Source organism: Micromonospora inositola (genome assembly GCF_900090285.1).
Taxonomy (GTDB): Bacteria; Actinomycetota; Actinomycetes; order Mycobacteriales; family Micromonosporaceae; genus Micromonospora; species Micromonospora inositola.
Genome location: NZ_LT607754.1, coordinates 6,523,203 through 6,579,496, shown reverse-complemented (window position 1 = coordinate 6,579,496; position 56,294 = coordinate 6,523,203). Strand labels below are relative to the sequence as shown.

General features: G+C 70.6%; 57 protein-coding genes and 5 pseudogenes (2 of these 62 cut by a window edge). 19 read left to right on the top strand and 43 right to left on the bottom strand.

All coding sequences use genetic code 11. The features are described from left to right. The 3 genes from GA0070613_RS31235 to GA0070613_RS31225 form a co-directional block, all read right to left on the bottom strand. Positions 1-154 carry the beginning of a Type 1 glutamine amidotransferase-like domain-containing protein gene (locus GA0070613_RS31235; protein ID WP_231929905.1) on the bottom strand. Its footprint begins 512 nt before the window's first position, so the window shows 154 of its 666 coding nt (coding positions 1-154); the start codon lies at positions 152-154; its stop codon lies beyond the left edge, outside the window. Between the two features lie 398 nt (positions 155-552). Continuing rightward, positions 553-2,877 (bottom strand): ABC transporter permease, encoded by a 2,325-nt coding sequence (locus GA0070613_RS31230; RefSeq protein WP_231929602.1) that lies wholly within the window; start codon positions 2,875-2,877, stop codon positions 553-555. Positions 2,878-2,921: 44 nt separating this feature from the next. Then, positions 2,922-3,614: an ABC transporter ATP-binding protein gene (locus GA0070613_RS31225; RefSeq protein ID WP_089015549.1), complete on the bottom strand. Its 693-nt coding sequence runs from the start codon at positions 3,612-3,614 to the stop codon at positions 2,922-2,924. Positions 3,615-3,765: 151 nt separating this feature from the next. On the opposite strand from GA0070613_RS31225, the gene GA0070613_RS31220 reads away from it, so the two are divergent. After that, positions 3,766-4,572, top strand: coding sequence for a sensor histidine kinase (locus tag GA0070613_RS31220; protein WP_408631026.1), 807 nt, complete (start codon positions 3,766-3,768; stop codon positions 4,570-4,572). A gap of 41 nt (positions 4,573-4,613) precedes the next feature. Next, entirely contained in the window at positions 4,614-5,291 is a 678-nt protein-coding gene (locus GA0070613_RS31215; protein ID WP_089015547.1) for a response regulator, read from the top strand. A gap of 330 nt (positions 5,292-5,621) precedes the next feature. On the opposite strand, the gene GA0070613_RS31210 is transcribed toward GA0070613_RS31215, so the two are convergent. Both GA0070613_RS31210 and GA0070613_RS31205 read right to left on the bottom strand, forming a co-directional pair. Beyond that, positions 5,622-6,407, bottom strand: coding sequence for a maleylpyruvate isomerase N-terminal domain-containing protein (locus GA0070613_RS31210; RefSeq protein WP_089015546.1), 786 nt, complete (start codon positions 6,405-6,407; stop codon positions 5,622-5,624). 257 nt (positions 6,408-6,664) lie between these two features. Then, positions 6,665-7,132 (bottom strand): hypothetical protein, encoded by a 468-nt coding sequence (locus GA0070613_RS31205; RefSeq protein WP_089015545.1) that lies wholly within the window; start codon positions 7,130-7,132, stop codon positions 6,665-6,667. Between the two features lie 38 nt (positions 7,133-7,170). On the opposite strand from GA0070613_RS31205, the gene GA0070613_RS31200 reads away from it, so the two are divergent. After that, positions 7,171-7,320, top strand: a complete 150-nt coding sequence (locus tag GA0070613_RS31200; protein ID WP_197699022.1) for a hypothetical protein — start codon at positions 7,171-7,173, stop codon at positions 7,318-7,320. Positions 7,321-7,611: 291 nt separating this feature from the next. Then, complete coding sequence (locus GA0070613_RS31195) at positions 7,612-8,964, top strand: IS110 family RNA-guided transposase (protein WP_157746457.1); 1,353 nt, start codon at positions 7,612-7,614, stop codon at positions 8,962-8,964. Positions 8,965-9,313: 349 nt separating this feature from the next. Here the strand turns inward: GA0070613_RS31195 and GA0070613_RS31190 are convergent, their stop codons facing one another. The 4 genes and pseudogenes from GA0070613_RS31190 to GA0070613_RS34585 all read right to left on the bottom strand — a co-directional run. Then, positions 9,314-10,378, bottom strand: a complete 1,065-nt coding sequence (locus GA0070613_RS31190) for an ABC transporter permease (RefSeq protein WP_089015544.1) — start codon at positions 10,376-10,378, stop codon at positions 9,314-9,316. Continuing rightward, complete coding sequence (locus tag GA0070613_RS31185; RefSeq protein ID WP_089015543.1) at positions 10,375-11,295, bottom strand: ABC transporter ATP-binding protein; 921 nt, start codon at positions 11,293-11,295, stop codon at positions 10,375-10,377. The genes GA0070613_RS31190 and GA0070613_RS31185 overlap by 4 nt, the downstream gene beginning before the upstream one ends. After that, complete coding sequence (locus GA0070613_RS31180) at positions 11,292-11,753, bottom strand: GntR family transcriptional regulator (protein WP_197699021.1); 462 nt, start codon at positions 11,751-11,753, stop codon at positions 11,292-11,294. Before GA0070613_RS31180 ends, GA0070613_RS31185 begins: the two co-directional genes overlap by 4 nt. A gap of 413 nt (positions 11,754-12,166) precedes the next feature. Further along, positions 12,167-12,305 (bottom strand): annotated as a pseudogene (locus tag GA0070613_RS34585) (IS630 family transposase); the annotation flags it as partial. Between the two features lie 60 nt (positions 12,306-12,365). Here GA0070613_RS34585 and GA0070613_RS31170 point away from each other — a divergent pair. Then, complete coding sequence (locus GA0070613_RS31170) at positions 12,366-12,908, top strand: dihydrofolate reductase family protein (protein WP_089015541.1); 543 nt, start codon at positions 12,366-12,368, stop codon at positions 12,906-12,908. A 49-nt stretch (positions 12,909-12,957) separates the two neighbouring features. Here the strand turns inward: GA0070613_RS31170 and GA0070613_RS31165 are convergent, their stop codons facing one another. Together GA0070613_RS31165 and GA0070613_RS31160 are read right to left on the bottom strand one after the other, a co-directional pair. Next, positions 12,958-14,115 carry an IS630 family transposase gene (locus tag GA0070613_RS31165; RefSeq protein WP_231929601.1) on the bottom strand — a complete coding sequence of 386 codons (1,158 nt, stop codon included), beginning with the start codon at positions 14,113-14,115 and terminating at the stop codon, positions 12,958-12,960. An 86-nt stretch (positions 14,116-14,201) separates the two neighbouring features. Then, the gene (locus GA0070613_RS31160; RefSeq protein WP_197699020.1) at positions 14,202-14,972 is read right to left on the bottom strand and encodes a tyrosine-type recombinase/integrase; all 771 of its coding nucleotides are present in this window, start codon (positions 14,970-14,972) and stop codon (positions 14,202-14,204) included. 347 nt (positions 14,973-15,319) lie between these two features. Here GA0070613_RS31160 and GA0070613_RS31155 point away from each other — a divergent pair. Together GA0070613_RS31155 and GA0070613_RS31150 are read left to right on the top strand one after the other, a co-directional pair. After that, a pseudogene (locus GA0070613_RS31155) lies at positions 15,320-15,667 on the top strand (ADP-ribosylation/crystallin J1); the annotation flags it as partial. 546 nt (positions 15,668-16,213) lie between these two features. Then, a complete protein-coding gene (locus tag GA0070613_RS31150) occupies positions 16,214-16,750 on the top strand; it encodes a putative immunity protein (protein WP_089016308.1) in 537 nt (178 codons plus the stop codon). 312 nt (positions 16,751-17,062) lie between these two features. On the opposite strand, the gene GA0070613_RS31145 is transcribed toward GA0070613_RS31150, so the two are convergent. The 27 genes from GA0070613_RS31145 to GA0070613_RS31020 form a co-directional block, all read right to left on the bottom strand. Continuing rightward, positions 17,063-17,449 carry a hypothetical protein gene (locus GA0070613_RS31145; RefSeq protein WP_089015538.1) on the bottom strand — a complete coding sequence of 129 codons (387 nt, stop codon included), beginning with the start codon at positions 17,447-17,449 and terminating at the stop codon, positions 17,063-17,065. A 35-nt stretch (positions 17,450-17,484) separates the two neighbouring features. Further along, positions 17,485-17,811, bottom strand: a complete 327-nt coding sequence (locus tag GA0070613_RS31140; RefSeq protein ID WP_089015537.1) for a hypothetical protein — start codon at positions 17,809-17,811, stop codon at positions 17,485-17,487. Positions 17,812-18,059: 248 nt separating this feature from the next. Next, positions 18,060-18,287, bottom strand: a complete 228-nt coding sequence (locus GA0070613_RS31135) for a hypothetical protein (RefSeq protein WP_089015536.1) — start codon at positions 18,285-18,287, stop codon at positions 18,060-18,062. After that, the gene (locus tag GA0070613_RS31130; protein ID WP_157746608.1) at positions 18,266-19,105 is read right to left on the bottom strand and encodes a hypothetical protein; all 840 of its coding nucleotides are present in this window, start codon (positions 19,103-19,105) and stop codon (positions 18,266-18,268) included. Before GA0070613_RS31130 ends, GA0070613_RS31135 begins: the two co-directional genes overlap by 22 nt. A gap of 159 nt (positions 19,106-19,264) precedes the next feature. After that, positions 19,265-19,786, bottom strand: a complete 522-nt coding sequence (locus GA0070613_RS31125) for a hypothetical protein (RefSeq protein WP_089015534.1) — start codon at positions 19,784-19,786, stop codon at positions 19,265-19,267. A gap of 145 nt (positions 19,787-19,931) precedes the next feature. Then, a complete protein-coding gene (locus GA0070613_RS31120) occupies positions 19,932-20,348 on the bottom strand; it encodes a hypothetical protein (protein ID WP_089015533.1) in 417 nt (138 codons plus the stop codon). A gap of 46 nt (positions 20,349-20,394) precedes the next feature. Next, positions 20,395-21,393 (bottom strand): DUF4192 domain-containing protein, encoded by a 999-nt coding sequence (locus GA0070613_RS31115; protein WP_231929600.1) that lies wholly within the window; start codon positions 21,391-21,393, stop codon positions 20,395-20,397. Between the two features lie 200 nt (positions 21,394-21,593). Further along, on the bottom strand, positions 21,594-23,192 hold the full coding sequence (locus GA0070613_RS31110; protein WP_089015531.1) for a VWA domain-containing protein: 1,599 nt from the start codon (positions 23,190-23,192) through the stop codon (positions 21,594-21,596). A 13-nt stretch (positions 23,193-23,205) separates the two neighbouring features. Then, complete coding sequence (locus tag GA0070613_RS31105; RefSeq protein ID WP_089015530.1) at positions 23,206-24,324, bottom strand: AAA family ATPase; 1,119 nt, start codon at positions 24,322-24,324, stop codon at positions 23,206-23,208. A gap of 267 nt (positions 24,325-24,591) precedes the next feature. After that, a complete protein-coding gene (locus tag GA0070613_RS31100) occupies positions 24,592-24,894 on the bottom strand; it encodes a hypothetical protein (RefSeq protein ID WP_089015529.1) in 303 nt (100 codons plus the stop codon). A 46-nt stretch (positions 24,895-24,940) separates the two neighbouring features. Then, positions 24,941-26,032 (bottom strand): DUF4314 domain-containing protein, encoded by a 1,092-nt coding sequence (locus GA0070613_RS31095; protein ID WP_089015528.1) that lies wholly within the window; start codon positions 26,030-26,032, stop codon positions 24,941-24,943. After that, positions 26,029-26,832: a hypothetical protein gene (locus GA0070613_RS31090; protein ID WP_089015527.1), complete on the bottom strand. Its 804-nt coding sequence runs from the start codon at positions 26,830-26,832 to the stop codon at positions 26,029-26,031. The genes GA0070613_RS31095 and GA0070613_RS31090 overlap by 4 nt, the downstream gene beginning before the upstream one ends. 101 nt (positions 26,833-26,933) lie before the next feature. Next, a complete protein-coding gene (locus GA0070613_RS31085; RefSeq protein ID WP_231929599.1) occupies positions 26,934-28,043 on the bottom strand; it encodes a C40 family peptidase in 1,110 nt (369 codons plus the stop codon). Next, entirely contained in the window at positions 28,040-28,573 is a 534-nt protein-coding gene (locus tag GA0070613_RS31080) for a hypothetical protein (protein WP_089015526.1), read from the bottom strand. The genes GA0070613_RS31085 and GA0070613_RS31080 overlap by 4 nt, the downstream gene beginning before the upstream one ends. A 232-nt stretch (positions 28,574-28,805) precedes the next feature. Next, positions 28,806-28,934: a hypothetical protein gene (locus GA0070613_RS34115; RefSeq protein WP_269459025.1), complete on the bottom strand. Its 129-nt coding sequence runs from the start codon at positions 28,932-28,934 to the stop codon at positions 28,806-28,808. Beyond that, entirely contained in the window at positions 28,931-29,197 is a 267-nt protein-coding gene (locus tag GA0070613_RS31075; RefSeq protein WP_231929598.1) for a hypothetical protein, read from the bottom strand. The genes GA0070613_RS34115 and GA0070613_RS31075 overlap by 4 nt, the downstream gene beginning before the upstream one ends. Beyond that, positions 29,194-29,781 (bottom strand): hypothetical protein, encoded by a 588-nt coding sequence (locus GA0070613_RS31070; protein ID WP_089015525.1) that lies wholly within the window; start codon positions 29,779-29,781, stop codon positions 29,194-29,196. The genes GA0070613_RS31075 and GA0070613_RS31070 overlap by 4 nt, the downstream gene beginning before the upstream one ends. An 86-nt stretch (positions 29,782-29,867) precedes the next feature. Further along, a complete protein-coding gene (locus tag GA0070613_RS31065) occupies positions 29,868-30,503 on the bottom strand; it encodes a GGDEF domain-containing protein (RefSeq protein ID WP_089015524.1) in 636 nt (211 codons plus the stop codon). An 89-nt stretch (positions 30,504-30,592) separates the two neighbouring features. After that, on the bottom strand, positions 30,593-31,399 hold the full coding sequence (locus GA0070613_RS31060) for a MarR family transcriptional regulator (RefSeq protein ID WP_231929597.1): 807 nt from the start codon (positions 31,397-31,399) through the stop codon (positions 30,593-30,595). 427 nt (positions 31,400-31,826) lie between these two features. Further along, positions 31,827-32,381: a hypothetical protein gene (locus tag GA0070613_RS31055; protein WP_089015522.1), complete on the bottom strand. Its 555-nt coding sequence runs from the start codon at positions 32,379-32,381 to the stop codon at positions 31,827-31,829. A 141-nt stretch (positions 32,382-32,522) separates the two neighbouring features. Next, positions 32,523-33,350: a hypothetical protein gene (locus GA0070613_RS31050; RefSeq protein WP_231929596.1), complete on the bottom strand. Its 828-nt coding sequence runs from the start codon at positions 33,348-33,350 to the stop codon at positions 32,523-32,525. Positions 33,351-33,841: 491 nt separating this feature from the next. Then, a complete protein-coding gene (locus tag GA0070613_RS31045) occupies positions 33,842-34,693 on the bottom strand; it encodes a replication-relaxation family protein (protein WP_089015521.1) in 852 nt (283 codons plus the stop codon). Between the two features lie 273 nt (positions 34,694-34,966). Further along, on the bottom strand, positions 34,967-37,384 hold the full coding sequence (locus GA0070613_RS31040) for a type IV secretory system conjugative DNA transfer family protein (protein ID WP_408631025.1): 2,418 nt from the start codon (positions 37,382-37,384) through the stop codon (positions 34,967-34,969). Between the two features lie 77 nt (positions 37,385-37,461). Next, positions 37,462-39,255 (bottom strand): VirB4 family type IV secretion system protein, encoded by a 1,794-nt coding sequence (locus GA0070613_RS31035; protein ID WP_089015520.1) that lies wholly within the window; start codon positions 39,253-39,255, stop codon positions 37,462-37,464. Further along, positions 39,252-40,223 (bottom strand): PrgI family protein, encoded by a 972-nt coding sequence (locus GA0070613_RS31030; protein WP_089015519.1) that lies wholly within the window; start codon positions 40,221-40,223, stop codon positions 39,252-39,254. The genes GA0070613_RS31035 and GA0070613_RS31030 overlap by 4 nt, the downstream gene beginning before the upstream one ends. Continuing rightward, positions 40,220-41,137, bottom strand: a complete 918-nt coding sequence (locus GA0070613_RS31025; protein ID WP_089015518.1) for a conjugal transfer protein TrbL family protein — start codon at positions 41,135-41,137, stop codon at positions 40,220-40,222. Before GA0070613_RS31025 ends, GA0070613_RS31030 begins: the two co-directional genes overlap by 4 nt. A 7-nt stretch (positions 41,138-41,144) precedes the next feature. Further along, positions 41,145-41,531, bottom strand: coding sequence for a pilin (locus GA0070613_RS31020; protein ID WP_089015517.1), 387 nt, complete (start codon positions 41,529-41,531; stop codon positions 41,145-41,147). A 1,361-nt stretch (positions 41,532-42,892) separates the two neighbouring features. Between GA0070613_RS31020 and GA0070613_RS31010 the strand changes: the two genes are divergently transcribed. After that, complete coding sequence (locus tag GA0070613_RS31010; RefSeq protein ID WP_089015515.1) at positions 42,893-43,171, top strand: YggT family protein; 279 nt, start codon at positions 42,893-42,895, stop codon at positions 43,169-43,171. Positions 43,172-43,410: 239 nt separating this feature from the next. On the opposite strand, the gene GA0070613_RS31005 is transcribed toward GA0070613_RS31010, so the two are convergent. Beyond that, positions 43,411-44,295 carry a hypothetical protein gene (locus tag GA0070613_RS31005; protein WP_089015514.1) on the bottom strand — a complete coding sequence of 295 codons (885 nt, stop codon included), beginning with the start codon at positions 44,293-44,295 and terminating at the stop codon, positions 43,411-43,413. Positions 44,296-45,054: 759 nt separating this feature from the next. Here GA0070613_RS31005 and GA0070613_RS31000 point away from each other — a divergent pair. The 10 genes and pseudogenes from GA0070613_RS31000 (at position 45,055) to GA0070613_RS30965 (ending at position 51,665) form a co-directional block, all read left to right on the top strand. Then, positions 45,055-46,284: an outer membrane protein assembly factor BamB family protein gene (locus GA0070613_RS31000; RefSeq protein ID WP_172875932.1), complete on the top strand. Its 1,230-nt coding sequence runs from the start codon at positions 45,055-45,057 to the stop codon at positions 46,282-46,284. A 127-nt stretch (positions 46,285-46,411) separates the two neighbouring features. Continuing rightward, positions 46,412-46,687 (top strand): annotated as a pseudogene (locus GA0070613_RS30995) (hypothetical protein); the annotation flags it as partial. 3 nt (positions 46,688-46,690) lie between these two features. Continuing rightward, complete coding sequence (locus GA0070613_RS34110) at positions 46,691-46,819, top strand: hypothetical protein (protein WP_269459024.1); 129 nt, start codon at positions 46,691-46,693, stop codon at positions 46,817-46,819. A gap of 147 nt (positions 46,820-46,966) precedes the next feature. After that, positions 46,967-47,842, top strand: coding sequence for a hypothetical protein (locus tag GA0070613_RS30990; protein WP_089015512.1), 876 nt, complete (start codon positions 46,967-46,969; stop codon positions 47,840-47,842). Further along, entirely contained in the window at positions 47,826-48,824 is a 999-nt protein-coding gene (locus GA0070613_RS30985; protein ID WP_089015511.1) for a DNA methyltransferase, read from the top strand. The genes GA0070613_RS30990 and GA0070613_RS30985 overlap by 17 nt, the downstream gene beginning before the upstream one ends. A gap of 102 nt (positions 48,825-48,926) precedes the next feature. Then, a pseudogene (locus tag GA0070613_RS34105) lies at positions 48,927-49,136 on the top strand (DNA cytosine methyltransferase); the annotation flags it as partial. 64 nt (positions 49,137-49,200) lie between these two features. Beyond that, positions 49,201-49,404 carry a DNA cytosine methyltransferase gene (locus GA0070613_RS34100; protein WP_269459023.1) on the top strand — a complete coding sequence of 68 codons (204 nt, stop codon included), beginning with the start codon at positions 49,201-49,203 and terminating at the stop codon, positions 49,402-49,404. Positions 49,405-49,645: 241 nt separating this feature from the next. After that, a complete protein-coding gene (locus GA0070613_RS33900) occupies positions 49,646-50,041 on the top strand; it encodes a hypothetical protein (protein ID WP_231929595.1) in 396 nt (131 codons plus the stop codon). Positions 50,042-50,149: 108 nt separating this feature from the next. Further along, positions 50,150-50,380, top strand: a pseudogene (locus tag GA0070613_RS32565) (helix-turn-helix domain-containing protein); the annotation flags it as partial. Between the two features lie 148 nt (positions 50,381-50,528). Next, positions 50,529-51,665 carry a tyrosine-type recombinase/integrase gene (locus tag GA0070613_RS30965; RefSeq protein ID WP_089015510.1) on the top strand — a complete coding sequence of 379 codons (1,137 nt, stop codon included), beginning with the start codon at positions 50,529-50,531 and terminating at the stop codon, positions 51,663-51,665. Between the two features lie 559 nt (positions 51,666-52,224). On the opposite strand, the gene GA0070613_RS30960 is transcribed toward GA0070613_RS30965, so the two are convergent. From GA0070613_RS30960 to GA0070613_RS30945, 4 genes are all read right to left on the bottom strand, one after another. Beyond that, complete coding sequence (locus tag GA0070613_RS30960; protein ID WP_197699019.1) at positions 52,225-53,208, bottom strand: endonuclease/exonuclease/phosphatase family protein; 984 nt, start codon at positions 53,206-53,208, stop codon at positions 52,225-52,227. Between the two features lie 186 nt (positions 53,209-53,394). Beyond that, complete coding sequence (locus GA0070613_RS30955) at positions 53,395-54,390, bottom strand: hypothetical protein (protein WP_089015508.1); 996 nt, start codon at positions 54,388-54,390, stop codon at positions 53,395-53,397. A 300-nt stretch (positions 54,391-54,690) separates the two neighbouring features. Then, the gene (locus tag GA0070613_RS30950) at positions 54,691-55,563 is read right to left on the bottom strand and encodes an alpha/beta fold hydrolase (protein ID WP_089015507.1); all 873 of its coding nucleotides are present in this window, start codon (positions 55,561-55,563) and stop codon (positions 54,691-54,693) included. 230 nt (positions 55,564-55,793) lie between these two features. Then, positions 55,794-56,114 (bottom strand): integrase core domain-containing protein, encoded by a 321-nt coding sequence (locus GA0070613_RS30945; protein WP_089015506.1) that lies wholly within the window; start codon positions 56,112-56,114, stop codon positions 55,794-55,796. A 20-nt stretch (positions 56,115-56,134) separates the two neighbouring features. On the opposite strand from GA0070613_RS30945, the gene GA0070613_RS30940 reads away from it, so the two are divergent. Next, positions 56,135-56,294, top strand: partial view of an IS30 family transposase gene (locus GA0070613_RS30940; RefSeq protein WP_089014945.1) — the beginning only. Its footprint extends 1,241 nt past the window's final position; 160 of the gene's 1,401 nt are visible here — the first part of the coding sequence; the start codon lies at positions 56,135-56,137; its stop codon lies beyond the right edge, outside the window.

Genomic DNA, 56,294 nt, shown 5'->3' with positions numbered 1-56,294 from the left:
TGAGCGCCTCGACGAACCAGCCGTGGTCGCCGGGTTCGCCCAGCGAGGCGGTCACGATCGCGGCGACCCGGGCCTCGGCGCAGGGCTTGCCCAGCAACTCCGCAAACGCCTGTCGCAGTGTGTCGTTGGCCAGTCCGTTCGAGGTCAGCAGCATCCGCACGGCCCCGATTCTGTCGCACGCCGGCCAGAGACGGCGTGGCCGGCCGGTCAGGCGGTGAACAACTCGGCGATCTGGCGACCAGCGTGTTGACGAATGCGTCCGGTAGGCCGCGATGCCGCCACCCCAAAGGTCCACACACGGCGGAACAGCTCGAGCCCGACCGGGTGCCGTTGCCTTCTCCTCGCAGCAGCACCACACAGCCGGGTGCCTCGTCAGGACTTTGACGCGGCCGGTCGCACGTCCGCACATCGGCTAGATCAGGATGCCGAGCGGTAGCGGCCGCCGTCACGCTCCGCCACGCGCGGATCGCGGCAGAAGCGTGCACTGCCTGCTCTCGACCCTGTCGGCTCGGGGCCTGCGGGATCTGCGTCCGGAGGCCCCGAGGCGACGGCTCACTCGTTGTGGAGCACCTCGGCGATCGTGAGCCGGGCCGCGCCGCGGGCCGGGACCAGTGCACCGAGGAGCGCGATCACGACGCCGGCGAGGGCCATGAGCGCGAGCGTCGGCGCCTGCCACACCTCCAGCACCGAGTGTGGGATGGCGACCTGGGCCGCGTCGGCGGCGGTCGGCACGATGTATCGGTGCGCAACGATCCCCAGGGGGATGCCGAGCACACCGCCGGCCACGCCGACGACGGCCATCGACGTCAGCACCATCGTGACGACCTGGCGTGGCGTCATCCCGATCGACTTGAGCATGCCGAGGTCGCGGCGGCGTTCCCTGACGTTGAGCACGACCGTGTTGAAGACGCCGAGGGCCGCGACGGTGGACAGCAGTAGCGAGAGCACCGACGAGAAGCCGATCACGGTCACCGCGAAGTCGCTGAGCTGGGAGGTGTCCCACGCGTCGATCGCCGGGTCGGCCGCTTTGACCGCGGCGACGTACGCCGCGACATCGCCGCCACGCTTGAGCTGGACCTGGTAGTACACCTCGTCTGGTTTGACGGCGCGGTCCGGCGCGAGGTCGGTGAGGACGCGCCAGTCCACGAACATGCCGGGCGGTCCGGGCGCGCCGTCCATCGTCTCGCCGATCACGGTCAGCACCGTCCGCCGTCCGCCGAGCTCCAGGGTGAGCTTGCCACCGACCTTCAGTCCGCGCTCACGCATGAGTTCCGACGACACGACTGTCTCGTCCACCCGCGTCATCCAGCGTCCGGCGGTGAGCTCGTCCTGGTAGCCCATCGACGAGTAGTCACCGCGGACGAAGTTGACGGTCAGCGGCTGGGTCTGCCCGATGGTGGGGACCGGCAGCTTGAAGACGGGGGTGACCCGAGCGACGTCCGGCAGCCCGCGCAGCAGCTGCTCAACCTGCGCGTCGGTCCGAGTGGTGGCGGCCTGCGGCCCCGTGGGCGGCAGCTGACCTTCGGGGGCGATCCGCGTCCGGCCGTCGGACGGCCGGACCCCGATCTGTCCCGAGGCCCGGTCTTCGATAGTTGAGATCCGGGTCAGCGTGTCGGCCAATCCCGTCGCGAACGTCGCGGTGGTCACGCCGAGCAGGACGGCCACGACGGTGAAGACGGTCCGACCCGGTCGCGCGAACGGCAGGCCCAGCCCGAGGGTCACCGCACGCGACAGCCGGACACCGGCGAGTCGACGCTGGATCCGCGTCCCATGCCCGGCCCGTGGGGAGCTGCCGGCGCTGATCGCCTCGGCGGCCGACAGTCGGTGTGCCCGGACGGCGGGCACGAACGCCGCCAGGGCGACGAGTGCCGGCACGCCGACCAGCCCGGCGACCCAGATCCAGACGCCGACGTTGATGCCGACGTCGAGCCCGAGGCCCTCGAACCCGTCGCTCAGGAGCGGCTGGGCAGCCAGGGTGCCGGCGACGGTGCCAAGGACGCAGCCGATGAGGGCGGGTACCGACACCATGACGAGGTAGACGGCGACAACCTGGCGCGGTGTGAACCCGAGTGCCTTGAGGATCCCGATGTGCCGGAAGCTGGAGACGACCGCGCCGCTGACCACGTTGCCCACGATGACGACCGCGACGATCAGTCCGAGCACGCCGAACGTGGCGAGGAACGGCACGTACACGCCGATGTCCGAGGCGACCTTCTCCTTGACGACGAGGTACGGCTGCGCGGCGATCAGCGCGCCCGCTGGCAGGCCGGCCGCGACGGCGGCCAGGTCGGCGTGGACAGCGGGCTTCGTAGACACGTCACCGGTGAACCGGTAGAGCATCTGGGCCGACGTGGGGTGCAGCGCGGTCATCTGTTCCGGTGACACCCAGGCGTCGGCGGTCTGGCTGAGACTGTGGGCCCGGCCGACGACGGTGTACCGCTTGCCGCCGAGGGTCACCTCCCCGCTGCTGTCCGGCGGAAATCCGCTCGAGTCTGCGCCGGGTTCGGGCTGGTTGAGGACGACCTCGCCGGGGGCCGTGGGCCAGCGCCCCTGCCAGAGGTTGAGGCGGTCCACCGAGCCGCCCGGGTCGGCGCGCCCCACGACGGTCAGCGGACCCTGTGGGCCCGGCCCGCCGCCGTCGGTGAGGTCGAGTGTGATCTGCCCGAACGGTCCCGCCGCGGCCGTCACGCCGGTTCGCTGGCCGGCGAGCTGCGCGTCGGTGACCTTGGACGGGTCGTACACGACGATCGCGTGTGGTCCCTGCTGCCTGGCGAAGGCTCGGTCGAACGGCGCCGAGGACGCCTCGAGCAGCGCCAGCGCCACGACGATCGTCGTGGTGGAGAGCAGGACGACCAGGCCGATGACGAACGTCTGCACCCGACGTCGCCGAACCGCCGCCCGCGAGGCCCGCCACACGGCACTCATACGCGTTCCAGACTGCGTTCGCGGATGATCCGCCCGTCAGCCAGTTCGACCACGCGGCTGGCGCACCGCGTCGCGAGCCGCTCGTCGTGGGTGACGATGAGCAGGGTCTGCCCGATCTGGTTGAGGTCCAGCAGCAGGTCCATCACCTGCTCGCCGGAGCGGCTGTCCAAGGCGCCGGTCGGCTCGTCGGCGAGCAGCAGTGCCGGGCGGTTCATGAGGGCCCGGGCCACCGCGACGCGCTGGCGCTCGCCGCCACTGAGGGCCGCCGGATACGCGTTGCGCCGGTCGGCGATGCCGAGCTCGTCGAGCAGTTCCATGGCCCGCTTGCGTGCCGGGCCTGCCTTGGTACCGGTCAGCTGGGCGGCGAGCGCCACGTTGTCTATCGCCGGTAGGTCGTCGAGCAGGTTGAAGAACTGGAAGATCATGCCGATCCGGTGCCGCCGGAACAGCGCCAGCTTCGTTTCGTTCAGCCGGCCCAGCTCCTCGTCGTGGACGCGCACCGACCCGGATGTCGGCCGGTCCAACCCGGCGATCATGTTCAGCATGGTGGACTTGCCGCAGCCCGACGGGCCCATCACCGCCACCGCCTCACCGGTGCGGATCTCGAGCGACACGCCGTCCAGGGCGGTCGTGTCGCCGTACTCTTTGCGGACGTTGTCCAGCCGCACGACGCAGGTGTCAATGGTCATGGCAGCACGCTATGGCCGCGGGTAGCGCCCGGTCGTCGGTCCCGGGATGTAAACCGCCGGGGCTGTCATCCCAGGGATGTACCGGCTAGACACCGGGGATGATGTGGCGCCGATCCGCGTTTGCGAAAATGCTTGGGTGGGATTGGGGGCGGTGTGGCTGGTCGGCGCGCTCGTCGCAGCCTGCGCGACCGCGGTATGGCTCGGTGTCGCACTCGTCCGGGCCCGGCGCGAGCACCGTCGGGCGCTGGAGGAGCGGGGCTGGCTCCTTGAACGGGAGCGGGAGAGCGCGGCCCGTACCGCAGTCGACGCCGAGCGTGCCCGCATCGCCCGGGAGCTGCACGACATCGTGAGCCACAACGTGAGCCTCATGATCGTGCAGGCCGCCGCTGCGCGCGAGGTGCTCACGACCATGCCCGACGATGCCGCAGCGGCGCTGTCGGCAGTGGAGGGCGCCGGACGGACCACGATGACCGAGCTACGGCACCTGCTCGGCCTGCTGGCGCCCGCGGCGGACGGCGACGATGGCACGGACGGGGCCGACCTGGCGCCGCAGCCCAGCCTGAGCAGGCTCAGCCCGTTGATCGACCGAATCGCGTTCGCCGGCCTGCCGGTAGAGGTGCGGATCTCCGGTGAGCCGCGGCCACTGCCGTCCGGGATCGACGTCACCGCGTACCGAATCGTGCAGGAGGCACTGACGAACGCGCTGAAGCACGGCGCCGGAGGGAAGGCGGAGGTGACGATCCGCTACGCCGAGCACTCGCTGCGGGTGGAGGTGCTCACCAGAGGTCCCAGCGTGCTGACGGGCGACCAGCCTGCACCGCGCGGCGGAGACGGCGCCGGGCGGGGATTGCTGGGGCTGCGTCAGCGCGTTGCGGTCTACGGTGGCGATCTCGACGCCCGCCAGCGGCTCGGCGGCGGGTACCGGGTCCGCGCCCGCATCCCGGTGGAGCACCCGTGAAGGCCCAGCCCGACCCTGCCAGACCGCCCGGTCCGGCGCCTTTGCCCTCGCCGCGTGTGCTCATCGCCGACGACCAGGAGCTGATCCGCACCGGCTTCCGGCTGATCCTCACCGCCCGCGGCATCGACGTGGTCGGCGAGGCCGCTGACGGCGCCGAGGCGGTGGCGGCCGAGCGGCGGCTGCGTCCCAACGTCGTGCTAATGGACATCCGCATGCCGACGATGGACGGGCTCGAGGCAACCCGACGCATCCTGGAGTACAGCCCCCGCTGCCGGGTGCTCATGCTCACCACGTTCGACCTCGACCGATACGTCTACGCCGCCCTGGCACTCGGCGCAAGCGGCTTCCTCCTCAAGGACGTCACCGCCGACCACCTCGCCGCCGCCGTACGCCTCGTCGACACCGGCGACGCCCTCCTCGCGCCCTCGATAACCCGGCGGCTCGTCCAGCGCTTCGCCAGCGCGGACCAATCGGCTGGCGACGGACCGACCCCCGCCATCCACCGGGATCTCGCCGCGCTGACGCCGCGCGAACTGGAAGTGCTGACGCTCCTCGGCCGCGGTCTCTCCAACACCGAACTGGCCCAGGCGCTGACCCTGAGCGAGGCGACGGTGAAGACCCACGTGGCGCGGATCTTCGCCAAACTCGCCCTCCGCGACCGTGCGCAGGCGGTCGTCCTGGCCTACGAGACCGGCCTCGTCACGCCCGGCGACACCTGATCGCACCCCACGCATGTAGGACGGGATGATCGGATGGTCCGAAACGGTCGCTATCGGCGGGCCTGCGGGCCTGGAACAGCCCCAGCCACTGGTCGCCCGACCGGCGCGTTCTTCGCCGGCCGGGGCTGCTCGGCTCCCACAGGGATCCCAGCTACATCCCTCGGATAAGTCGTCCAGCGAGTGTCCTGTATTCGGCAGATCCGGTCGTCTCGGACGCGCTGTCAGCGGCAGAAGAGGGCGTTGTTCACGAGCGTAGACACCCGAGCCGGATACCTGCGACTTCGCTGCGGCCTCGGCCTCCGGGTGCACGAGATCGCATGTCGTCGGTTGTCACACGGACGGGTCCCAGGCGGCGAGCTGATCGAAGATACGACGGTCGCCTTCGAACTTCAGCGAATCCAGCGGTATGCGGGCGTAGAAGAACAGGACCAGGTCACTGGCCGTGCCCCGGGCGGAGGCGTCGGCCGTGTCGGGGTCCTCGCCGGCAGCGGGTGTGAAGCGGGCGACCTGTGCGCCGTCGTGGGAAAGCCGAAGGCGCCAGGAGTGGCCCTCGGTGGCGTGGTAATCGACGATGGCGGGTTCGTGTGGCCAGGCGACCGTCGTCGCGCAGAGGGTGAACTGGCAGTCGTCGAAACCGTCGAGGGCGACCTCGTCCGATAGCGGCTGCGGGGCACCCACCGTGAGCTGGGCGTCGTAGGTGTGCACCGCGATCTCGGGAACCTGTCGCCGCGCCCAGGCACCAGAGGTTTGCGGTGACGGCGAGTCCCCCCACCACGTCCAACAACCGCGATCCGGGGCGGCCTCACGCAGCACGCTCGTCATTAGCTCGACGGACTCGGTCCACCAGGCCAGCAGTGCCTCGCGTTCCCGAGGCGCACCCATGCCGTCCTCCCAAGCCGACTTCTCCGGGGGCGCGTCCGCGGGCCCTGCGGCGACGATGGCGGCCGATTTGCGGCGGGCCATGCCCACGTGTTGCACGAGATCGAACAGCGTCCGCTCGGGAGAGGTCGGCACCTGCATGTCGAGGCTGGGTGCCGCGGCGACCGCAGCGCGGAAGGCGGCCGACCGTTCGTTGATCAGCCGCAGATGATCAGGGAACGTGAGAATTTTGTGCACCCGGCTTTCTATCACTGTGCTCCGACGACCGGACAGCGAATTTCGCAGCCCCGACGCGGCGGCCGCCCCGGCACTGATACGTGCCCTTGCATGACGCGCGGGCGGGACTCTCACCTCGCGTCCTGGGATATCGGCTAACCGCGCCTCATCGCCGAGACGCAGGCGCACTCTCTTCGGCAGAAGCGGATAGTGGCACACCAGCGTCGTTCCCCTCGAAGGACGCCAAGAACTGACCCGAACGCCTGCCCTGCGCCGTATCACATTCGGTCATGGGTGGTTGAATGTTCTCGTGGCTGATGACTCTCATCTGCGGCCGTGACCTCCTTCTCGATCGCCTCGACGACGAGATCCGCGCGGGTCCGCCGGCCAAGCCATCGGGCGAGGTTCGACTTCTGGACAGCCCAACCATGGACCACCTGACCGTGGCTTGTCTGCACGCCTATGCCGTAATAGCCGGCGTCCACTCGCGCGATCGTATTGAGATCGATCCGGTACGTCTTGAACTTGTTCCGGATCACCAGCTCGGAATTGGTCAACGTGATCGATGGGCGCAATGCGTTCACGTAGGCATAAGCCGCGAAGCCCACGATAATAGCCACAGAGACGATCTTCGTGGCAAGATCGAGCCCGCTGACGATGATGGCCGAGGCGACGATGCCGGCCAGAACCAGAACGACGATGCCGAAAGCCCGCCCCACTAACGACACCCGCCACGTCTGCTGCATTGCGGCAGGATAAGGCCACTTGATCGGCTGATCCAGACTTGGCCCGGTGCACCCGTCTGAGGCTTCACCGCCGCCCACCGGATCGGGTCGCGGCCTGGCTGGACGCCGCCGGCTTCACCGTCGAGGCCGAGATGGTGCACCGCCCAGCCCCGAACGTCGAGGGCGGGTTCGTCTTCACCTACCGGTGAGGTAGGCAAAGGTAGCCGTAATCGCGGTCTCAGACGGGCCCGCCGGCTCGTTTGCCTACGCTCGCGCGGCTTGTCCTATCCGGGCCTCGATGTCAGATGCTCAAGCTGGCCGATATGTTCCAGTGCTCGCTTCTCGGCAGATCAGGATGCCGAGCGGTAGCGGCCGCCGTCACGCTCCGCCACGCGCGGATCGCGGCATAGAAAGACGTTCTGCGTGTCGATGCAGGACGTAGGAACGTCCCCCTGATGCGCTTGTCGGGCTTGGTGTCCCATCGCAGGAGGAGGACGTTCATGGGTAACGGTAGCGGTGTGTCCCGGGGTGATCGCAACCGCAACGCCCGGCTTGCTCGGCTGCGGGCGTTGGTGCCGGTGACCAACGCGATCGTGGGGATCGATTTGGCCGACGCGAAGCAGATGGTCGTAGTCACCGATCACGACTCGAAGGTGTTGGCCCGTAAGACATTCCGCTGCCGGGCCTGGAATCTCGGGGCAGCGCTGGACTGGGCCGCCGAGCGGGCCACGGCGAAAGGCTGGGCGGGGGTGACGGTGGCGTGCGAGCCGACCGGGCACCGGTGGCGGGTCCTCGGCCAGCTCGCTGCGGACCGGGCGATGCCGTTCGTGTGTGTGCAGCCGATGCTGACCTCGTGGGCGCGGCGCAGCGAGGACCTGACCTCGGACAAAACCGATGAGAAGGACGCGGTGCTCATCGCCCGGCTGACCGCGCAGCTGCGCTGCTACGTACCCGAGCCGGTCGATGAGACCTGGGGCCGGCTGCGGCATCTGGGCGCCCGCCGCGAACAGCTCATCATCGAGATGGTCAGCCAGGTCCAGCAGATCCGCGCGCTGCTCGAGTGTGTGTGGCCCGCCGCGCTCGACACCGCCAAGCAGCCGTTGCGGTCCCGCACCTGGGCGGCGGCGATGACGGTGATCTGCCAGCGTGACGGCGGTGACCTCGCCCGCACCCGACGCCTCGGTGCGGCCCGATTCGAGCAGGCCGTGCGCCGTGAGATCACCCGCCGCGGTGGGTGCAAACCCTCGCTGCGCATCCTGCGGCACCTGTTCACCGCGTTGACCGACCCCACCGGGGTGACCGCCCACCGGCCCGGTGCGCTGGAGCGGGTCGCGTTCCTGCTGCAGGACTGGCACACCGCCGCCGACAAACTCACCGACACCGACACCCGGATGACCCGCGTCCTCGACGAGCTCAAGCTGACCGAACTGGCCACCTCCATCCCCGGCCTATCCGCGGTCGGCGCGGCGGCGATCCTCGCCGAGACCGGTGACCCGAACCGGTTCGCCACCGCCCGCGCCCTGGTCAAGCACGCCGGCCTCGCACCGCGGGAGAAACTGTCCGGGACGTTCGTCGGCCGCACCAAACTCACCGGCCAGGGCCGACCCGCGCTGCGTCTGGCCGCCTGGCGGGCGGTCTGGGGCGCCCAGCGCAGCAATGCCGTCTATGCCGCCCGCTACCAGCATCTGACCACCCGGGAGACCAACAAACTCACGGCGACCCAAGCCCAGACCGTCATCGCCGCGGCGATCCTGCGCCAGTTGCACGCCGTCATCACCACCGGACGAGCGTGGAACGCCGACATCGCCACCTACGGCAGCCACCACCGCAGGCAGGTGGCTCTAGCCGCCTGATTCCTCGTCGCGGCGTTCAAGCTGACGGCCGGGGCGAGCCCTACGCGGCATTGAGACACGCACTGTGATCTCGCCGGTCATCATGGGCAGCCCCGGCCCGTCGTCTCATCAACCCGATTACACGTTGCCGGGGACCAACCCCATCACCGCTATGCAGGGACAGACGACGGCCGAGGCACCGACCAAAAGCTTGACACAAAACGACTTACGCTGATGAGCGGACAGCGCGTCATCGTCAAGATGGTCGCCGGCGTACCGGCCGACCGTCTTCGTTCAGGTTTCCGCATCGATATCGTCCTGCGGCACGGCGCATCGTTGCCGAGGGGTGCGATACCTCGGGGGCTGGGGGTCAGCCCGCGCTGAGGTTGGTGCGGCGGACGATTAACCAGACGGCGGCGAGGGCCACCGCGGTCAGGCCCAGGTAGCCGGTCGCGACGATCAGATGGAAGTCGGGGATCCGGCTGCCCGGCTGGTACTGCAGGTGCTGCAGGAGATGGTTGTTGGAGTAGCAGGAGAGCATCGTGCCGGCACCGTTGTCGGGCGGGCAGAGGCGTTGCAGCTCGACGCCGCTGAACTGGCGTCCAGAGGCGTCGAACGCGCCGGACGGACCGTCGCTACCGTAGTCGATCATGCCGCCCTTGACGACCAGGGCGTTGTCGCGCAACAGACCGCCGTCCGGCCCGCCCACTTGCAGGTGCGCGGATAACGGCTTCATGAGGGTGGGGTAGCGCCACTGGACGAGGTAGGTCAGGCCGATGAAGCCCGCGATCACGCCGAACACGGCGGGGAGCGTGCGTTTGATCGCGGCGCCGAGTGCAACGCCGACCGCGAACCAGCAGATGCTGATCGCGACCGGCAGCATCCCGGTGTTCAGGAACGGCACGTAGTTGAAGAGGTTTCCCGGAGCGACCTGGGTTTCCAGGTGCGCAAGGTGATCGCTGACGCCGGCGACGGCCGCGGTCACAGCCGTCACGAACAGGCCAAGCAAGCCGAGCTTGGTCCACAGCCAGCGCGTCGGGGAGACGTCCTGGCTCCAGGCCAGCAGCAGGGTTCGCTGCTCGTGCTCCCTGGTCAGCACCGGGACGCCGATGAACACGCCGATCAGCAGCGGCATGTACTGCACCAGCCGCGACAGGGCACCCAGGGTCAAGACCAGGCTCGAGGACCCGGCGAGCCGCTCGCCTTGCGGGGAGTTCTCCGGGCAGAACGTGTCGTGGCACTGGTGCCACAGGTCAGTCAGTTCCATGGATAGGTAGGTCATCCAGCCCACCAGGACCGCAGCCAGGATGAGCGTGCCGATCAGGGTCCAGCGGTGCTGGCGCCAGGTCAGCCACAGCAGACCGCGGACGCCCCCGGCGGACGCGAGATCGTCCTGGCGGTTCGTGGGGGCGGGCGCTTGGGTGACCGGGCTCATGCTGCTGTCTCCAGATCGTGGTGTGCCTTGGACGATGCCTTGAGGTAGGTCAGGATCAGCTCGTCCAGGGTGATGGGCTGGGCGGTCCAGCCGGGGGCGACGACGGCGTGCGCCGTCGGTGGCGCTGGCTGCCGGAGGACGAACGTGGACTGGCGGTCAGTGTGCTGCGCCTGGACGATCGCGCCCGGGCCAGGTGGCTGGTCCGCGCGGGGTCCGGTCAGCCGCACGTGGCTGTCGAGCAGATCCTCGACGTCGCCGGTGAGCACGGGCCGGCCCGCGTCGAGCAGCAGCAGATGGTCACCGACGCCACTGAGCTCGGCGATGATGTGGGTCGACAGCATGACGGTCATGTCGCTGTCGGCGGCCTCCGCCATGAGTTCGCCGGTCACCTCGGTGCGGGCCACCGGGTCCAGGTTCGCGAGGGGCTCGTCCAACAGCAGCACCGCTGGGCGGGAGCCCAGGGCGACCGCCAGCGCGACCTGCGCCCGCTGCCCGCCCGACAGCTTGCCGCAGCGGCGGTCCAGGGGGATGTCGAAGCGCTGAAGCCACGACAGCGCCCGCCGCTGGTCCCACACGCGGTTCATCGACCTTCCGAAGCGGAGCATGTCCGACACACTGAAGTCCCGGTACAGCGGCTTGTCCTGGGCCAGGATCGCGACCCGGCTCCCGGCAGAGCCACCCCCGTTGGTGGACCTGCCCTTCACCATCGGTCGGCCGTGGACCAGCAGCGAGCCGCAGGTGGCCGCCAACGTACCGGCGATAATGCTCATCAGCGTCGACTTGCCCGCGCCGTTCGCGCCGACCAGCGCGATGATGCGGCTGGCGGGCAGTTGGAAGCTGCACTCCCGTAGCGCCCAAACGGTGCCGTAGCGCCTGCCCACGTCGCGGGCTTCCACGGCGATGGACGGCTCGCTCATGCGGCGCCTTCCTTCTTCTGGAACCCAGCGCCCGGTGCCGGTTCTGCCTGCGTCCGGTCGCCGCCAGCCTGGGCCCTGCGCGCCGAGTTCTCCGCGATCACCGAGGCGAGCAGCGCCTGGACGTCCTCGTCCTCCAGACCGAACTCGCGGGCCTGGCCGAGCCACCGGGCCAGGCTGCTGCGTAAGCGGGCCATGACATGGGGATCCGCGTGGCCGAGCGTTCCGCTGACGAAGGTGCCCGCCCCCTGCCGCGCCTCCACCAGGCCGGACAGCTCCAGTTCCCGGTAGGCCTTAAGCACCGTGGTCGGGTTGACCGTGCACGAGGTCACCACGCTGCGCACGGTGGGGAGTTGGTCCCCGGGTTGCAGCGTCCCGATCCGTAGCCCTTCGCGCACCTGCCGCACCAGTTGGGCGTAGGCGGGGACGCTGCTGGACCGGTCGACATGAAAGTTGATCACCTAGTGGTCCTCCTATCCGCTGCGGGCATCGCGGATTGTTCTGGTCAAGTAGAACAGCAGTCAACCGACATGGCAAGGACGTGCCCGGGCAGCTGGCGGCATCGAACGGCTCGCCCCATCGCCTGCCAGGCGCGGTCGCTGTATCGGGCGGCAGTCCGCAGCTTCAGACGCTCTGTCCCGCACCCTGAACGGTCGCGCTGCTGATTGCTGCAGGGAAGTCCGATATGCCAGCACGACCGGTCGCGGGCCGCGCAGTCATGAGGTCGGGCATGCACTCCGGCGGACGACGCAATATGAGTTCGGGCGTGGCACAAAGGTGCGGCCCTCGCCGCTCGACCGTACGACGCCCGCACATCGGCAGATCCGATTGTCGAGGTCACTAGTGCGGTGACCACAAACGATCACCGGGTTGGTCACGCAGCCCGGGACTGGGGACGACCCCACGTGTCGTTCACTCCGTACCCGGGCACGTTCCCGACGCTGCGCGACCAGCACATCCGGATGCCGGTTGTTCGCGTTGGGCCACCGCAGATACGCGTGCAACTCCGTCGCCCTCCCCACCGGCCGAACTATGATTCGGCCCCGGGCCCCCAAAATCCTTGGAGAAGACGCATGAGCGATGTGAGCATCGGCACCGGCAAAGTGGTCGTGAACAGGGCGATGTCGCTGGACGGGTTCATCGCCGGTCCTGGCCACGCGATGGACTGGATCTTCGAGTACCTGACTGCGGATACGTTCCCGGAGGTTATGGCGGCCACGGGTGCCATGCTCATCGGCCGGGGCACGTACGAGGTCGCCAAGCGTATGGCCGACCAGGACACCCCCTACGACGGGGGAGGACAGTTCGTCCTCACCCACGAGCCTCCGGACGAGCCGGACCCTACCGTCACGTTCCTCACCTGTGACATCGAGGAAGCCGTTGCCACGGCACGCAGCGCCGCGGGCGGCAAGAACCTGGAGATCCTCGGTGCTGACGTGGCCGCCCAGTGCCTGCAGCGCGGGCTCGTCGACGAGATCCTGGTGTATGTCCTACCGGTGCTGCTCGGCGACGGTGTCTGCTTCTCGCCCCCAAGCCTCGACAGGATCGACCTGGAACCTTTCAGCAACACCCAGTCGGGCGCCGTCACAATGCTCCGCTTCCGCGTGCGAAAGTAGGCGCAGCCCTCCAGCAGTTGACACCAGCACGTAGCGGACACCCTGACGTCTAGTGCTCTGACCAGAAACGTCGACGGTGTTGGTCAGGCCGCCGCCCGTGCGGGGTCTGACCCCATCGGTGTTGGCGTTCGGAGCGGATCCGGGCGCGTTCGCGTCGTTGGGCGGCCAGGACGTCGGGGTGGCGGGCGTTGGCGTTGCGCCACCGCAGGTGGGCGTGCAGTTTCCGGGCCAGCACCGGGTGGTTGGGGTGGTTCGACCCGGCGATGACGAACGTGCGCAGCGGCCCGAACTGCGCCTCGATCGGGTTCGCCCAGGACGCGTAGGTCGGCGTGAAGCACAGCTCGACCCGGTTCCTGGCCGCCCAGGCCCGGATCTTGACGCCCTTGTGCGCGGAGAGGTTGTCCAGGATGACGTAGATCGGCGCGCCGTCCGGGCGGGCCGCCCGGATGCTCTTGAGCGCGGTCAAGGTGTTCGCCGCGGACTTACGCTGCCGCACGACACCCCAGAGCTGGTCGTCGCCGAGGCTGTAGCAGCCGTGGAACTGCCGCACCCCATGGAGCTTGCGGTAGTTCGCCGGGAGCCGGTCGGGATGGCCGGCCGGTGCCCACGACGCGCCGCCGTGCGGGCGGATCGCCAGGGGGCCGAACTCGTCGAAGGCGAACACCCGGTCCGGGAACCGGCTGGTCACCTCCTCGATCCGGGCGAGTTTCGCGTCGCGGTCCGGGTCGGTGGACTCCTTCCAAGTCTTCGTCCGCTGGAACGTCAACCCGTGCTCGCGCAGCAGCAGGCGCAGCCGCTCGCGGGAGACCTGCACCCGCCGGGCACCGCGGTCGTGGACCAGGTGGTCAGCGAGTTTGCGCAGGCTCCACCGGGTGAACGGCAGCCCGAGCGCTTCCGGACGAGTGGTGGCCGTCGTGATGATGAACGCCTCGTCATCAGGACTGATCAGGCGGGGACGGCCACCCGCCCACTGAGGGTCCAGACTGGCCATCCCTCGGTCATTGAAGCGGTGGATGACTTGGCGGACCGAATCCTCATCAGCCTGGACCAGCCGAGCGATCGCCGGCACGGTGTTCCCGCCGGCCGAGGCGAGCACGACTATCGCCCGACGCAGCCGGATCGCCGAGCCTGTTCCTCTCCTGGTGATCCTCAGCAGCTGCTGACCCTCCTGGTCAGACAGCCGCCGCACACGCACGGGTTCTGCCACCCGCCCAGCCTGAGCCCAGCCACGCCACCCGACCGGCAGGTCGAGCGGCGTGTCATCCAACACCGTGAACGTTTCTGGTCAGAGCACTAGGTTCCGGAGGCCATGTAGGCGGCGAGGATGTAGTTGGGGTGCCGATCGAGGTTCTTGCGGGCGCGGTCGTGGCGCATGGTGGTGCGAGGATCGGCGTGACGGGCGGCGATTTGCACGTCGCGCAGGCTGACGCCGGCGTCGAGCATGGTGGTGACGAAGGTGTGTCGCAGCATGTGCGGGTGCATCCTCGGCATCCGGATTCCGGCAGTGGCGGCCAGGTGTCTGAGCCGGCGGGTTGCCGCGTGCCGGTCCATCCGCGCCCCGAGGGTGTTGCGCAGGATCGGGCCATCGAGGCGGTCGTCGACCGTGCGGTCGATGGCTCTGGCTACCGCGGGCGGGAGCGGGATGAGGACGACTTTGCCGCCCTTGCCGCGCACGCGTAGGACGCGGTGGCCGTGCTCCTCGCCGAGGTCACCGATGTTGGCGCCGGAGGCTTCGAAGATCCGCAGCCCGAGCAGGCCGAGCATGGCGATCAGCGCGAAGTCGTTCGGGTTGGCTGACAGTCGTGCGGTGGTGATCAGGGCTTCGAACTGGAGGTGGCCCAGCCCGAGGGTGGGTGATTCGGGTGGCACGACCGGTCTGCGGACGTAGTCGGCGGGTGAGTGCGGCAGGATGCCGTCGATGACGCAGACGCGGTAGAAGCCGACTACCACCGACAGGCGGCGGGAGACGGTCGAGGGCTGGTAGCGGCGTACGTCCTGGAGCCAACGTACGTACCGTTCGATGTCCGCGCGTGCGGCCGACAGCGGGTTCAGGTCCTGGCCCACGCACCAGGTCAGGAAAATCCGCAGGTCGGACTCGGTGTGTAGCCGCGAGGCACCCCGGTACCGACCAAGGTAGGCAGCCACTGCCGCACGCAGCACGACATGTTCAGGAGAGACGACACCGGCACTGGAAGCGGGAGAGGTAGTCATATCTCACGGTGCGTCACCAGTCACGGTCGGTGCTAGCGCACTCCGCGCGGCAGATGAGCGCATGCGGGACCGTACGTTTGCGCCTTTTCGGATGGCCGAGCCGGCCGGGCCACGGCAACGCTCGGGGCCGATACCACCAGAATGTTGGACGCGTGGCTCGCCACGACCACCCCGCAACCACGATTGGCGAGGAGCAGACCATCGACAACTCCGACACGATCACCCTCTGGCGGCCCACCGGGCAGGCCGAACTTGACCTCGTGGCGGCGTCGGGGTGGCGGGCTTGGCCACCACGCCTGCCGGACCAGCCGATCTTCTACCCCGTGCTCAACCGCTGGTACGCCACGAAGATCGCCCGCGAGTGGAACGTCCCCGCCGAGGGTGTCGGCTACGTAACCCGGCTCGACGTCCAGCGTTCGTACCTGGACCGTTACGAGGTTCACCAGGCCGGTGGCCGCGACGTGTTGGAGTACTGGATCCCCGCCGAGGAGCTTGCCGATCTCAACGCCCACCTCGTCGGCGCGATCATCGAGGAAGCCGAGTACCGCGGCCCAGTGAACGACCAGGAGTTCATCGACGCCGACAAGGCCCTGGGCCGACCTCTGCCTGCCGAGTGGCGAACCTACCTCCAAGGTGAGTCGTGGTTCCGGCGAGGCTGGGTGACCAGCGGAGCCTACGTTTGGCTCAATTCGCCACGCGAGATGCTCGAGCTGCATGACACATGGGACGAAGCCACTGGTGCGCACCCCAGCATCGCGATCATCGGCGGTGACGGCTCCCGTGAACAGCTCGTGCTCGACCTGCGCAGCGACCCTGCACCGGTGCTGCTGGTCGACATCACAAGCAATGGATGGGAAAGCGCGATCCGGCAAGCGGACGATGTCAGCCAGCTCATCGACCGCATCGAGGCGGGCACCTTCGAGTTCGACGTCGAGGATTAGCGGACATCGGCGGGCATGATCGACCGCGCACCTCGCGGCAGATCAGTGCACCGCGAGTCCAGGCGGGCAGCGGGCGGGAGTCGGCAGGATGGAGTGTCTCAGGGCTGGATCACCCAGAGGCAGTTGCTGCGCTGTCTCTGCGACGATAGGGACATGACGATTGAACCCGGCGACTTTGGGCTGACTATGGAGGAGCTCCGAGTGGTCGCTCGCTATGCGGTGGAAAGCGCTCAGGAGGTGCTGTCGATCTTCGAGGAAGATCGTCCTGACGATCGACGACCTCGTGCAGCCGTTGAAGCGGCGTGGACATTCGCTCAGGGTGCTCAGCGGACGAAGCTACAACGCATCACCGCATTGGATGCGCACAGGGCTGCGAGGGACGCGACCACTGAAGCCGCTCAGGCAGCTGCACGTGCCGCTGGCGATGCTGCCGCCGCCGCGTACCTCCACCCTCTCGCCAAAGCGACCCAGGTCGGACACATTCTGCGCGCCGCAGCACACGCAGCACGTGCGGCGGAACTGGCTGCGGGCGGGGACCAAGCCGTGGGAACACGGCTGATCGAGCAGGCTTGCCAACGTGCGAGGCCGGCACTCGTTGGCGTGCTCAGGCGCTACCCTCCCGCCCCAGCGAGCAAGAATCGCGTGGGTCAATTGATGAAGACGTTGGACACCTCACTGCGTTCGTTCTGAGTCGGCGCCGCCCTGGCATAGACCGTGAGTGGGACTGACGCACGCAGCAAGCGGAGCGGTCACTAACCACCATCCGGTCATCGGCAGAAGCGGATGCGTCACGTGTCGGCAATGCGAACGGCTCGCCGTCGTCGGGGTCGTCGGCGGCCGGCATGACGAGGGTGACCGGCCAGCCGACCTCGTCGATGATCTCGTCCTGGCGGCGCATGAACTCTTCGATGCCCATGATGGGCCAGCTCCTTCTGTCGGTGCGATCCGCTGCGGCGTCCCTTTCGCAAAGCGCGGCGGGCCGGAGGGTGCCGTGGGGCTACGTCACGTCCCGGTGGTGTCGTTTGGTCCTCGCTGCGGGCCGGAAGGCTGTGGCGGATCGACCTCGACGAAGCCGAAGAGCCGTTCAATGAGCTGCAGCGCCTGGGTGTGGTATCGGTCGGCAAAGCCGCGGCAGATCGCCGGCTTGGCGTCGGGGTGCTTGTAGTGGGGGAGCGTGGAGTGGCAGACGATAAATGACTCCCTGGCTCGGGCTTCGGCGACCAGGTCGCGAAGCCGACCCGGGGTGAGGTGCATCTTGTTGCCAGGGGCGAACACGCAGGTGTCGCACTGCCGCGACAGCAGGCGTGACTTGCCGAGGTCGGGGTCGCCGACGCTGAGGTTCGCGTTGGTGGTGCCGACGTGCTTGCCAGGGTCGGGCAACGGATCCATGGTGTCTCCTTCTGCAGGTGCCTATGCGGCCAAGGTCAGGCGGCTCGCGGCACCGACGTCGGCCGTTGCTGTGGTCGGGTAGGCCGGAACCAGCCGGCGAACCGTGCCGCTGCGGCGGCGGCAGGGACGATGACCCGCGCCCGGCCACGAGCGAGCAGCGTGGGCCGGGTCGCGGCGCGGCACGCTCGGTAGGCGTCGCCCGCCGGCGGACACGGGTACGTCTCCTTGTGGCAGCGCAGGTTGGCGCAGTGGCCGGGCCGGTCGGGGTCGGGAAGGTGCTGGGCGGCGACGTCGGTGGCGAGGAGCCACAGTAGGACGTCGGTGACGTGGGGCGGTACGGTGCGGCGGTGCGGCTGCGACATCAAAGGCTGCCCTTCCGGTGCGTGTGCGACTCGGGTGGCCGCCACCCTGGCCAGCGGTGCGGGGGCCGCTGTCGGGTCCGCCGGGGTGGCGGCCGCGACGAGTGACGCTCGACTTTCCGGATAGATCAAGTCGTCGCCGCGACATCGGGTAGACGACGCCCAGGCCCCGCCCGGCGGGGTCAGGTGTCTCGGCGGTTGACGAGGCAGTCGCCAGTGGCGGGGTCGTCGTGCCTGCAGTCCAGCAGCAGTTAGTCGTAATGGGCGCGCTGGCCGCCGCGGCGGCACCGCATCGGTGCCGGGACATCGAGGGCTTCGCGGTCGCGGCCGGTGCTGGTGGTGTGGTCGTGGGCGGGGAAGGTGCAGGTGCTGTAGGTGCCGGACGGTCTGCCGGGTGTGCGTAGCCGAGCGCTGCCCTCGTTCTGCACCTCGACGGTGTGGTTGATCTCGACCAGGATCAGGTCGGCGTAGCGGGCCAAGGCGACGGCGGCAGCGGTTGGTCTTGGCCGGTGGCGGCATCCTCCTGGTGGGTGCCGTCGTCCGAAGTGGGCAGCAGTGTCCATGGCCACTGGTAGGCGCCAATGGCGTAGCAGCCGTTGGCGTCGGGATTGATGCGGTCGCACTCGATGCGGCGGGTGAATCCGAACTCGCCGTGTTCCCACTCGACGACAACGGTGTCGCCGTCGAAGCGCAGCAGCGGGTGCTCGCCGGGCATGTCCCCGAGCCTCAGCCCGTCGAGGTGGGTGGCCATGAGTTGCACCGCGTAGCGGGGGAACCGGGCAAGTACCGCACCGTCGTCGACGCTGGTGTGCCCGTCGGCGACCAGCGCGCGGAACGCCTTGCCGCCGACGACGTCGCAGATGACGGCCATCGGCGTCCACGTGATCCCGGGCGGCAGAACATCACCTCGGCTGGCAGCCGCCTCGTAGCGAACCCGGCCGCCGGGGGAGGGGTCGACGGTGATGCTGATCCAGTGCAACCGGCGAAGGCTTGCCTTGCGGAGCAGCCGCCACAGGCTGTGCCGGCCGATCCGGCAGCGGGGCAGCGGGAGCACCACCCGGAATTCCGGCGCTGGCGGCGCCGTGGCGGGCCGCACCCAGGTCTCCGCCCGTGCCTTCGCAGCGGTGGGGTGCTGGCCGGCGGGACCGGGTGAACCCGTCAGCGAGAGGCCATCGGGGCCGCTGGTCAACAGGAGGGCGGGGCGGCGTCGCCGCCCGGCACTGCGGTGGGCTGCGGCCATGGTGGTTTCGGCGAGGGGCAGCACGTCCTCCGTGCGCCACCACATGCGATACAACATCACAAAGCTCCAGGGAGAAAGCAGCGGCGGCGTCCCGGAAAGGACCGGGACGCCGCGCGAACGGAAGGACGAGACCGCGCACGGCCGAGACCCTGATGGCGCCGCAGCTTGTGCAAGGCCCAGTCGAGTGCCGGCGCGTGCGCGGGAGGAGGCCGAGTGTCAGCCGTGGGCGGTGCCATCGCCGTCCTGGCGGAGTGGCTCGTCGGCGTCGAGGCCACCGCCGAGGGCTTCGTAGCCTTCCTGCCCGTCCCACTCGATGAGGGCGGGCAGATCGGCCAGCGCGGCTTCGATGGTGTTCTCCGCGTTGGTGAAGGCGTCCTCGCGGGTGGTGGCGGTGATGTCGATGAGCAGGGGCAGGGTGAGGCGGACCTGCCAGCGGCGGGGCAGAAGCGGCAGGTCGAGGACCTCCAGGAGGCTGTTCGCGGCGTCGGTGCTGACCTGCTCGGTGCAGACGGCGCCGGCGAGCGCTTCACGCAGCTGCCGGTGGAACCGGTCGATCGCGTCCGGGTGCCCGGCGATGTCCGGCGGGGTGTGGGTCTGGCGCAGGTGGGACAGGACCTGGGCGGTGGTGTAGGTGAGCCAGCCCAGTGGTGCCTGCTGGCCGGGGTGGAAGGCCTCCCAGCTGGTATGCAGGATTGTTTCGAGTGCCGGCTCGCGGGGTGGGACGTCCGCGCTGGTCATCTGCGGTGTGCTCCTCTTCTGGTTTCAGTGAACGGATGTGGAGGCGCCCCGCAGCCGGGATGAGGCGCGGGGCGCAGGAGTTGCCGGCGGTGCCGGTAGAGGGCCGGCTCGCCGGGGCGTGTCGGTGGGCTCTATGCAGCGGTGGTCACGGCGTGGCCGGGTATGCGCTGTCGGGTTGGTCAGCGGGAGGGGTGCTGTCGCCGGGACGGGTGATCAGACCGGTGCCCAGGTCGGTGAGGGCGTCGCACTCCTGCCGTAGGCGGGCGGTGGCCTTGTCTCGCTGGGCGAGGGCGCGGGTGAGGGCGTCGGCGACGCGGTCGAGGTGCTCTCGCATGGACAGGACCGTGTTGATGTCGCCGTCGGAGTGAACGTCGCAGAGCAGGTTCGCCGCGTTGGTCAGCGTGGCGATCTGCGCGTCGGCGGCAGCGATGGTCCAGGCTGCCGAGAACAGCGCGCATACGGCGTCGGGATGCTGCGCACAGGTGGCGTCCAGCTCGTCCGCGTCGAGGGCATAACCCTCCCTGCGGATGAGGTGTCGCAGGACATCGAGGTAGTCAGACACAGGTTTCCTTTCCGGATGGTGGCGTGACCGGTGATGGCGCTCGGGGTCAGGGCGCGGTGGGGAAGTCCTGGTCGGGCCAGCCGTCGAGCACGGACGGGGGGAGCCCTTCGCGTAGCGCCCGGTCGATGAGCTGGGCGAGGGAGTAGCTGGGGTTCGCCTGCAGGGCGCGGTCGACGGCGACGGAGGCCAACGCTCCGGCGCCGCTGCGCCAGGCGGCGAAGGCGAGCAGGCTGGCGGGTGGGGCGGCGAGGTCGGGTTGGGCGCGGCGGGTGATGTCGCTCCACAGCGCGACATGCCAGGGCTGCGAGTCGGTGGCCCGCCACGCGGTATCGCGGATCGCGGTGATCGGTAGGAGCACCGTGAGCCAGGCCAGCTCGTCGTCGGTGAGCACCTGGTCGTCGGCGTAACGGGCGAACGTTTCCCGCACGATGTCCTCGCCCGCGCGGATCAGCGCATCCCGACCACCCTCGGCAGAGAGGGTGCGGCGGCGTGCCCGTGCCTTGTAGGTGGCGCGAGTGACGGCGGTGCGGGCGGGACCGTCGATGGGGGCGATGCTGGCGACGAGCGCCCGCCGGTCGGGCAGGGTGCTGCAACCGGCGACGATGGCGTGCAGGGTGAGGTCGCTGCGGTCGGGGTCGAAGGGCACCCCGTCAATGGGGCAGCAGGTGAGGTCCTGGCAGAGGTAGGAGTAGTAGCGGCGGTCGGTGACCCGCAACGCGTCGAACACGTCGATACCGGCATCACGTAGCCGGGGCGTGACAGTGTCGACGACGGGCGTGACCAGATCGGTGGGGCCGTAGCCGATGACGATCGCGGTGGTCACGCCGGCGTGGCGGAGCATGCGCAGCTGTTGAGGCATCAGCTCGTCGGCCCAGCCGACCGGATCGGCGGGGTCGGGTAGGTCGGTGCGGCTGGCGACAGCGACGCGGGTGCCGGCGAGACCGACGAGGACCAGGCTGTCGGTGGGGTGGAAGCCGAGCAGGTAGGGCACGGCGGCGATCAGGTCAGCCGGTGAGGTAACCGGTAGGCGGTGCTTGTCGCTCACGACGTCTCCAAAATGTGTGAGGGAGTCCGGGCACGGCGGTGCGGCCGTGCCCGGGGTGGCGCGGTCGCGCGGGTAGCCGGGCAAGCGGCTGCAGGCGGTGCGGGGAAAGGACCGATCGGAGTCGGTCGACGAGGCAGGCGGGGGCATCCGCGGCGTCTGGCTTCGGCCGGATGCGTCCAGGGCCGGTCAGCTGGCTGTTGTCAGGCCTGCTCGAGGGCGGTGACCGCGGCGTCGGCGATGTGGTCGATGGCCTGCACCGGGTCGGCGACCAGGACGGTGGTGGTGTCGGTGAAGGTGTGACCGTCCAGGTCGGCGGGGCGTAGCCACAACACGGCGCATCCGGCGCGGTGCAGGGCGCTGACGAGCCGCTGCGCCGCCGGGATGTCGTCGAGGTCGCCGTCGGAGACCACCGCGAGCATCCGCAGCCTGCCGGGTTGACGCAGGTGCAGGACCTCATCGGCGAGTTTGACGGCGTCGATGAACGTGCTGCTGCCGCCGAACGTGTTCATCTCCAGCACCTGGGTAGGGCGTTGCCGTGGGCCGATGAGCAGGGTGACGTCGCTGCCGAACGCGATGGTGGCGGTGACGGCGTCGTTGCTGCGGGCGGCGTGGGCGAGGATCCACCCGGCCGACGACATGGGTCCGGCGTAGGGGTGCATCGAGTACGACACGTCGACGATGACGCCCAGGTGCAGGGTCGGCTTCGGCGGCGGCAGCGTGGCCCGCTGCTGCCAGGGTGTGGCGGTGGGGATGGTCCCGGCGGCGCGCTGCGCCTGGGCGGTGATGGCGTGGCGGGTGCGGAGCCTGCCGGGTGGGATGAGGCTGGGCCGGGTGTCGGGTTCGGGTTGGTGGGTGCGGGCGCGGCGCAGCCGGGCGGCGAGGTGGCGGGCGGCGGCGCGTTCGGCGTCGGTGGGCTCGCGTCGGCTCCAGGTCGCGGGGGCGGAGAACCGGGCGTTCAGCTGCTGTGCCCGGTACTCGGCGGGGGTGAGCCCGGCGGCGTGGGCGAGGTAGTCGGTCAGGGCCTGGGCGAGCCGGCCGGCGAACACGCCCGGATCCGGTACCGGTGTCTGCGGCTGCAGGCGGGGGTCGATGCCGAGGATCCGGCACCACCGCCACGCCAGGTCGACCATGCTGTCGGCGTCGGAGTCGTCGGTGGCGTGCGCCTGCCGCCACACGTCTCGCAGCTGCAGGAGGCGCTTGCGGCCGAGGATCGCGGTAACAGCGGCGCGGACACCGCGGATGTCCTTGGCGGTGATGATGCGGGCGTCGACCCGGGCGAGGAGCAGCCCGGCGAGGTGTCCGGCGTGCCACGGGTCGTCGACGGGGGCGTCGCCGCCGCTGATCAGGGTGGTGACGGTGTGGCGAAGCCACCGCCGGTCACCGCGCCGGCGCGTGCGTTGCCGGTACTCGATGCGGGACTCCTCGAGGACCTCGGCGACGGCGGCGACGACCGGTGGGGTGCCGGGCGGGGTGCGCCACTGGCTGTGGGCGGCGTGCGCGGCCTCGTGGACGAGCAACCCGTAGGCGGTGGGCACGAGCCGCTTGTGGCCGGCCCGCTTCGGGTTGGCGGTATCGGGGGCGCCGATGTGGGTGGCGTCGACTTCGATGCGGCGCTGGTCGGGGTAGAAGCAGGCGGGGGCGCCGCCGCCCGCGCCGGGCGCGACCGTGACGGTCAGGTCGGTGCGGCCGGTCAGGACCGGGATGTGCCGGGTCCACGCGTCGCTCCAGTCCTGCCAGTCCGGATCACCGCCGGCCGCGGTGGTGTGGCCGGGCCGTTGATGGGCGGAGGGATGAGGCATGAGGGGTCTCCTGTCAGCGTTGCTTGCCGAGGGTCAGCGCGGTCACGTCCGCGCCGAAGTGCTGTTGCAGGGCGGCGGTGACCGCCGACCGGTCGTCTTCCGGGGCGCGGCCGGCGAGGTTGCCTATTGCCGCGGGCAGGCCGAGGGTTTTACGGACGCGGGCGAAGCCGAGCAGCTCGCGTAGCTGCGGCGCCCACGACACCCGCCCCGCCGCCAGGTCAGCGTTTAGCGCGATGGCCGCTTGCACGGCGGGGGCGGGGACGCCGAGGTGGCGGGCGAGGTCCCAGTCGGTCGTGACCTCGATGTGCACCTCAAACCGGGACGCGAGGGCCTCGGTGAGGATGGCGCCGTGGACGCCGGGGTTGTGGCCGGCGATGACGTAGAACCCGTCGACGGCCTCGACCCGTTCGTTGCGGTACCCGGGGATCGTGATCACCCGCCGACCGTCCATCGCCGGGTACAGCACAGCGAGAACCTTCGGCGGGATGAGGGTGGCGTCGTCAATGAGCAGCGCCCGCCCTTCCCGCATCGCAGTCACGAGCGGGCCGTAGACGAACTCGTACCCGCCGCCGGGGAGGGGGATGAAGTTGCCGAGGAAGTCCTCCACGACGGTGTCGCCCGTCCCGGCCACAGTGAGAAGGTCGGGGAACGCGGCCTCGACGAGGGCGGTCTTGCCGGTGCCGGGCGGGCCGTAGAGCAGCACGGGGATGCGCTTGTCTCGCAGCCGGCGCAGCACGTCCACGTCGGTGGCACCGGCGAGCCGGCGGGGAAAGTAGAGGTCGCCGTTCGGGCGTGGCACCGGCCGCCGCCGCCCCACCCCGCGGCCGCCGCCGGAGGATCGCGGGGCAGGCGGTGGCATGGCGCCGGCGGCGTCGATGCCGGCGTTCGTGATCTGAAAGCGGTGCGGGCCGGTCTGGTGAGTCGCGTATCCAGCGGCGGCCATCTTTTTGAGGGCTTCGAAGACCGCGCCGGTGGATCGGGCGGCGATCGCGGTGGTCACCTCGCCGACCTTCAGGACCTGGTCGGGATGGCTGGCGAGGTAGGCGGCGACCTGTCGGTAGAGATAGCCGGGCCGACGGTCACCGCCGGGTGGCGTGTCGTCGGCGGTGTCGGGTGCGGTGGCAGGTTCCATGCGGGGCCTCCTGTACGTACGGGTCGGGCCCGCGCACCCGTCTCCGGAGCGCGCGGGCGGTGCGGCGATGTCCGCGCGGCGGAGACGGCGGTTGGCGGGCCGATCCCGTGACAGGACGGCCGGCAACGCCGGTGAGGCGCTTGAAGGAGCAGCCCGAAGGGCTGCGGCTGGACGGATGCCGACGCCACCTGGCGGTGGGCGACGACAAGGAACGCACCCGACCCCGGTTCGATCAAGTCGAGCAGGGGATAGGTGCGGAATCGGGGGTTAGTGGCGGCGGAGGGTGACCTCGCTGGCGGGGCGGCGGGAGATCTGCACGGTCAGGCCGAACACGCTGCCGTCGGACAACTCGAGCCACACACCGCGGTCGAGGGTCAGGACCCCGCCGTCGCGGTAGGTGCGCGCCGAGGTGATGGTCACCGGCTGCCCGTCGCTGTGGGTCAGCTGGGGCAGGTCGGCGTCGTCGCAGAGCTGATCGAGCTCGTCGCTGGTGAGCAGGTGCCGCACCAGGGCTTGCAGGATGTCCTCGTGGGCGTACTCGTCGAACTCGTCGTCGCAGTCCTCGCGCATGATGTTGCTCCCCAAAGGGCGGTAGGTGGGTCAGGGTTGGGGCGGGTCAGGCAGCTGGCCTTGGTGGCTGCTCCACCGGGTCAGGGAGGTCACCGGCGATGCGGTCGCAGTCGTAGGGGTGCACGGCTATCCACGTCCACGACCGGCCCATCACCGTGTACCGGCCGTCCGCGCCGGCGGTGATGCGTTCGACCGCGTCCGGGTCGCCGTGCACCCGGGTCTCGTCGACGTCGACGACGTCGCCGTCGAAGCGCATCCGCGCCATCGACTCGTCGACCAGGCGGTCCTGCTGCACCCCGGTGACACCGTGGGCGGCGAGGTGCTTGCGGTAGCGGTCGCGGGCGGCCTGCTGGTCGGCGACGATCGCCTCCGCCACGCCCCGGGTGCAGGTGAACACCGCCCACCCGTTCCAGGTGTCGACCAGCGTCCCGGCGAACCCGACCGGAACCCGCATCTCGCCGTCGGCGTTCGGTGTCCACGCCCAGTCCCCGGCGAACACTCCCGGCCCGCCAAGCCGCACCCTGTCCGGGTGTAGGTGGCTCAGGTCGCGGTCGTCACCGCTGGGGTGCAGGACGATCCGACATTGCCGCGCCACCTCGTCGGTGACCGCGTCGTCGAACCCGCCGCACCACACCCACCGGGCCTCGTCCACCCGGTGGGCGGTCAGCTCCTGCCACGCCGGCGCGCCAGGCGGGGCGGCCTCCGCGTAGCGGGCCTTGTCATCGCCGAGGAAGTACGGGTCGGCGGTCGGCAGCCCGTCGAGCACCGCAGGGTCGCCGTCGTCGAGGGCGGCGAGGATCCGCCGTGCCGCCGGCCGGACATCGCCGACCGCCCGGCCGCCGAGAGCCTCCTGGGCCCACCACTGCGCGGCTGCTCGGCCGACGGTGGCGCCCGCGGCGCTCAGCGTGTCGAGGACCTGCTGCCAGCCGGTGTCCGGCGGGCCGGCCCGCCCGGCGCGGCGGACGCGGTCGCCCGCATCGAGGCACATGGACAGGTGGGAGCCGTTGTCCCAGTCGACGTCGAGGATCCGCGGATCCGGGTGGTAGCGGCGGACCGTGCCTTCGTCACCGGGCCGCAGGAGAGTGTGCGGATCGGTAGTGTGTACGAGCGCCACGCGCTCGCCCGGCTGGTAGGTCACCGCGTCGCCCCCTCGACCGGGGCAGGCAGCAACCACCACGACCAGCCCGCCACGTCGACGTCGAGCAGCAGGAGCCCGTCGGCGTCGCGGCGCAGCCGGTGAGGCCCGTTCGCCCGCCTGGCGGCCCACATCAGGTCGAACTCCATGCCCACGCCGCGAAGCCACGACGCCTGCCGCCCGGCCTCGCCCCGGTTGGGGGTGGTGGCGGCGGTGATCGCGTGGGCGGTGGCGTCGGTGAACCGGAGGACCGGCGCCCCGTGCGGGTGCGCCGCCAGGCAGACCTCGGCGTCGAGCCCGGCGCGGGCGCCCGGCAGCCACAGGTGGGCCGGGTTCCAGCGGTGGCCGTGGTCGGTGTAGCCGCCGCAGCCGAGCACTGTGCCGGCCGCTGCCGGGTCGAGCGGGTGCTGGCTGTGTCGCAGCCACCGGCTGTGGCAGGTCGCCTCGTGCACCAGCACCGTGTCGGTGGCGACGTCGACCAGGTACATCCACTCGAGGTAGCCCTGTGCTGCCTCGTCGATGCGGCCGCGGCGGGTCCCGTCTTGCAGGTCGGTGGCGTAGCCGACGCCGGGCACCGGCCGCCTGCCGTGCCGCTGGCTGGCGCGGGTGGCCGCGGGGTCGAGAGTGACCCAGTCATGGCGTAGCAGCGCCTCGGCGGTGGCGAGGGTGTGCCGGGTGAAGGAGTGCTGCCAGATGCGCCGCAGCAGCGGGATGATCTGCTCGGGGTCGCCGCCCCAGTGCAACCAGCGGGCGGCGTAGGCGCCACCGGAAGCGGTGACGCCGATCAGGGTGGAACAACTCACGACGGGAACCTCCATCAACGGTGCGGGAACCCCGGCCCAGCGGGCCGGGGGCGACAGGAAGCGGGTGGTCTGCCGTGTCCGGGCCCTTGGGGCGGGCCCAGTCAGGCGACGATGCGGCGGACGCCGGCGAGCCGGCCGCTCCAGGCCGCGAGGCGGCTGATCTTGACGACGTCGCCGGTGTGTGGGGCCTGGACGATCAGTCCTTGGCCGAGGTACATGCCGACATGGCCCGGCCTGCTCGGGCTGCCACGACTGCCGGGGATGAACAGCAGGTCCCCCGGCCGCAGGTCGCGGTAGTCGGTGACCGGTGTCCCCGTGTGGACCTGGTCGCTGGTGGTGCCGGGGATGCTGATGCCGGCGGCCCGGTAGGCCTGCTGCATCAGCGACGAGCAGTCGCACTGGTGCCGGGCGATGCCGGAGTGCGGGGCGGTGCAGTCCCCGCCGAAGGTGTACGGGCTGCCGAGCTGGGCCAGGGCCCAGCCGATCGCGGTAACCACCGGTAGCGGCGTCACCGGCGGCAGGGTGAACGCGGACGGCAGCGGGACCGCCTCGCCGCCGAACTGGCCGTCACCGCCGTCGGCCAGGCACAGCGGATTGCTCATCGCCTGCTCCAGATCACCCGCGACCGGGCCGGCCGGGGTGCCGCCGGTCAGGACGCGGACCAGGGCGATCGCGTCGTCCTCCCACGTGGCGTAGGCGCCGGGGAACGCGGAGCGTTGCACCGCCTGCGCGGCATCGGTGAGCGGCATGCCCTGCCACCCGTCGACGGCGAGCAGCGCCGCATAGAACTTGCCTGAGGCGTAGCGCGGATCCCGCAGCTGGGCAGGCGTGCCCCAACCTTGAGAGGGGCGCTGTTGGAACAGACCGACCGAGTCGCGGTCCCCGCCGGGCAGGTTCCGCAGGCTCGATTCCTGCATCGCGGTGGCCAGGGCGACGACCCAGCCCCGTGGCGGAACCCGCAGCTCCGCGCCGACAGCGACGATCGTTGCGGCGTTGCCCACCTGCTCGCTGCTCCACCCGCCCGCACCGGCAACGGAGGGTGGGGACACGGTGATGCTGGGCAGCAGCGGCTGGCCGTCGGGCCCGACCGCGCTGAAGCAGGCGGCCGAGGCGGTGCCACCGCCGGTGAACATCGCCCCGATCCCGCCCGCGCACAACACGAGCAGGGCGACCACACCCGCTGCAATGGCGCCGAGGGTGCGAGCGCTCACCGTGCCAACCCGACCGGCGAACGCAGGCAGCGCGGGGACTCCGATGCCCTGTCCGTGGTCTGCGCCCGGTCGTGAGCGCTGGCGTGCGAGGTGCAGGCGTCGAGGCGGTACCGGGCGATGGGGTCGCCGTCGTCGGTGTGCACGGTGACGGTCGCGGTCGCCGGGTCGATCACGTAGATCCACCCGGCGTCGAGGTGCACGGCCTGGCACAGCGGGAACACGCTGACCGGCTCCGCCGGGTCGACGACGCCGCCGCTGCTGGTGGCGAGAGTCATCCCAACGCCGGGCACCGGCTGCTGCCCGGCGAACGCGGAGGTGGTGACGGCAGTGATGCGGTGATCGAGGCATTCCCAGTCGTGGGCGAGCACCGCGGCGGCGAGCGCTGCGGCATCGCGGCGGGCGTGGTGGGCCCAAATGCGGGCGAGGGTGGGCACGACAGCGGCGGGATAGCCGTCGAAGAGCACGAACCGGGCGTGCACAACATGCGGGTTGGTGGGACCGGTGGTGCCGACGTAGCAGTGGGTGCTCACGAGTGGGCTCCTTCGACAGGGTGCTGGTCATGGCAGGGCGGATGAGTGCGGTCGAGTGGGCGGCGGGAAAGCGCCCCGGACTGGTCGCTGCCTTCCAGGGCGAGGAAGGCAGGGCGAAAGGCCACGCGACCGACGGGCCGCGTGGCCTTTCGAGGAGCGCTCCGATGGGCCGTGGAGTGGCTGTGGCGTGGCCGGGCCCCTGCGGCTGCTGCGCACCGGGAGGCAGCTCAGGTCAGCGCGTCAGACGCGCGCCCAGCCCCTGCATGCGGGTTGTGCCGCAGCCGGAGGACAGCCTTCGTCGGCGTTGACTGCCGATTGGCGGCCGCTCGGCCACGGCGATGGCCTCGCGGATGATCGTCATGACTGCTCGTGGTCTGTCGTAGGCGGCCAGGTGGCGGGCTTGGCGCGCCAACCGAAGATGGGGTCGCTCAACTCGACGGACCCGCAGCGGGTGCACTGGGCGTAGGTGTCGGTGCCGTAGCCGGCCATGGACGGCATCTCGTCCCGGGTGACCTCGTCAACAGCCCCGCACACGCGGCAGCGCTGCGACGCACCGTCCGGCTCCACAGGGATGAAGATCGGCTCGTCGTCGTGGGCGCTGCTCCCGGAATGCCCGCCGGTCACGAGGTGGCCTCGCCCGGGTGGACGTGGCCACGGCGGGCGGTGGCGGCGAGCAGGGCGGCCAGCCCCGGCAGGGTGGCGGGCATGTCGTCGGGGTGGGGGGTGTCGTCGACGGCCAGCAGCGGGTGCTCCTCGCCGCGCAGGTCGGTGAGTTGGTAGGCGCGGCTGTCGATGTCGATGGCGTCGACGCGGCGGGCGGGCCGCGGCTGGCCGTCGAGGGTGTGGATGTCGTCGTAGATGGCGGCCCAGGCCAGCAGCCGCGCGGCGGGTCTGGTGCCGCGGATCAGCCGAATGATGGTGTCGAGGGTGGCCTGGTAGGGCGTGGACGCCGCGTCGTCGGTGTGGTGCAGGGCGTGGGCGAGGCGGTGCAGCAGCGCGGGCAGCGCGGCGGGGTCGGTGAGCAGGTCGTCGGGGTGCAGCGGGAACTCGACGACACTCATCTCATGCAGCGTCGCGACGGTGGGTTCCGCTCGCAGGTGGTGGATGAGCAGCAGTGTCGGCGGGGTGCCCCAGCCGGTGATCTCGGCCTCGGCGTTGGCGGTGAGCAGGCATTGCGAAACGGTGTGGACAGCGGTGAAGGACAGCATCGTCGTCTCCTCGAACAGAGGGCGAAAGGGGAAGGACCCCGCAGCCGGCGGCTGCGGGGTCCTTGGTGGAGGCATTCGGGGCGGGATCAGCGGTGGTGGCGGTCCCGGCTGCGCCGGCCTGGCGGTGTGGTGAGCGGGTGGTGTCCGCAGACGCCGATGCCGGTGCGCTTGGCGTGGTACATGGCCTCGTCGGCTTCGGCGAGCAGCTGCCGGGGTGGCGTGTTGAGGTGGGTGTGGGTGTAGCCGACGGAGGCGCTGACGCTGATGTCGCCGGAGTCCAGGCCGATGGGGGCGGCGCCGATGGTGCGCCAGGCGGTATGGGCCACGGCGGCGGTGTCGTCGTGGTCGCCGCGCACGAGCAGCGCGAACTCGTCGCCGGAGAGGCGGGCGGCGATCTCGACCGGTGCCTGCAGGCCGGCGAGGATCCGCCCGACCTGGGCGAGCAGAACGTTGCCGGCGTCGTGGCCCAAGGTGTCGTTGACGGTCTTGAACCGGTCGAGGTCGAGCAGCACCAGCCCGCACGCCGCGTTCTCGGTGAGGGCGGCGCGCAGACGGGCGAGCAGGAGCCGCCGGTTGGGCAGGCCGGTGATGTCGTCGTGGGCGGCGTCGTAGCGGGCCGCTTCGAGGGCCTGCTGCTGGCGCCACAGCAGGGCGCCGGCGAGGGCGAGGCCGGCGAGGATCCCGCCGACGGTGGTGACGATCGCGTGCAGGATGGGAGACACTCGGATCGCTCCTTGTATGCGAAGGAGCACCGGGGGCGGGCGTGAGGCTCCAACTTCGACGCCCGCCTCTGGGCTGCCTGACGAGGGGGCTACTGGCCGCCGTTGGCGGGCGCGAGCTGGAAGGTGGCCGGTCGTTCGACGGTCTGCACGGCCTTGCCGGTGGCGACGAGCTTCGTGGCCGCGTTGGCGACCGCTCCCGGGCTGGCCTTGGCCGCGCCGTTGCCGGCGTTGCCGGCGTCGATGAGCTTCGCGAGCTCTCCGGTCTTGTACTGCCGGTCGGGGTGGGCTTCGAGGATGTCCAGGATCGTCCCGCGCAGCGATCCGCCGACCCGGCGGGCCTTCGTGGAGCGGTCCTCGGCCTGCGCTGTCGACACGGCGTCGGGACCGCCGGCTGCCGTTTCCACCGGCGTCGGGCTGGCCGGTTCTTCAGCGCTGCCGGGCTCGGCGGGGCTGGTCGCCGTCTCATCAGGGGCTGCCGGCGCGTCGAGACCAGGCTCCGCCTCTGCTGGCTCGCCGCTGGCCGCAGGGTGGCCGTCGGCCGCGGTGGTGGCGGCTGAGTCGTCACCGTCGTGGCGCTGCTCGCCGTCGGCCTCCGCCTCGACAGCCGGATCGGGCGTGCCCGGGGTGGCGGGAGGTTGCCCGCTGTCGGCGCGGGACGTGACGGTGGCGGTACAGCCGGCGGCAGTGAGTCGCCACAGGGTGCGGCCGTCGTCGGTGCGGAACCGCTCCGCCTGCCCGGACTCTTCCCAGGCGCGCAGCTTCGAGGTGGTCGTGGAGTAGCCGAGCCCGGCATGCTCGGCCACCGCCGCGGCGGGCGCATCGCCGAGTTCGGCGAGCGCGGCCAGGACTTTGAACGTGCTGTGCGCTGGAGCGGTCTGCGGTGATGCGTCGGTCATGGGCATGTCCTTCCTTGTGACCGTGATGGGGGATGAGGTCCGCGCACTGATCCACGCGTCGAGCGCGGCGCTGATCAAGTGCAAGGACCGGATCTCGGGACGCGAGCCGGACGAAGCGAGTGCTTCCTGTCGACAGGGGAGCGGGAAGAGGAACAGGGCGGCCTGTCGCAGGCCGGGCTGGGTGGGCGCCCCAAGCCCGGGGCGCCCGGCGTGCCGGTGTGCTCACCGTGGGCCCGTGTGGCCGGCAGCCGGAGCGGAGCGGGCTGGTGTGCGGCGGGCGCTGGCGCCAAGGGGCACCTGGTGCGTGCCTGCTGGCGATCTCGATGGCTCCCGCCGGTGAGTGCGGCCGCCGTTACTGCGACGGCACGGCGGCACGCAGCTCGGATGGCGGGTGCGGCGGCCGGCGACGTCTGTCGGCCTCGGCGGTTCAGGCGAGGGCGCAGGTGAGCAGGCGCCGCAGGCACATCGGGATGACGGTGGCGCGCACCGATGCCGGCGAGTGGTCGAAAACAGTGGTAGTGGTGCTGGCCGCGCCGCGTACCCGCAGGATCTGGTAGTGCCGTGCGTCGGTGTCGCAGGCGATCAGCGCCCGCACCGGCAACCCATCGGGGTGAGCCGGCGTGCTGTCGGCGTGGTTGTCGAGGCCTTCGCAGAGGAACGCCATCCCGATCAGCCGCCGCTGTTCCGCCCGGGCCCACTGCCGCAGCGAGGCAACCGTGTTCGGCGCGGTGAGGTGCTCGGTGATCGCCGTGAGCCCTACCCAGTAGGGCAGCCTCGGGCTGGGCACGGTCTGCTCGTGCAGCCGCCACACCGCCTTGTCGACAGGCAACTCCCGCATACCGATCGCGGGTGCGTGACGGTGACCGGTGGTGTCGAACAGGCCGAGCAGCGCGGGCCGGGCGTCCCAGCCCCGATCGTCGGCGTCCTGTTCAGCGGCGGTGAGCGCCGCGGTGATGGCGGCGGCGCGATGTCGCGACCTCATTCGGTGGTTCCCTCCTCGTATAGGCATGACGTGGTGCAGGTCTTGCGGCGGGACCGCCGCGTGCCGGGGCGGCGCACCTGCTGCCCCCTGGGGTTGAGGAGGTTGAGGTGCGCCGGCCCCGCCCGTGTCCGGCGTGTGGCGTTAGAGGGCGACGGCGAGGAGCCGCTGGTCGGGTGCGAGGGTGTCGAGGTGGCGCAGGGCCTGCTCGATGTAGGTGGTGCGGTCGGTGAGGGCGTCGCTGGCGGGGGCGAGCTTGCGGCCGTCGGCGGTGAGCAGGGCGTCGCCGGCCACGGCGGTGGCGGCGCTGTAGTGCTGGTACGCGAGGGGGCCGGACTGGTACATCTCCAGCTCTCCGATGCCGGGTTGCCCGGGGCCGGGGTTGGCGGCGGCGTGCAGGCGCATGGCGTTGACGCGGGGTTGGGCGTGGAAGTCCGCGATGGCCGCATCGAGGGGGTACTTGTCGGGGTTGGCGAGGTGGCGTGCCTCGAACGTCGGCCAGGGGGTGGCGGGTCGGGTGCCGTGGACGGCGTGCTGCCAGATCTGGTGGCGGATGCCGGCGCCGACGGCGGCGGCGTGGCGCATGCCGGGAAGGTCGAGCAGCCGGACGTCTCCGCCCGCACACGGGGCGGGTTGGCCCTTGCGTAGGCCGATCAGGTGGTGGCGCTGCCACCGGCGCAGGCCGGGTATGGCCCAGAAGTGAGCGGTGAGGGTGCCCGGGACGCCGAAGTGCGTGGCGAGCTGGTGGGCGGTCAGCGCCTCCTGGGGAACGTCGTCGGGCAGGCACACGATCATCGTGTGGATCGTCGGTGCCGGTGTGGCAGCCGGCTGCGGGGCGGGGCGCCGGGCAGCGGGGGTGGGGTGCGGCTTGGTCGGGTGGCTGGCGACCTGGGTGGGGGCCGGCGTGGCGGGCAGGGCTGGCACGCGGCTGCCGTGGCGGGTCAGCGGAGTGCCGTTGACGGTCTGGGCCATGTGGGGTTCCTCCTTGTGCGGGCGCGTCAGGGCGCGCAGAGGTGACCGGCCCACCGGGTGCATGGGTCGGGTCAGGGAGAGGGGAGGGTGGCGCGGGTGGTTGGTGCGACCTCGAGGGTTCGCCACGCGGGCGCGTGCCGACCGGCCGAAGCGGGTGGGCGTGGCGCACCGGTGGGTGCGGCGAGGGATCCCTTGGGGTGGGACCGAACCGGGTGGAGCGAGAAATGAGGGGAAGGTGTTGCCGACGACGGTAGACGCGGTCTCTCACAGCGGCTTTGCCCGCAGGATCAGCGGAGAGGGGCGTTGACCTGCGCTGTGTGAGTTCTCGAGGCCGTCGGCAGGCCCTGTTCCGGTGGCGCTGTGAGAATCGACCGCACTCACAGATGATCTTGCCTTCTGACAGTCACAACCCGTGACGGCTTCGGCCTTGGTGCGCTGGCAAGGCAACAGGAGGCGCGCTGACCTGGGCTGTGAGAGCGGCGCCGGGGCTGTCAGCCGTCGATGTCCTCGATGTAGCGGTGGGGGTTGGTCGCCGGGCTGGTGGGGCCGTGGTCGCTGGGCAGCTCGTGGAGCCACCGGCGCAGGCCGGGGTCCGCGGCGAGGGTCCAGGCGGGTCCGGCGGGGTGCTCGTCGTGGACGCCGACGGCCACGGGCATGGCGGTGGGCACGCCGGCGAGGGCGTCGAGGAGGTGGGCTTCGCGGCGGCGGCTCGGCACGCGCAGCAGCACCGGGTAGCGGGGGCCGAACTCGGCGAGCCGGCTGTAGGCGCGTAGCTTCGCCAGCACCGTGCCGAGAGGTTCGGTGGCGTTGTCGTGTTCGAGGAAGAACCCGACGGTGCGGCGGTGAGCGGACCAGATGCCGTGCCCGTCGGGGCGGACGCCGGCGATGGCGAAGGCGGCGGTGGCGTGTTGTTCCGACCACCACCGTCGCAGGTGCGTGTCGTGGTGGCTGCGGGCGTGTTGGATCAGGTCGATGAACAGCTGGTTGGTGCCGAGCAGATGCCGCAGGTTTCGGCTGCCGACGATCCGCGCGACGCGCTCGAAGCTGGTGCGCGGGGTGCGGGCGTCGGGGTGGTCTGGGTCGTGGAAGGTGGTGGGGTGCACGAGCATGCCGAGCGGGCCGAGGGTGTAGAGGTATTGCCGGTCGCCGGTGGTGACATCGACGAACCGGCTGACGGCCTCGATGGAGTGCAAGGTCGCCAGGCGCAGGCGGGCGGAACGGGCTGAGGGGAACATGGCCTGGGTGATCTGGGTGGCGGACAGCACGTAGTGCTCCGCGAGCCACGCCAACAGCTGGCGATCGCGCAGGGTGAGTCTGCGTAGCTGGTCGAGACGGTCGCGCATGAGGGAGCGGGACACGAGCGTTCTCCTTGGGGAGGTAGAAGGAATGAACCCTCCTGTGCGGAGGGTGTCGGGAACTGGCGGCGAAGACGAAGGCCCGCGGTCACGGACTGTGTGCTGCCCTGACAGGCCACATGCCGGTACTGGCTGCCTCTCGAGGGGTGACCCTTGGTGAAGGGCGCGTGAAGCCCGTGCGGAAGGACAAGCGGAAACCCCGGAACCTGCCGCTGACAGACACCGGACGGACCGTCAGCGACGAGCGTGAACACGTCGCCCTTACCGCCGGCGGCCCTTGTTGGGTTGGCCGCCCCGTCGGGAGTGCTGCTCAACGAGGTCGTCGATGGCGCTGGTGTCCTGGGGTGGCACCGAGGCGGCAGCGACCTGCCGGATGGCGGTGGCCTCACCCACGACCGGCTTTGGTGGACGCGTCTTCAGGGTGAACGCTGGAGTCTGCCGGCCGTTGACCACGAGGCGGGCGACGGCGGTGTAGGCGTCGAGGTGGGTCAGGTCGTGCTCGTCGAGTTCGGGCAGGGTGTGCCGCGCGAGGACTCGAGCATCCTCCGGCGCGCACGAGAAGTAGATCTTGTTGCGGGCGTTGGCGGAGGCGGCGGCGAGCAGGTCGCGGGGGAACTGCGCGAGGTCCTGGTGGGACAGGACGAGGGACAGCCGGTACTTGCGGGCCTCGGCGAGCATCGTGTCCAGCGAGTTGGCGAGGGTGAGGAAGTTCTGCGCCTCGTCGATGATCAGGGTCGCGTCCCGGCGACGCTCGGGCGCGGTCTTCGCCCGGGCGGTGGCGGCCTGCCACACCTGCGCGAGGACGAGGGAGCCGAGCAGCTTGCTGGTGTCCTCGCCCAGGGTGCCTTTGGGGATGCGCACCAGCAGGACACCGCCGTCGAGGACCTTGCCCATGTCGAAGCTGGAGCGTGGGTAGCGCATGGTGCGCTTGACGAAATCGCGCAGCAGGAACGCCCGCAGACGGGCGAGGACGGGCCCGATGACCTGGGAGCGCAGCGCGGGGTTGAGCTCGTCGTACCACTGCCAGAACCCGGACAGCCCGGCCGGGTCGTCGAGGTTGACCGTCATCGCCGACCGGAACTGCGCGCTGTTGAGCAGCGGAGGGATGTGCTGAAGGGTGACGTTGGCGTGGCGCAGCAGGGTCAGACAGGCCACCCGCATCACGTCGTCCATCCGGGGTCCCCACGCCTTGGCGAAGATGTTCCCGAAGATCGACACGAGGTTGTCGACCACCAGGTCGGGGTCGTCGCCGGACAGCGGGTTCAGCGTCGGCGGGTTGGGCTGGTCGGGATCGAACAGCACCACCCGGTCCGCGACGTCGGCGGGGAGCCGGTCGAGGATGTCCAGGACCATGTCCCCGTGCGGGTCGATGACCACCGTCCCGCGGCCCGCTCTGATGTCGTCAACGGCCATGTTGACCAGCAGCGTCGTCTTCCCGGAGCCCGTGGATCCGATCACGTGCGTGTGATACCTCGCATCCGGCACCGCCAGGGCCACCGCGTGGCCGCCGACCTCCGCGTCACCGAGGACCTTCGCGCCACGACCGCCGGTGGGCACGGCCACCGGGGCGGGCATGGACTTCGCCCGCGCCCTGTCCAGGCCGGGCACGGCCAAGTCCTGCGGCAGCGCGGCGAACGCGGCCAGCTCCGGCGTCGAGGTCAGGAACCCCGCACCGAGGCGACGGCGGGCAAGGACCGCGACCGCCGAGGACATGCGGGCCCGGAGCGCGAGACGGTTGCGGCCGGCGTAGACGGCGAAACTGGAGGCGACCGCGTCCGCCACGGCCCGTAGCCGGCCCTGCGGGTCGGTTCCGCTGCGCTGGCTGTTCTTGGCGACGGCGTAGCGAATGCCGGTCTGCCACAGCGGGTGGGAGGTCTTGTCCAGGATCGCCCGCACGTCCCGCTCGACGCCGGGGTCGCGGCGTCCGGCCGGGACGGTCGACCGGGAGCCGCCGCTGCGGCCAGGAAGGAACAGTTCGATCAGCCACAGCAGCGGCGCCGCCGCATTGATCATCGGGACGGCGGTCTTGCCATCACGCAGCCGCCCGGCCGCCCGCCGCGCCCTCGCCGCACGGCGGGCCGTGGCGGGGCGGGCGAGGACCTGCACGCAGGCGTGCTCGTTGGCCTTGAGTCCGGATCCTGCCGACATCAGAGCCCGCAGCGGATCGTTGTCATGATCGGTCGCGAAGGGCAGCCATTCCGCGGCAGTGGGCAGGAGGTGCCCGCCCACCGCGGCACGCACCTCGAGCGGAATCGGCGGGCCAGCCGCCTCGGTGGTGGTCGCGGCACCGGGCCACGCGGCCCGCACCGCCGCCTCGACCGCACCCCGCGGCACGGTGCCAGGCACCCAGATCGAAATCAGCAGCCGCCGCCCGGTCCACGTGTACTGCCACACCACGTACGGGCTGCCGTAAAGCAGCCGGCGGCGCCGGGACGGGGTCAAGGTGCCGGCCAGGTTCGCCCACAGCGCCGCGGCGCCGGTGGCGTCGACCTGCGGTGGCGGGGCGATCGTCACCACGCGGGCATTGTCGGCGTGCCGGCGGTGCCGCCACAGGTCGAGCAGGTTACGGCCGGCGACGCAGGCGATGAACCATGCCGCGGCCACAGCGAGCAGCCACGGCCGCTGCACCGACCAGTCGGCGACGTCGGCGACCCAGCGGCTGAGCCCGGTCGCAGGCACGACGAGGCCGGCGCCCGGCCCGGGCGGGCCGGGCGCCGGTGACGGCGATACGAGCAACGACAGGACTTCTGGTGGCCTCACAGGTCCTCCTCGTCGTCGAGGTCGGCCAGCTCCGCAGGCCGCGTCGTGCACAGCAGGTGCTCGGCGTCGGAGGAGATGGCCTCGAAGCTGCTGCGGTTGGTGCCGGAGATCAGCAGCCCTTGGCCGACTCGGGCGGCGAGCAGCAGCCCCCGTTCCCCGGCGGTGAGGCCGAACGCGTCGCCGATGGCGTTGATGGCCTGGGGGGCCTGCTTGAGCAGCACCTGGGTGGCGGCGTTGGCGACGACGGCTTGGCCGAGGTCGGTGCCGAGGACGTCGGCGACGTCCTGGGTGATGACGGTCAGGCCGGCGTGGCGCTTGCGGGCTGCCTTGGACATGCGGAACAGGAACCGTGCCCCTTCGCCGTCGCGCATGAGCAGCCACGCCTCGTCGACGACGACGAGCCGGCGGGTGGCCATGCGGGCCCGGCCGGGGGCGTCAACGTCGCGCCAGATGGAGTCGAGGGCGAGCAGCGTGCCGACGGTGCGCAGCTCGTCGGGCAGGTGCCGCAGCGACCACACCACCAGATGCCCCTCCGGGCGGGTGGTGGTCGGCCCGTCGAACAGGTCGGAGAACGACCCTTCGACCCAGGGGGCGAGCCGGGCGGCGAGCTGCCGCGCCGCGGGGTCCGCGTCGCCGTCGAGCGTGGCGGCGAGGTCGCGCAGCAGCGGGGCTGGGCGGTGGTGGGTGGCCGGGTCGGCGGTGATGCCGGCCTGCCGGTAGACGGCCAGGATCGCCCGGTCCAGGGCGGCGCGTTCGGCCGGCGGCGGCTGCTGCCCGAGCAGCACCGAGGTGAGGGTGTGCAGGAACAGGCCGCGGCGGGTGAGCACGTCCGGGCGGCTGTCGCCGGCGGGCAGGTCGAGGGGGTTGACTCTCACTCCCGCGACGCCGAGGCGCACGATGGCCCCGCCGACGGCGTCGGCGAGTCGCAGGTACTCGTCCTCGGGGTCGATGACTGCGATCTGAACCCCTTGGTACAGGTTCCGCAGGATCTCGAGTTTGACGAAGTAGCTTTTGCCGGCGCCGGAGCGAGCGAGGACGACGGAGTTGTGGTTCTCCTGTGCCCACCGGTCCCACCACACGATGCCCCCGGAGTCCGGGTTGACCCCGTAGAGCACTCCGCCCTCGGTCGGCGGGTCGCCGGGCAGCGGCGCGGGCAGGTCGGCGCTGGCGAGGGGAAACGCGGCGGCTAGGGCCGCGATGTCCATGGTGCGCCGCATCTGCAGCGAGTCCGTGGCGAGGGGCAGGGTGGTGGTCCATCCGGCCAGGTGCCGCCACGTGGCGGGTTGCACCTCGATCAGGGTCGACGCGGCGGCGGCCTTGACCTGCGCGCAGGCCTCGAGGAGTTCGTCCTCGGTGCGGGCGTGCACGGTCAGGTAAAGGCCGACGCGGAACAGCTTCGCCGCCCCGCGGGCGAGACGCTGGGCGAGGTCCGCCGCGTCGTCCGCTGCCGCCTCGACGGCAGGGTCGGGCAGTTTGCCTCGTCCGCTGTCAGCCCGCCGGGATGATTCGAACCGGGCCCGCTGGGTGCGCAACCGTGATGCTGCGACCGGCGCCGGTAGCGGGTCGATGTGCAGGGCCAGGTCGAGCCGGCCCGGCCAGGACAGCAGCGGCTCCAGCCAGGCGGGGCCGACCTCGGCCGGGTAGCCGGTGACCACGAGGGTGGCGGCGTAGCCGTCGCCGACCCGCAGCATCCGCGGGGTGACCTCCACCGATGCGGGAGCGACCGCGGCCGCCACCCCGGTGGGTAAGGCGGCTCGGTTGGTGGTGGTGGACTTTCTGGGAATCCTCATGTCCGTCGCTTCTTTCTGCGCGGTCCCCGCTCAACCGACCGGGGTGAGCTGATGACCGTGTCGGGTGCGGCCAAGCAACCAGGACGCGGCGGCCGGTACGGGTCGGCCGCCGCGGCGATCGCGGCGGTGACCGCTGCCCCATCGAGGGCGCGGGTGGCGACGCCGAGGCCGGACAGCGCCCGGACGGTGTCGTCAGCGCGGCGGCGGGCGGCGTGCTCACCCCGCTCCCCCGCGCCGGTGCGGGTGACGATGAGGACCTGCCGCCGCAGCGGATCCCGCCGCTGCGCCAGATCGTCGAGAAACCGGGCGTGATCGGCCGCCGCGTCCGCGAGGGCCGGGTGCGGGAGGTCGTCCGCCGCCTGCGTGAGCTTGCGCGCGTGAGAGCGCAGGTCGACCGGCTGCGCGGACACGACGATCTGCGTCGGCGTGGACAGCGAGTTGAGCCACCGGCCGAACGTGTCGACCAGCGCCGCCTGCTCGGCCGGGGTCCGCAGGGCGAGGTTGACGTTGGTGGCGGCGACCATCGCCGCCCGGGCGCCACCGAGTCGGATCTCCCCGCTGTCGGCGATCGCGTCGGCGGGCAGCTTCAACGGCGCGGGCACCATCACCGTGCTCTTCGGGGCTTGCACCCAGTCCGGTGTCTTCGACGTCGTGTCGGTGGTCGACAGCGCCCGCGGTGCCCGCGAGTGCCGCACGGCGGCGAGTAGCCACACGTCCAGGGACAGCCCGTCGCGGCGGCCCACGGCGATGCCGAACACCAGCCCACCCGTGACGACAGCCGCGCCGAGCAGCACCGGCGCCGGCAGCAGGTCGTGCAGGGCCCGCCATGCACCGTAGAAGGCGAGGGCGGCGATGGCGAGGATGGCCAGCTGCCGGAACGTGAGCCCGTAGAGCACCTTGTCGGGGGCGTCGACATCGGCGGGCATCCGCGCCCGCCCCGGCTCGGCGTCCCGGTCGTGGCGGCTCATCGGGTCATCGCCCGGATCCGGCCCAGGCCGTGTATCGACCGGGTGGCCTGCTGCACCACGATCACCCGCACCGCCGTGCCGAGCATGTTCGCGCCCCCGCCACCGCCGCTTGTGGAGACGAAGCGGCGCATCAGGGCGGGCACCCGCAGCGTGGTCCACAGCATGACCATGACCACGAACAGGTTGATCACCCCGCCCGGTTCCACCGGCAGCCCGAGCACGGGCAGCAGGTTGTCGGGGTCGGTGAGCATCCACTGCCCGGTGTAGAGGGTGAACCCCTGCACCACCGGCACCGCGAGGGTGCCGGCGTAGGAGCGCCACCACAGCCGGGCCATCGGGTCGGTCTGCGGCAGGGCGTGACAGGCCAGGGCCAGGGGAGCGAACGCGGTCAGCACCAGCACGACGGCGAACCGGACGATCACGCTGAACGCGGTGCTGGCCAGAAGGACCGCGATGATGGCCACGCAGACGACGAACAGCAACACCGCGGTCTTGTCCTGCCCGGCGGTGATGTGGGCCTTGATCGCTTGCAGCGCTCCGTCACTGTCACCCTCGGGCGTGGTCAGGGCGGCGGTGAGGGCGTTGGCGAGGTCGATGAGCATGCCGCACCACAGCTGCGAGAAGTGAGCGGCGACGAACCCGACGATCAAGCGGGGGATGAGGTCCTTGACGGTGTAGCGGGAGCCCTCGCTGCCGCCGGCGGTCATGGCGAGCACGCCGGCGGCGACGAACGCCAGGACGAACACGGTGTCCACGACGAGGACCGAACGGCCGGTCAACGCCTGCACCTGCGGCAGCGCGGTGACGTTCGGGGTGATCAGCAGCGCGCTGCTGATCACCCCGAACAGCGCGTCCAGACAGGCCAGGATCGCCGCTGCCAGCCAGTCCAGGATCTGATCGAGAAGCCAACCCATAACGGCATCAGCCCCCGACGATGCCCTGAACGACCTGCAGCAACACCGGCGCGAGAACCGCCAGGCCGTAACCGACCAGGGCGTTCTTCAGCGCGCCCTTGGCCCTGTCGACCTGCGCCGGGTCACCCCCGGCCGTAGCCCAGTACACGCCGGCCAGGACGAGGAACAGGGTGGCGACGGCGGCGAGGATGCCCATCAGCCACGTCTGCAGGTTCCCGATCACAACCGGCAGCGAGTTCACCGCCAGGAACACCGGCTCGCCGGTGTCGGCGAACGCCGCCCCGGGATCGGACAGGAACAGGGCGACCTGAGCCGCGACGGCGGCAGTCCGGCCGGCGAGGCGGACGGTGCGGTGGTGGGTGAGGGAACGCAGGAGTGCCGGGATGCGGGACATGAGTGGGGTCACCTCCGGCCCCGCCGCCGTCACCAGGGGCGGGGCGGCGGGGCGCTAGCGGGCGGTCAAGGGGACCGCCGCCGGGCGCGGAGAACGGGACGCGCGCGAGCCGCACCGGCCTCGGGAGGAGCTCGTCCTCCCTCGCGGGTTGCGGTGTTCGATGAGGTGTCAGCGCACCAAGCACTGCGCGGCACCCGAGGCGTCCAGCTCGTGGCGGCCCGACGATGTCCGGGCCCGGCGGCGGGCGGAACCTCCCGGGTGCCCGGCACGGGCCGGGCGGGAAGAGTTTCCGCACCCTCAAACCCGCGTTTGTGTGCTCTGGCGAACACGGTCCCCGCTCACAGCGGCTCACAGCGCCACCCGGATGTCTCCCACCGCAGGTCAGAGCGGGTCTCCCGGTCCGCGACGTGGCACCGGCCTTCCGGGGGCTGGTTCTGACGGTCAGCCGGCTCCACCGGCACGGCTTGTCCGCGTAGCTGCCCACCGTTCGATGGCAAGCCCGCTGTCGTGTTCGGCCGCCGCGATGGTGGCGCCGGGCGGTCGCGCCGGCCCCCTGGCGCCTGCCGGCGTCGCTAGAGCGTCAAGAAAACGGGGAGAGCCGTAGCGATTGCGTATTGATTCTCGCGCTTGGGCGGGATCGTGCGGCACCGTGAGGCGTGGCCCTCAGGACCTCCGATCCAGAGGCACGGCGTAGCACCGAGTTGGTCGGGTGCCGGATGTGGTTGCGCATCGCGCCGTGGCGGGAGTCGGAGGTGCATTACCCATCTGCTGCTGCGGCAGCCGGATCTGACCCAAGCGGGGGAGGAATCATGACCCTGCTGGACGCGATCCCGCCGTCACGGGCGTCGCTGCCACCGCGCCTGCCCGTGCGTCTGTGGCCGGCGACCACCAGATGCGAGTCCGGCGGGATCCGCGTGGGTGGCGTTGCGCTGACGGACATCGCCGAGGAGTTCGGCCGGCTGGTTGACGTTCGGCACGGTGTCGCACGCCGACCTATGTGCTGGACGCGGAGGACGTGCGTGCCCGCTGTCGCGAGTACGCGGCGGCGTTCGGGGCGGCCAACGTGGCGTACGCCGCCAAGGCCCTGGCCTGCCGGGCGGTGCTGCGCTGGATCGAGCGGGAGGGCCCGGCGCTCAGCGTCTGCTCCGCCGGTAGCAGGAGGAGGGCCACGCCGACGGCGGCGAATTGCGCTGGCGGGGCGGATCGGACGGCAAGCCGCAGGAACAGCAGTCGGCCGGCGAGGTAGAGGACAACCCCGCTGTACGGCGCGTTCAGCCATGAGTAACAGCTTGTCGCTCAGCGGATTCACCACAAGGTGACGCACAGTTGAGCTGGGTCAAACTGGTTCTGGAGGGAATCTCATGGGTCCTGTGCTCGGCATCGTGAGCCTGATTTTGCTGCTGATGCAGCTGCTGCTGGTTGCCCGCGTGGTGCTCGACTGGAGCGTGGCGCTCGCCGGTCCCTCGGCGCCCGGGTCGATCCGGTCGCGGCTGTCCGCCGGAGCGCGAGCGGTCACCGAGCCGATCCTTGCTCCAGTTCGGCGGTTCCTGCCCCCGTTGCGGTTGGGCACGGTCTCGATCGACTTGGCGTTCATCGTCGTGTTCATCGCGATCGTGGTGATCCGCCAACTAATCAGCTGACCCCCGCACGCCGAACGGGGCGTCTGAAGATCTAGCGGTCGACCAATGTCGTGAGTCGGCGTCCTTCGAACCCTGTGGCTCGGCCGTGCGCTCACGTTCAGCAGTATCGACGCTGCCGACAGCCCCCCCAACGTGCCGGCACAGCCGAGCGTCCTCGCCGGCGGGTCGATGCGGCCGGCGAGGACCTTCAGGGGTCTCTCGTGTGGCGGCATCGGATTGACGCGGCGCGGGGGTGTGACTCAGGCGGCGAGCCCCGCCGTCGTGGACACCGGCACCTGATCGGCGATGCGGCCGCTAACCGCGGCGAGGCCAGTGCGGGTGGCCGAGCGGTGCACGGCTTGGTGGGCGAGCTCCTCAGCCGTCTGCTGGCTGGTCACGCCGGTCAGCAGCCCTTTGGCGAGGGCGTCGGCGAGGCGGGTGTCGATGCGTCCCAGCCGCATGCGCAACGCGTCGACGGTGATGCCGAGGCGGGCGGCGACCCGTTCGATCGCCCGCCGCCCGAGCCGGATGTCGATGTAGGGCTGTTCGTCCTCCCGGTCGAGGATGCCCAGGCCGACCGCTCGTTGGACGAGCAGGTCCGGGTGCCCGTAGGGCATGGCGGGGGTGCGGGGACCGGTGACGTGGTCGACGTTGTCCACCGACGTGTACTCGCCGGCCTGTTGGCGCAGGGCGTAGCCGGCCCGGAACGCCGCCCGGCACAGCGCCGCGTAGGGGGCGTCGCGGGCCAGGTCGACGCGGTCGCGCAGCGCGGCCAGGAAGCCGGTGAGGACCTCCGCGCCGATATCGTCCGGATCGCCGCCGTAGCCAGCGCTCAGGTGATTGGCGTAGCGGCGTAGCGCCGGCATCGCCATGCCGACCGCGGCGATCACCCACGCCGGCCCGTGGAGGCGGGCGCGGCGGGTCAACTCCCGCCACACCTCGTCGCGCGCGGTGAAGGCGCGCGGGTGCGCGAGGAGCCAGTCCCGCAGCGCCGGCAGTGTCATGGCATCGTCGGGCAGGCCGGTGTCGGGGGCGAACGTGTCAGGGTCGAGTGTCATCGGTGCGGGGTCGCAGGTCAGTGCGGCGAACGCGGCGTCGGCGGCGTCCAGCGGTGAGGCGGGCCAGTCGATGTCAGAGGCGGTCATGTCACACTCCCCAAGCAACGAAGAATGTCGATTGGCGCCGTCGTGGTGTCACGGCACCAGGCAGGCGCCGATTACGACACGAGCGACTCACAAGGCCCTCACGGCGCAGGTTGCGCCGCCTCTGACACCGCCGCGCCGATCGATGGCACGATCCCGAACCGATTCCCTGACATCGACTGTGATCGTTGAGAGCGGTATGTGATACAGCCCCTGAGCTGTACTGTGACACCGCTACCCGCCATGGCATCGACTCTCCGCGCCCTAGCGGGCGAGGTGTCCGCCCGATTCGTGACGGCCGATGACAACGCAGGCGATGACACTCACAGCCGCTCACGAGCGCTCACAACGACTAGCGTCGGGTCGGTGGCACGGTCGCAGACCGCAATGTCACACCGGACGCCGTTGATGTCATTGCGGCGTCGACCGCTTTGACGACAGTGCCGTCACCGGGGCGCGTCAGCCCGATGTCATCGGGGACGGTGTCATGCCACGGCCGGCGACGATGACCGGTGGTCAATCGATTGATCAGGCGCCTGGCGGCTGAACGGTCGACGCCGGAGCCAGCGGCCGTGCCCAGCACGTCCAGCTAGTGCGGGCGCAGTTCGACAAGTGGATCCCGCGCCGCGAGGGCGGCGGCGACGGGTCATGGCTGTCCGGCCGGAAGTGGCAGTATCAGGTGTGCGTTCACGGGGGCGGGGCATGGCTGGCGAGGTACGGCGTGGCCGTGCTGTCCGATGGTGGGTCTGGGCGGTGCCGGCCATGGTGCTGGTGCTCGTCGCGTCGTGCGGGGTTGGCACCTATTTCATGGTCAAGCCGGGCGAATGGCACACGGCGGCAACCGCCCGTTATCCGGACGCGGTCGCCTCTCCCCGGTCCGGGGTGGTCGCCGCGCTGCGTGCCGCACCGTTGATAGTCGAACGGCGGTTGCGGGTCTTCGGCACCGAGCACGATGTGTGGGCCGAACCGTTGACCGCGGCGGATGGGCATCCGCCGTTCTGGTCGTACCACCGGTTTCCGGCGGACGTCACCGGAGTGGTCGCGATTCCGGCACACGGAGCGAACCCGCCGATGGTCGTGGTGAAGTGGTCCGACGGAGCGCTGGCTGGAATGGACGGGCGAACCGGCACGATCGCGTGGCGTGCCACGGTCGAGCGGGACATCGGCGGCGACAGCTACATCGGCGGTCCGACCGGCGTCGCGACCGTCTACGGTGACAGCCTGATTGAGCTGTTCGCCACCGAGACCCGGCAGCATGCCCCCGTGCTCGTCAGCTCCGGCGAACATTCCCTCGACGCGTTCGAACCCGCGACCGGGCGGCGGCTGTGGCAGGTCGACCTGCCCGGATGTTCCGGAGTGAACTGGACCGGACCGACCGTGGTCGCGGTGGTCCTGGCGTGTGACCGGCCGAAGCAGGTGCAACTGTACGACGCCGAATCCGGACGCGAGCTGACCACGTGGCAACCCACGGCAGGCTCGCCCGCTGCGAACCGATCATGGTTCGTTGAGCCCTCCGGTTGTGTGGTGGCGCAGTCCATGTGCGACGGCTTCCACGTCAGCAACGACGGCGGAAGCTGGCGCATCCACCAGGACGGTTCGATAACCGGGGTGTGGCCCCACGACTGGATCGCCGTCGACGTCGGTGACCTGACGCTTGAGTACCTCTCGGTCCGCGACACCGTCCGCGCCGTGTCCGGCCTCGATGGCTCCCCCGTATGGCAGCGATCCTTCGCCGGTACCGTCAGCGACGTCACTGCGGACCGGACCAGCGTGTACGTCGTCACCGACCGCGACGAGTTGTCACGACTTGACCAGCGCACGGGGCAGGCTCAGTCCCAAGTTCAGCTGCCAGCCGGTGCTCACCGGTCCTTTCACGTGTACGCCACGGACGGCTACGTGGTGATCGACAGGTCCAACTTCGACTTCACCGACCGGAACGCCAAATGGAGGCTGCCCCGGGATGCCCGCCCGGCGCTGCTCGTCGCCACCTAGAAACGCCGTGTGATTGGCAGGGCGGAAAGGCGTCGGGTATCAGTTCGGTCAGGGACCACGACCAGGCCTCCCACGGTCCCAGCGTGGCGCCCGCGACGTTTCCTCCGCGCCGGACGATCCTGTCTCCGGCAGCGACCGGCTGGCCGCCGACTCGACCCAGACCATGCTGTGCACCTACCTCTCGACGGTGCTGCTCGTCGGCCTGGTCCTCAACGCCGTCTGGGGCTGGTCGTGGGCCGACCCGATCGCCGCGCTCGTCATCGCCGGGGTCGCGGTCAAGGAAGGCGTTGAAGCCTGGCGCGGTGAACACTGCGACGACTGCGCACCCCTGCCTGCCGTCGACGCCGCCACCGGCCAAGGCCCGGGCTGCACCGATGGCTGCTGCACCGACCGGACGGCGTAACCCGTGGCCTGGCTCGCGCTGCTGCTCTACCTGCCGGGCCTGCTGCTCGCCTTCGGCTGGCGGGCCCTGACCCAATGGTGCCGCACCGGCGACACCGTTCCGCTGCGAAGCGGGGCAACCACGAGGTCGTGAGGCGAGACATCGGGGCTAAGTACCTCATTTCGCGCTGGTTGTGAGCGACCGTGAGCCGTTGTGAGAACGGGGGGCGTTCGCCAGAGCACACAAACACGGGTTTGAGGGTGTCAGCGCACTGCCTGCGCGGCGCGGAGCCGACACCACATGAGCGAGCACACGCCGCAGCACCAGCCCCCCGCCCGCCCCGTCGACCCGGACCGCTCCGGCGCCGACCCGACCCAGACCGATCTTGTGGCCGGCGACCCGCCGGTGCCGATCACTGTGTGGCGCACCGCCCGAACCTCCGCCGACGCAGGCCGCACCGTCGGTGCCCGCTTGGCCTACCGCCTCGTGTCCGCCTACAGCCGGCCCGGCGACACTGTCGTCGACTGCACCGACGACCACGCCCTCACCACCGCCTGCCTCGCCGGGCGGCGCCGGCACCACCCCTGCTGGTTCACCGACGGACCCAACCTCCTCATCGGCCCGGCCAGCGAACCTGCCGAACCCAACCCGTCCGAGCAGCAGCAGTTCAACGACGACGTGCCGGAGGTGAGCGCCTGGTTCGGTGACGACCTCACCGACCCGGCCGACCCCGATGGCTCGCCGCAGGCGACCGGCCTGCTGGTCGCCTCCTGGCCCCTCGACGAGAACGAGGCCACGAGCCAGGTGCGCCTGGCGTGTCTGCTGGCCGCCTGCGCCCGGCTGCTGCGCCCCGGCGGTTGCCTCGTGCTCATCGTCGCGGTCCCCGCCGGCACCACCGCGACGCCGGAGGACTTCAGCCCTCTCGCCGCCGCAGCGGCGAACGTCGGGCTGGGCTACCTGCAGCACATCGTCGCGGTCACCGCCGACACCGACACCGACGCTTTCGTCTACCACGTCACCGACGAAGAACTCCTCGCCCTCGCCGAGGAGACGGCCGGGCAACAGTGGACGCTCACGCACCACCGCGTCCACGCCGACCTGCTGGTGTTCAGCCCCCCACCGGCCGCCCCGTCGCAACGGCGGCGGCACCGAGAGGGCGGTGACCGCCGTGGCTGAGCACCCCACCACCCACGCACCGGACGAGCCGGCCCGGCCGGAGGGCACCGGCGGCACGCACCGCGCCACCGAGGATCGCCACCGGGAGTACGACGGACGCCACCCGGCCCCGACCGGGCCAGAGGGCCTGTCGGTGTGGGCGACCGCCCAGAGCACCGGGCCGGTGCAGCGCCGAGGCCGGTACGTGGCCGAATCGGTGAAGCACCCCGCCCGGATGCTGCCGGCGATCGCCGCCCACGCCGTCGCCGCCTACACCAACCCCGGGGACCTGGTCCTCGACCCGATGTGCGGCATCGGCACCACCCTCGTCGAGGCCATCCACGCCGGCCGCGACGCCATCGGCGTCGAATACGAGTCCCGTTGGTCCGACATCGCCGACGCCAACATCGCCCACGCCCAACGCCAAGGAGCGACCGGCAGGGGCGCGGTCATGCGCGGCGACGCAACCCGCATCCTGTCCCTCGTTCCCGCCGCCCTCGCCGGCCAGGTCGCCCTGGTGGTGACGTCGCCGCCGTACGGGCCGACCGTCCACGGCCTGGTCCGCCCAGGCGCGGACGGGGTGGCGAAGTTCGACAACGCCTACAACGACGGCACCGACCGCGGCAACCTCGCCTACCGGGACCTCACCGGACTCGCCGACGGGTTCGCCCAGATCCTGGCCGGCTGCCACACTCTGCTGCGCCCCGGCGGGATCGTCGTGGTTACCGCCCGCCCCTGGCGCAAGCACGGCCAGCTGGTCGACCTGCCGTCAGCGGTCATCGGCGCGGGGATCCGCGCCGGCCTGACCCCGGTGGACCGGTGCGTCGCCCTACTGGCGGCCGTCCGCGACGGGCACCTCGTCGCCCGGCCCAGCTTCTTCCAGCTCCAGCAGGTCCGCCGGGCCCGCACCGCGGGCACCCCGATGCACCTCATCGCACACGAAGACGTCCTCGTGTTCGCCAAGACCCAGAAGCCCGACCCGCTCGGGGCCGCCGATGACTGACAGCCAGGCCATCACCATAGGCGTGCACGGGGGGGTGGCGTGAGTGACCACCGCCCGGGGCCCCGGATCGGATCGCTGTGCACGGGATACGGCGGCCTCGACATGGCCGTTGAATTGGTGCTCGGCGGCCGGCTCGCCTGGTACGTCGAGGTCGACCGACACGCCCGCACCGTCCTCGCCTACCACTGGCCCGATGTGCCCAACTCCGGCGACATCCGCACCGTCGACTGGACCCGCGTTCCGGCCGTCGACGTCCTCACCGCCGGATTCCCCTGTCAGGACATCTCCAACGCCGGCAAACGCGCCGGCATCACAGGCCCCCACTCCAGCCTCTGGACCCACATCACCCAGGCCATTCGCTGTCTTCGACCCGGTCGTGTTCGTGGAGAACGTGGCCGCCCTCCGCAGACGCGGACTCGACGTCGTCCACGCCGACCTGGCCGCGCTCGGGTACGACACGAGCTGGCTATGCCTACGCGCATCCGACATCGGCGCCGCCCACCGACGCGACCGGCTGTTCCTGCTCGCCAACGGCGGCGGGGGAGAGGCTGCGGACGCTGCCCACACCCTGCGCCCGTGACGGCAAGGGACCCGGCCACCAGCGCGGACTGCCCGACGTCATCGAACCTCACGGCACCGGGCATAACCTTCTGCCGACCCCACGTGCTAGCGACACCGGCACCTCAGGCCGCCGTGCCGGCCCGGGCTTCCGGCCGCCCCTGTCAGAGGTACTGCTGCCCACCCTGCGTGCCACCGACGGGCAGAAAGGCTGCGCCGGACAACGCGGCTCGCACGGGGACCTCACCCTGCCGTCAGCGGCGGTGCGTCTTCCAGGTTGTTGCCTTCCGACGCCCCGGGCCTCCGACGCGCGCGGCCCCGGCCGCCACGGCGACGGCGGCCCGGACCTGCGCACCACCGTCGCCCAGCTCACCAGCGGCAGCCTCGGCACACTCGACGGGGCCACATGGGGGATCTACGCCACCGCGATCGCCCGCTGGGAACTCCTGATCCCCGTCCCCGAACCCACCCAACCCGGGCAGCACGGCAAACCCGTGCTCGCGCCACCGTTCGTGGAATGGCTCATGGGCCTACCCGAGCACTGGGTCACCGACCCCACGCTCCGACTGCCCCGCACCGGCGCGCTGCGCGTCCTCGGCAACGGCGTCGTCCTCGCCCAAGCGACCGCCCTCCGCCTCTTGTTGTGCCGCTATCACTGACCCCTGCCGCACCATGTGGCTCTTCGCGGACGGCCCCATACGGCTGCCCGCGAAGCGCCACCCGTGCTGGCCCAGGCCCTGTCACCCACCTCGACTCGAGGAAGCCGCATGCAATCCACCCCGCCTCGACCCCGACGCCGGCTACCGCCACCCGCGCCCCCACCTGCCCACGTAACCGGTCACAGCGACGACCAAGACCCGCGTCTCTACACCCCGTCAGAAGCCGCAGCACGACTGCGCGTCACGGAATCCTGGCTGCGCCGCCGCGCCGGCCGCCGCCAGATCCCCTGCACCTTCCTCGGCAAGCACCTGCGCTTCTCCGCCGCCGACCTCGCCGCCCTCATCGCCGCCGCCGCGGAACCCGCCACCGGACGGCGCCCCACCCGGCGACGCCCACGACCGCCTACCACCACCGACTTGCCCCACGCCGGAAGTCACGCGTCCATCACCGACGCACCGCGCACACGAACCGATCGGAGAAATAGCCATGGCCTGGGTGGAGAAACGCCGCACCAAATTCCGCGTCCGCCTCCGCATGCCCGACGGCACCGTCACCACCGACTCCGTCCACGACGCGCGCGCCGACGCCGTCATCCGCGCCAAAGAGATCGACGTGGAAGTCGCCCGCGACACCTTCATCGACCCCCGCGGCGGACGCATCCCCCTCGCCGACTGGGTACCGATCTGGCAGTCAACACACCAGGCATCCCCGGCCACCTGGTCGGCCTACCGCAGCCACCTGCGGCTGCACATCCTGCCCGCCCTTGGCCCGCTGCCCCTGGCCGACATCCGCCGCCAACACATCAAGACGCTCGCCGTCACTCTCGGCAAGCGCCTCTCACCGCGATCCGTCACCGACGTGATCACGGTGCTGTCGATGATCCTCCAGGAAGCGGTCGAAGACCGGCGGATCCCGTTGAACCCCTGCCGCGGCATCCGTATCCCCAAAGGCATCCGCGCCGAACGACCCCACGCCACCGCCGACCAGGTCGCCGCCATCGTCGCCCGCCAACCACGGGCCTCCGACGGGCTGATGATCCTCACCGCCGCCTACACCGGCATGCGATGGGGAGAACTCGCCGGCCTCCACCGAGACAACCTCGACCTCACCACCGGCAGCATCTACGTCCACCCCGACGTCGGCGCGCTGCACGAAGTCGAAGGCAAGCTGTACCTCGGCCCACCCAAGACCAACGACTCCGTCCGCCACATCCGCCTACCCCGCTTCCTCACCAACCTCCTCGCCACCCACCTCGCCGAACACCCCCACGACACCGTCTTCCCCGGCGCCCGCGGCCACCACCAACGCCGCTCCAACTTCAACCGCCGTGCCTGGACCCCGTCCGTCTCCGGCGACCCGGAACGCGGCATTCCACCAGTGCTGCCCGGCATGCATTTCCACGACCTGCGCCACACTCACAAGACCTGGCTCATCGAAGACGGCATCCCCGAGATCGCCCAAGCCCGCCGCCTCGGACACCGCCTCGCCGGGGTGCGAGGCATCTACAGCCACGTCACCGAACCCATGATCAATAACCTGATCGAGGCACTACAGCGGCGTTGGGAAACGACCCAACCCGACAGCCCCGACACGTTCGTCCGCCGGCTGCGCCCTGTCGCCTGACAGGTCGGACCGGTCGAGGGCGTGCCCATCAGGCGCGCTCACCGTCTGCCGTACCTGTCGCGCAGCCCGCGCCCGAGTTCACCCGCCGCGATGCGCTCGTCATGCACACCGGAGATGTATCAGTCGACGGGCTTCTGTCTCACCTGCTTCTGTCTCACCTGCTCGGACCGTCCCGCCTGGCCCGCCCGGCGGCGAGCACCACGGCCGTCGTCTTCACCTGCCACAGCATGACGGGTGCTGGAGCCGACCTCGCACCATTCCGGCGCGCTCCTTTGCACCGCGACGGTCCACGCTCTCGCCGTCGGCGGGCGGAACCCGCTGGCTCGGCGCCGCAGGCCGCGGTGGGATAGCTGCTGGTGAATGCGCTATCCACGCGACGCGAGCGACCGGGCCGCAACCTGCTCGGCCTGGTCTCTCTTGCGCTTCCGTCTGTGGCTCGGGTGGTCAAGATCCTCGCGGCCCTGCTCGCATCGCCCTCGTCTACCCCCTGAATGCTGCCGGCGCGTCAACGTTGGCGAGGGCGATCACGCGCCCGCCGATCTCGAAAGACGGAGCCTGGTCAGTCGAAGTCGAAGGTGGCGACCATCGGTGCGTGGTCGGACTCGGGGTACTTCCGGTCGGTGCCGAACGCGGCGGACTCGTCGTGGAGGACCTCGTTGTGGATCTCCGAGCCACGGTAGAAGGCGAGGAGGTTGCGGGTGACGAGCATGTGGTCGAGCATCTGCCCGTGCCCCTGGTGGTAAAGCGTGTAGCGGGACGAGGCAGGAACGGTTTGCTCGACCGGGACCAGGATCCGGCCGGCCAGATCGCCATTGCCGGTGTCTTCCACCTGCCCGCGGATGGCCAGCACTGGAACATCTTCCGGGGTCGCGTTGAAGTCACCAGCCACCACGATGCGAGCGTCGGCTTCGGCATCCAGGATCTGGTCAACCAGCCGCCGGACTTCCAAGGCCTGACTCATCCGCTTCATCGAGGAGATGAACACGCCCTCGGCCCACCCGTCCGCGGTCCGCCACGTGTAAGAGTCGATCTTCTGCCCAGGAATGTCCGTGGGGATCTTCGACTTCAGATGCACATTGATCACATGCAGCCGCCCACCACCGACCGAAGACAGGTCGACCTCGACGTGCAGGATCGGGCGTTCGACACCGACCGAGACCGGAGCGGGATCGGCCGGGATCGCGGTCAGCCGCAGATACCGAGGCTCGGCCACCAACTCGTTGCGCAACTGCCGGTGCGCCACGATCGGCAGCCGGGTCACCACGACGAGGTTCCGCTCGTTGTACACCGCGTCGCCGTCCGGCTTCGTGCTGACCATCCCCGCACCGTCGAGGTTCGTGCCGCCCAGCAGCTCCCGCAACGCCAGCAATGCCCGCGGCTGCCCCGGCCGCTCCTGACCATGAACCTCCTGAAAACATGCGATATCGGCGCGAAGCCGAGCCACTTGGGGCTTCATCAACGCCACCCGCTCCGCCAACGACGGACGCGCCCCCGACGGCGTCTCATCGAGGTTCTCCACGTTGAACGTGGCGATCCGCAGCACCACCATCACCTCACCCGAGCAACCGGCACGTACCACCTGTGCTACCACCGCTGCATACGGTAACTGCCCGGGATGCCCCAACAACAGGCGCTACACCCCCACGATTCCCGAACCAGAACCGCATACATCAACAGCGATCAAATCTTCCGGGCGGACGGAACTGGCGTCAGGCGCGAACCATCGAGGCTAAGCCCGTCCAACTGTCCGGTCGGTTTGGTCGTGGTCAGGACGTCGGCTGCCTGGGCCGGACCGTTGCGCTTCACTCGGTGACAGCTCTCCAGGACCACCGCCGCCGGGCCGGGGTTCGTCGCGCCACCGTTCGATGGTCTGCACCATCCAGAACACGGCGAAGAACGCGGCGACGACGATCTCGAGCAGGAACAGGCTGATCCAGTCGACAAGCCACAGCAAGATGCCTACGCCGGCAGCCCCTAGCAGGATCCGCGCGAACCATGCGTAGAAATCCGTGGAGCGGGCCAGCGCGCCGGGAACGGCGTTGAGAGTCTCCTGCCGCCCCTGGTCGCGTCGAAGTGCGTTGGCCACCGCCACGACGATGATGCATGCAAGCAGACCGACGGCGGCGATGTAGTGGGCGTTGTCAATGAACCATGCCCGGGACGCCGCGAAAGCACCGGCCCAGCCGCCGTACACCACCAACGTCGCGACGAATGCCCAGCGGGGGAACTTTGCCCCAGGCGTCCTCCGGTCTTTGAGCGAGTAGAAGAGTACGGCGGCGAGGAGAGCCAGCGCGCCCACAAACAGCAGAGCGATCGTGCTGTTCTCGACGTTCGCTTTGGTGGCCTCGGCCAGCGTCCGGACCGTGGGGCAGTCCAGCTGTTCGAGCGTCGGGCTGTCCGCCTGCTCGCAGGCACGAATCGCCGTCCTGTAGTCCGCGCCGCGTGACGTGGGAACGATCGCGACCACGGCAGCGAACATGCCGCCGAGGTTGAGGAATACGTCTTCGATCTCGTTCGTCCCTTTCAGAGCGATCATGCAGGCTCCGAGGGCGATGAGGGCGCTGACGAAGATCGCCTGCGCAGGGGTGTAGTAGTAGGCACTAACGGATGCGAGGAAAGCGCCCGCTTGCAGGCTGTGGTAGACGACCGACGCTCCTAGGCCCAGCAGCAAGGCGACCATCGTCGTTCGCAGGTAGCGGTAGGACTTCACCTCGATGTCGGACATTTCGATGCTCCTCGACCGCAGTGAGCACGCCCTTGTTTACGCAGCGTGTACCGAGAAAGGTGCGCCTGGCGGGCACCGGCGTCCAGCGTGGTGTCGTCAAGCCGACAGCCCACGAATTGCGATGGGATCCAAGCGGGATGGGTGTTGCCAGCCCAGCTGGCGGTTGGTGGGTGAGTCAGGCGGCCAGTGGTCCACGCCGTCGGGCATTGCACGCCGATCCACGTCGCGGAGTTGCCGGCCGGTGGCGTCGATGAGGTGGTGAAGGTTGCCCAGATCGACGGCGAGGCGGAGTGCACTGCGTCAGCTGTCGCCGTCGAGGATCTCGCGCAGCTTGCGCGCGAAGGCCTCGGGTTGGCCGGGGTATCCGAACTCGCCACCGAGGAAGCCGCCGTGGTGGCTGGGGAACACGGTCGGCTGCTGGCCGAGCAGTTCGGCGGTGGCCACCGAGCTGCGTCCGGTGAAGATACCTGCGGACTCCTCGCCCACGGCGATCACGATGCGGGTCGGCGCCGCGGCCAGCGCGTCCAGGTCGGGCCGGTAGCTGCTGACCGCCCAGGACCTGTCGGACAGCAGCGGATCATCACGAGAGCCGTCGTCCTCGGTCGGCATCCCGAACTGGCCGGGATCCGGCGCGGGCTGGGCGAAGTAGTCCGCGGTGAACTCGCCTCGCCACGACGTCATGGCGATGAAGGCCGCCATACCGGCGTTCGACCCCCTGGCCTCGTAGGCGTCGCGAACGCCGCTGCGGGCGCGCTCGGCGGCCTCGGCATCGGGCAGCACCGGGATGAGTGGTGGCTCGTGGGCCACCAGGGTGGTCACGTCGTGGGGATAGGCCGCCACCAGGGCCAGCGCGGTCACCGCGCCGCCACTGCTGGCGAACATCTCGACCGGTCCGACATCCAGCGCCTCGATAACGGCGTAGACGTCGGTGGCCTGGACCGTGGGGTCATGGTCGATTCGGCCGTCCTTGCGGCTGCTGCGGCCAAGGCCGCGTGGGTCATAGGTGACCACGGTGCGGTCGGGGAAATACGACGCCAACGTGGCGAAGCCGCTGGCGTCCATCGGCTGGCCGATCATGAACAGCGGTGGGCGTTCGTCGGCCGTGGGTAGCGGGCCGTGCACGTCGTAGACGATGTCGGCCTCGGCGGTCTCCAGCGTGTGGGTGTTCGTCATGACAGTGTTGAACCCTCCCGTGGTGAAAACTCACCGGCCCTTGCGCCCACGCGCCGGCACCGGGCCTGGCTGAAGCCGTCACGATGGCTCGGAGCCCCCATCCCTATCCGAATCCGGCCGTACCAGGCATCGCCGACCAACCGGCGACGCAACGCCGAGCGCCCTGGAACCTTACGCCTCGGGCACCCCTCATCGGCTCTGTCAATCCCCTGGAATCGTGGAGGGTTCCGTTATGCGGCCTGGGCCTCCAGGGCGCTGGCCGTTGATCGTTCGTAGTCGATGGGGGACCGCCAGTCGCAGACGGAGTGCCGGCGGCGCTGGTTGTAGAAGTCGGTGATCCAGGTGGCGATCTTCAGTCGCGCCTCGGTGCGCGTGCGGAACATGCGGCGGTGTATGTACTCGACCTTGATGGTGGAGAAGGTGGCCTCGGCGACGGCGTTGTCGAAGCACGACCCGACCCGGCCCATCGACTGGCGCACCTTCCATCGGGCGCAGGCCCGGGCGAACTCGGCCGAGGTGTACTCGGCGGATTCAACCGGTCGTCGCAACACCTCGTCGGAGAGGTGGAGCGATGGCTTATGGGCCGGGGCAGAAGCGGGTTCGGGAGTATCGGGGTCAGATTCCTTCGCCGGGGCGGCCGACGGTGGCGTGGCGTGAGGACAGGGTCAAGTTTTGGGCTGCGATCCGATCCGGTGTGATGACCGAGGACGCGGCCGCGGTGGCGGGTGTGT

What these genes read in the sequence shown, in the direction of transcription:
- GA0070613_RS31195 (WP_157746457.1), top strand. Translation starts at nt 7,612, where the DNA reads ATGGGTAACGGTAGCGGTGTGTCCCGGGGTGATCGCAACCGCAACGCC.
- GA0070613_RS31010 (WP_089015515.1), top strand. Translation starts at nt 42,893, where the DNA reads ATGGGTCCTGTGCTCGGCATCGTGAGCCTGATTTTGCTGCTGATGCAG.
- GA0070613_RS31140 (WP_089015537.1), bottom strand. Translation starts at nt 17,811, where the DNA reads ATGTCGCAGCCGCACCGCCGCACCGTACCGCCCCACGTCACCGACGTC.
- GA0070613_RS31225 (WP_089015549.1), bottom strand. Translation starts at nt 3,614, where the DNA reads ATGACCATTGACACCTGCGTCGTGCGGCTGGACAACGTCCGCAAAGAG.
- GA0070613_RS30950 (WP_089015507.1), bottom strand. Translation starts at nt 55,563, where the DNA reads ATGACGAACACCCACACGCTGGAGACCGCCGAGGCCGACATCGTCTAC.
- GA0070613_RS31190 (WP_089015544.1), bottom strand. Translation starts at nt 10,378, where the DNA reads ATGAGCCCGGTCACCCAAGCGCCCGCCCCCACGAACCGCCAGGACGAT.
- GA0070613_RS31100 (WP_089015529.1), bottom strand. Translation starts at nt 24,894, where the DNA reads ATGCGCGAGGACTGCGACGACGAGTTCGACGAGTACGCCCACGAGGAC.
- GA0070613_RS31030 (WP_089015519.1), bottom strand. Translation starts at nt 40,223, where the DNA reads ATGAGCCGCCACGACCGGGACGCCGAGCCGGGGCGGGCGCGGATGCCC.
- GA0070613_RS34115 (WP_269459025.1), bottom strand. Translation starts at nt 28,934, where the DNA reads ATGACGATCATCCGCGAGGCCATCGCCGTGGCCGAGCGGCCGCCAATC.
- GA0070613_RS30955 (WP_089015508.1), bottom strand. Translation starts at nt 54,390, where the DNA reads ATGTCCGACATCGAGGTGAAGTCCTACCGCTACCTGCGAACGACGATG.
- GA0070613_RS31035 (WP_089015520.1), bottom strand. Translation starts at nt 39,255, where the DNA reads ATGAGGATTCCCAGAAAGTCCACCACCACCAACCGAGCCGCCTTACCC.
- GA0070613_RS31185 (WP_089015543.1), bottom strand. Translation starts at nt 11,295, where the DNA reads ATGAGCGAGCCGTCCATCGCCGTGGAAGCCCGCGACGTGGGCAGGCGC.
- GA0070613_RS31105 (WP_089015530.1), bottom strand. Translation starts at nt 24,324, where the DNA reads ATGGAACCTGCCACCGCACCCGACACCGCCGACGACACGCCACCCGGC.
- GA0070613_RS31000 (WP_172875932.1), top strand. Translation starts at nt 45,055, where the DNA reads ATGGTGCTGGTGCTCGTCGCGTCGTGCGGGGTTGGCACCTATTTCATG.
- GA0070613_RS31150 (WP_089016308.1), top strand. Translation starts at nt 16,214, where the DNA reads ATGACGATTGAACCCGGCGACTTTGGGCTGACTATGGAGGAGCTCCGA.
- GA0070613_RS31020 (WP_089015517.1), bottom strand. Translation starts at nt 41,531, where the DNA reads ATGTCCCGCATCCCGGCACTCCTGCGTTCCCTCACCCACCACCGCACC.
- GA0070613_RS31005 (WP_089015514.1), bottom strand. Translation starts at nt 44,295, where the DNA reads ATGACCGCCTCTGACATCGACTGGCCCGCCTCACCGCTGGACGCCGCC.
- GA0070613_RS31130 (WP_157746608.1), bottom strand. Translation starts at nt 19,105, where the DNA reads ATGTTGTATCGCATGTGGTGGCGCACGGAGGACGTGCTGCCCCTCGCC.
- GA0070613_RS31045 (WP_089015521.1), bottom strand. Translation starts at nt 34,693, where the DNA reads ATGCGCGACCGTCTCGACCAGCTACGCAGACTCACCCTGCGCGATCGC.
- GA0070613_RS31170 (WP_089015541.1), top strand. Translation starts at nt 12,366, where the DNA reads ATGAGCGATGTGAGCATCGGCACCGGCAAAGTGGTCGTGAACAGGGCG.
- GA0070613_RS31110 (WP_089015531.1), bottom strand. Translation starts at nt 23,192, where the DNA reads ATGCCTCATCCCTCCGCCCATCAACGGCCCGGCCACACCACCGCGGCC.
- GA0070613_RS31205 (WP_089015545.1), bottom strand. Translation starts at nt 7,132, where the DNA reads ATGCAGCAGACGTGGCGGGTGTCGTTAGTGGGGCGGGCTTTCGGCATC.
- GA0070613_RS31050 (WP_231929596.1), bottom strand. Translation starts at nt 33,350, where the DNA reads ATGGCCCAGACCGTCAACGGCACTCCGCTGACCCGCCACGGCAGCCGC.
- GA0070613_RS31070 (WP_089015525.1), bottom strand. Translation starts at nt 29,781, where the DNA reads ATGCTGTCCTTCACCGCTGTCCACACCGTTTCGCAATGCCTGCTCACC.
- GA0070613_RS31025 (WP_089015518.1), bottom strand. Translation starts at nt 41,137, where the DNA reads ATGGGTTGGCTTCTCGATCAGATCCTGGACTGGCTGGCAGCGGCGATC.
- GA0070613_RS31055 (WP_089015522.1), bottom strand. Translation starts at nt 32,381, where the DNA reads ATGAGGTCGCGACATCGCGCCGCCGCCATCACCGCGGCGCTCACCGCC.
- GA0070613_RS31060 (WP_231929597.1), bottom strand. Translation starts at nt 31,399, where the DNA reads ATGACCGACGCATCACCGCAGACCGCTCCAGCGCACAGCACGTTCAAA.
- GA0070613_RS31145 (WP_089015538.1), bottom strand. Translation starts at nt 17,449, where the DNA reads ATGGATCCGTTGCCCGACCCTGGCAAGCACGTCGGCACCACCAACGCG.
- GA0070613_RS31125 (WP_089015534.1), bottom strand. Translation starts at nt 19,786, where the DNA reads ATGACCAGCGCGGACGTCCCACCCCGCGAGCCGGCACTCGAAACAATC.
- GA0070613_RS30965 (WP_089015510.1), top strand. Translation starts at nt 50,529, where the DNA reads ATGGCCTGGGTGGAGAAACGCCGCACCAAATTCCGCGTCCGCCTCCGC.
- GA0070613_RS30990 (WP_089015512.1), top strand. Translation starts at nt 46,967, where the DNA reads ATGAGCGAGCACACGCCGCAGCACCAGCCCCCCGCCCGCCCCGTCGAC.